Annotated in this window: 53 protein-coding genes, 1 tRNA gene, 1 other RNA gene and 1 pseudogene (2 of these 56 only partly in view); 37 read left to right on the top strand and 19 right to left on the bottom strand. The window is 66.1% G+C overall.

The window, feature by feature from the left end; translation table 11 throughout:
* On the top strand, positions 1-110 hold the 3' portion of the coding sequence (locus tag AC1DNF_RS16050) for a hypothetical protein (protein WP_478149594.1). It extends 292 nt beyond the left edge of the window; only the last 110 of its 402 coding nucleotides appear in the window; the start codon falls outside the window, past its left edge; it ends in the stop codon at positions 108-110.
* Between the two features lie 356 nt (positions 111-466).
* Here AC1DNF_RS16050 and AC1DNF_RS16045 read toward each other — a convergent pair whose 3' ends face one another.
* The 4 genes from AC1DNF_RS16045 to AC1DNF_RS16030 form a co-directional block, all read right to left on the bottom strand.
* Complete coding sequence (locus AC1DNF_RS16045; RefSeq protein ID WP_478149593.1) at positions 467-889, bottom strand: hypothetical protein; 423 nt, start codon at positions 887-889, stop codon at positions 467-469.
* 422 nt (positions 890-1,311) lie between these two features.
* Positions 1,312-1,388 (bottom strand) — tRNA-Pro (locus AC1DNF_RS16040).
* Positions 1,389-1,463: 75 nt separating this feature from the next.
* Positions 1,464-2,168, bottom strand: a complete 705-nt coding sequence (locus AC1DNF_RS16035; protein WP_478149592.1) for a glutathione binding-like protein — start codon at positions 2,166-2,168, stop codon at positions 1,464-1,466.
* Between the two features lie 74 nt (positions 2,169-2,242).
* Positions 2,243-3,925, bottom strand: a complete 1,683-nt coding sequence (locus AC1DNF_RS16030) for an FAD-dependent oxidoreductase (protein ID WP_478149591.1) — start codon at positions 3,923-3,925, stop codon at positions 2,243-2,245.
* Positions 3,926-4,061: 136 nt separating this feature from the next.
* Here AC1DNF_RS16030 and AC1DNF_RS16025 point away from each other — a divergent pair, with 136 nt between their 5' ends.
* The 3 genes from AC1DNF_RS16025 to AC1DNF_RS16015 all read left to right on the top strand — a co-directional run bounded on the left by AC1DNF_RS16025 (position 4,062) and on the right by AC1DNF_RS16015 (position 7,664).
* Positions 4,062-4,940: a GNAT family N-acetyltransferase gene (locus tag AC1DNF_RS16025; protein ID WP_478149590.1), complete on the top strand. Its 879-nt coding sequence runs from the start codon at positions 4,062-4,064 to the stop codon at positions 4,938-4,940.
* A gap of 115 nt (positions 4,941-5,055) precedes the next feature.
* Positions 5,056-7,194 (top strand): polyphosphate kinase 1, encoded by a 2,139-nt coding sequence (gene ppk1 / locus AC1DNF_RS16020; RefSeq protein ID WP_478149589.1) that lies wholly within the window; start codon positions 5,056-5,058, stop codon positions 7,192-7,194.
* 8 nt (positions 7,195-7,202) lie between these two features.
* The gene (locus AC1DNF_RS16015; RefSeq protein WP_478149588.1) at positions 7,203-7,664 is read left to right on the top strand and encodes a SixA phosphatase family protein; all 462 of its coding nucleotides are present in this window, start codon (positions 7,203-7,205) and stop codon (positions 7,662-7,664) included.
* A gap of 6 nt (positions 7,665-7,670) precedes the next feature.
* Here the strand turns inward: AC1DNF_RS16015 and AC1DNF_RS16010 are convergent, their stop codons facing one another.
* Complete coding sequence (locus AC1DNF_RS16010; protein WP_478149587.1) at positions 7,671-9,188, bottom strand: Ppx/GppA phosphatase family protein; 1,518 nt, start codon at positions 9,186-9,188, stop codon at positions 7,671-7,673.
* Positions 9,189-9,416: 228 nt separating this feature from the next.
* On the opposite strand from AC1DNF_RS16010, the gene pstS reads away from it, so the two are divergent.
* Genes pstS through phoR form a run of 7 tightly spaced genes read left to right on the top strand, consistent with a single transcriptional unit; the run spans position 9,417 to position 16,017 of the window.
* Entirely contained in the window at positions 9,417-10,454 is a 1,038-nt protein-coding gene (pstS, locus tag AC1DNF_RS16005; RefSeq protein ID WP_478149586.1) for a phosphate ABC transporter substrate-binding protein PstS, read from the top strand.
* Between the two features lie 18 nt (positions 10,455-10,472).
* Positions 10,473-11,543 carry a phosphate ABC transporter permease subunit PstC gene (pstC, locus tag AC1DNF_RS16000; protein WP_478149585.1) on the top strand — a complete coding sequence of 357 codons (1,071 nt, stop codon included), beginning with the start codon at positions 10,473-10,475 and terminating at the stop codon, positions 11,541-11,543.
* Complete coding sequence (pstA, locus tag AC1DNF_RS15995; protein ID WP_478149584.1) at positions 11,540-12,424, top strand: phosphate ABC transporter permease PstA; 885 nt, start codon at positions 11,540-11,542, stop codon at positions 12,422-12,424. Before pstC ends, pstA begins: the two co-directional genes overlap by 4 nt.
* A gap of 5 nt (positions 12,425-12,429) precedes the next feature.
* Complete coding sequence (pstB, locus tag AC1DNF_RS15990; RefSeq protein ID WP_478149583.1) at positions 12,430-13,212, top strand: phosphate ABC transporter ATP-binding protein PstB; 783 nt, start codon at positions 12,430-12,432, stop codon at positions 13,210-13,212.
* Positions 13,213-13,221: 9 nt separating this feature from the next.
* Entirely contained in the window at positions 13,222-13,923 is a 702-nt protein-coding gene (gene phoU, locus AC1DNF_RS15985; protein WP_478149582.1) for a phosphate signaling complex protein PhoU, read from the top strand.
* A 15-nt stretch (positions 13,924-13,938) separates the two neighbouring features.
* Positions 13,939-14,631: a phosphate regulon transcriptional regulator PhoB gene (phoB, locus tag AC1DNF_RS15980; RefSeq protein WP_478149581.1), complete on the top strand. Its 693-nt coding sequence runs from the start codon at positions 13,939-13,941 to the stop codon at positions 14,629-14,631.
* 45 nt (positions 14,632-14,676) lie between these two features.
* Complete coding sequence (phoR, locus tag AC1DNF_RS15975; RefSeq protein WP_478149580.1) at positions 14,677-16,017, top strand: phosphate regulon sensor histidine kinase PhoR; 1,341 nt, start codon at positions 14,677-14,679, stop codon at positions 16,015-16,017.
* Here the strand turns inward: phoR and AC1DNF_RS15970 are convergent.
* The 3 genes from AC1DNF_RS15970 to AC1DNF_RS15960 form a co-directional block, all read right to left on the bottom strand.
* Positions 16,001-17,341, bottom strand: coding sequence for an MATE family efflux transporter (locus AC1DNF_RS15970; protein ID WP_478149579.1), 1,341 nt, complete (start codon positions 17,339-17,341; stop codon positions 16,001-16,003). The two genes, phoR and AC1DNF_RS15970, sit on opposite strands and share 17 nt — an antisense overlap.
* Positions 17,334-19,073 (bottom strand): hypothetical protein, encoded by a 1,740-nt coding sequence (locus AC1DNF_RS15965; protein WP_478149578.1) that lies wholly within the window; start codon positions 19,071-19,073, stop codon positions 17,334-17,336. Before AC1DNF_RS15965 ends, AC1DNF_RS15970 begins: the two co-directional genes overlap by 8 nt.
* Positions 19,074-19,154: 81 nt before the next feature.
* Entirely contained in the window at positions 19,155-19,424 is a 270-nt protein-coding gene (locus tag AC1DNF_RS15960; protein ID WP_158722485.1) for a type B 50S ribosomal protein L31, read from the bottom strand.
* 159 nt (positions 19,425-19,583) lie between these two features.
* Between AC1DNF_RS15960 and AC1DNF_RS15955 the strand changes: the two genes are divergently transcribed.
* Positions 19,584-20,645: an oxidoreductase gene (locus AC1DNF_RS15955; RefSeq protein ID WP_478149577.1), complete on the top strand. Its 1,062-nt coding sequence runs from the start codon at positions 19,584-19,586 to the stop codon at positions 20,643-20,645.
* Positions 20,646-20,656: 11 nt separating this feature from the next.
* Here the strand turns inward: AC1DNF_RS15955 and rho are convergent, their stop codons facing one another.
* Entirely contained in the window at positions 20,657-21,922 is a 1,266-nt protein-coding gene (rho, locus tag AC1DNF_RS15950) for a transcription termination factor Rho (protein ID WP_478149576.1), read from the bottom strand.
* A 186-nt stretch (positions 21,923-22,108) separates the two neighbouring features.
* A complete protein-coding gene (gene trxA, locus AC1DNF_RS15945) occupies positions 22,109-22,441 on the bottom strand; it encodes a thioredoxin TrxA (protein ID WP_088957307.1) in 333 nt (110 codons plus the stop codon).
* Between the two features lie 147 nt (positions 22,442-22,588).
* On the opposite strand from trxA, the gene AC1DNF_RS15940 reads away from it, so the two are divergent.
* Entirely contained in the window at positions 22,589-23,827 is a 1,239-nt protein-coding gene (locus AC1DNF_RS15940) for a TIGR03862 family flavoprotein (RefSeq protein WP_478149575.1), read from the top strand.
* Positions 23,828-23,921: 94 nt separating this feature from the next.
* A complete protein-coding gene (locus AC1DNF_RS15935) occupies positions 23,922-24,212 on the top strand; it encodes a hypothetical protein (protein WP_478149574.1) in 291 nt (96 codons plus the stop codon).
* Between the two features lie 930 nt (positions 24,213-25,142).
* Here AC1DNF_RS15935 and AC1DNF_RS15930 read toward each other — a convergent pair.
* Positions 25,143-26,039, bottom strand: coding sequence for a DUF2806 domain-containing protein (locus AC1DNF_RS15930; RefSeq protein ID WP_478149573.1), 897 nt, complete (start codon positions 26,037-26,039; stop codon positions 25,143-25,145).
* 158 nt (positions 26,040-26,197) lie between these two features.
* Here AC1DNF_RS15930 and AC1DNF_RS15925 point away from each other — a divergent pair.
* A pseudogene (locus tag AC1DNF_RS15925) lies at positions 26,198-27,396 on the top strand (IS3 family transposase).
* Positions 27,397-27,656: 260 nt separating this feature from the next.
* A complete protein-coding gene (locus AC1DNF_RS15920; RefSeq protein WP_478149572.1) occupies positions 27,657-28,433 on the top strand; it encodes a hypothetical protein in 777 nt (258 codons plus the stop codon).
* 87 nt (positions 28,434-28,520) lie between these two features.
* On the opposite strand, the gene AC1DNF_RS15915 is transcribed toward AC1DNF_RS15920, so the two are convergent.
* The 5 genes from AC1DNF_RS15915 to AC1DNF_RS15895 all read right to left on the bottom strand — a co-directional run bounded on the left by AC1DNF_RS15915 (position 28,521) and on the right by AC1DNF_RS15895 (position 32,210).
* A complete protein-coding gene (locus AC1DNF_RS15915; protein WP_478149571.1) occupies positions 28,521-29,111 on the bottom strand; it encodes a hypothetical protein in 591 nt (196 codons plus the stop codon).
* 56 nt (positions 29,112-29,167) lie between these two features.
* Complete coding sequence (locus AC1DNF_RS15910; protein WP_478149570.1) at positions 29,168-29,347, bottom strand: hypothetical protein; 180 nt, start codon at positions 29,345-29,347, stop codon at positions 29,168-29,170.
* A 34-nt stretch (positions 29,348-29,381) separates the two neighbouring features.
* On the bottom strand, positions 29,382-30,779 hold the full coding sequence (locus AC1DNF_RS15905) for a DUF6538 domain-containing protein (RefSeq protein ID WP_478149599.1): 1,398 nt from the start codon (positions 30,777-30,779) through the stop codon (positions 29,382-29,384).
* Between the two features lie 193 nt (positions 30,780-30,972).
* Positions 30,973-31,069, bottom strand: an RNA gene (gene ffs / locus AC1DNF_RS15900) — signal recognition particle sRNA small type.
* A 25-nt stretch (positions 31,070-31,094) separates the two neighbouring features.
* On the bottom strand, positions 31,095-32,210 hold the full coding sequence (locus tag AC1DNF_RS15895; protein WP_478149569.1) for a M12 family metallopeptidase: 1,116 nt from the start codon (positions 32,208-32,210) through the stop codon (positions 31,095-31,097).
* Between the two features lie 122 nt (positions 32,211-32,332).
* Between AC1DNF_RS15895 and dnaX the strand changes: the two genes are divergently transcribed.
* From dnaX to AC1DNF_RS15860, 7 genes are all read left to right on the top strand, one after another.
* A complete protein-coding gene (gene dnaX, locus AC1DNF_RS15890; RefSeq protein WP_478149568.1) occupies positions 32,333-34,156 on the top strand; it encodes a DNA polymerase III subunit gamma/tau in 1,824 nt (607 codons plus the stop codon).
* A gap of 37 nt (positions 34,157-34,193) precedes the next feature.
* Positions 34,194-34,526 carry a YbaB/EbfC family nucleoid-associated protein gene (locus AC1DNF_RS15885; RefSeq protein ID WP_012747441.1) on the top strand — a complete coding sequence of 111 codons (333 nt, stop codon included), beginning with the start codon at positions 34,194-34,196 and terminating at the stop codon, positions 34,524-34,526.
* Between the two features lie 17 nt (positions 34,527-34,543).
* Positions 34,544-35,134, top strand: coding sequence for a recombination mediator RecR (recR, locus tag AC1DNF_RS15880; RefSeq protein WP_478149567.1), 591 nt, complete (start codon positions 34,544-34,546; stop codon positions 35,132-35,134).
* 15 nt (positions 35,135-35,149) lie between these two features.
* On the top strand, positions 35,150-35,542 hold the full coding sequence (locus AC1DNF_RS15875) for an MAPEG family protein (protein ID WP_478149566.1): 393 nt from the start codon (positions 35,150-35,152) through the stop codon (positions 35,540-35,542).
* A 115-nt stretch (positions 35,543-35,657) separates the two neighbouring features.
* Positions 35,658-36,692: an ABC transporter substrate-binding protein gene (locus AC1DNF_RS15870; protein WP_478149565.1), complete on the top strand. Its 1,035-nt coding sequence runs from the start codon at positions 35,658-35,660 to the stop codon at positions 36,690-36,692.
* 59 nt (positions 36,693-36,751) lie between these two features.
* Positions 36,752-37,567 (top strand): ABC transporter ATP-binding protein, encoded by an 816-nt coding sequence (locus tag AC1DNF_RS15865; RefSeq protein ID WP_478149564.1) that lies wholly within the window; start codon positions 36,752-36,754, stop codon positions 37,565-37,567.
* 2 nt (positions 37,568-37,569) lie between these two features.
* On the top strand, positions 37,570-38,403 hold the full coding sequence (locus AC1DNF_RS15860) for an ABC transporter permease (protein WP_478149563.1): 834 nt from the start codon (positions 37,570-37,572) through the stop codon (positions 38,401-38,403).
* Between the two features lie 39 nt (positions 38,404-38,442).
* Here the strand turns inward: AC1DNF_RS15860 and AC1DNF_RS15855 are convergent, their stop codons facing one another.
* Positions 38,443-40,047: a transglycosylase SLT domain-containing protein gene (locus AC1DNF_RS15855; protein ID WP_478149562.1), complete on the bottom strand. Its 1,605-nt coding sequence runs from the start codon at positions 40,045-40,047 to the stop codon at positions 38,443-38,445.
* Positions 40,044-40,841 carry a hydroxyacylglutathione hydrolase gene (gloB, locus tag AC1DNF_RS15850; protein ID WP_478149561.1) on the bottom strand — a complete coding sequence of 266 codons (798 nt, stop codon included), beginning with the start codon at positions 40,839-40,841 and terminating at the stop codon, positions 40,044-40,046. The genes AC1DNF_RS15855 and gloB overlap by 4 nt, the downstream gene beginning before the upstream one ends.
* On the opposite strand from gloB, the gene AC1DNF_RS15845 reads away from it, so the two are divergent.
* The 12 genes from AC1DNF_RS15845 (at position 40,840) to AC1DNF_RS15790 (ending at position 52,135) form a co-directional block, all read left to right on the top strand.
* Positions 40,840-41,610 carry a class I SAM-dependent methyltransferase gene (locus AC1DNF_RS15845; RefSeq protein WP_478149560.1) on the top strand — a complete coding sequence of 257 codons (771 nt, stop codon included), beginning with the start codon at positions 40,840-40,842 and terminating at the stop codon, positions 41,608-41,610. The two genes, gloB and AC1DNF_RS15845, sit on opposite strands and share 2 nt — an antisense overlap.
* Positions 41,611-41,628: 18 nt before the next feature.
* Positions 41,629-42,078, top strand: coding sequence for a ribonuclease HI (gene rnhA / locus AC1DNF_RS15840; protein WP_478149559.1), 450 nt, complete (start codon positions 41,629-41,631; stop codon positions 42,076-42,078).
* A 161-nt stretch (positions 42,079-42,239) separates the two neighbouring features.
* Positions 42,240-43,169, top strand: a complete 930-nt coding sequence (locus tag AC1DNF_RS15835; protein WP_478149558.1) for an AraC-like ligand-binding domain-containing protein — start codon at positions 42,240-42,242, stop codon at positions 43,167-43,169.
* A 109-nt stretch (positions 43,170-43,278) separates the two neighbouring features.
* Positions 43,279-43,506, top strand: a complete 228-nt coding sequence (locus AC1DNF_RS15830; RefSeq protein ID WP_478149557.1) for a hypothetical protein — start codon at positions 43,279-43,281, stop codon at positions 43,504-43,506.
* Complete coding sequence (locus AC1DNF_RS15825; RefSeq protein ID WP_478149556.1) at positions 43,503-44,915, top strand: amidase; 1,413 nt, start codon at positions 43,503-43,505, stop codon at positions 44,913-44,915. Before AC1DNF_RS15830 ends, AC1DNF_RS15825 begins: the two co-directional genes overlap by 4 nt.
* 98 nt (positions 44,916-45,013) lie before the next feature.
* On the top strand, positions 45,014-46,414 hold the full coding sequence (locus AC1DNF_RS15820; protein WP_478149555.1) for an amidase: 1,401 nt from the start codon (positions 45,014-45,016) through the stop codon (positions 46,412-46,414).
* 49 nt (positions 46,415-46,463) lie between these two features.
* Complete coding sequence (locus AC1DNF_RS15815) at positions 46,464-47,705, top strand: urea ABC transporter substrate-binding protein (protein WP_478149554.1); 1,242 nt, start codon at positions 46,464-46,466, stop codon at positions 47,703-47,705.
* Between the two features lie 31 nt (positions 47,706-47,736).
* The gene (locus AC1DNF_RS15810) at positions 47,737-48,603 is read left to right on the top strand and encodes an ABC transporter permease subunit (RefSeq protein ID WP_478149553.1); all 867 of its coding nucleotides are present in this window, start codon (positions 47,737-47,739) and stop codon (positions 48,601-48,603) included.
* Positions 48,604-48,632: 29 nt separating this feature from the next.
* Positions 48,633-49,694 (top strand): branched-chain amino acid ABC transporter permease, encoded by a 1,062-nt coding sequence (locus tag AC1DNF_RS15805; RefSeq protein WP_478149552.1) that lies wholly within the window; start codon positions 48,633-48,635, stop codon positions 49,692-49,694.
* Positions 49,691-50,416, top strand: a complete 726-nt coding sequence (locus AC1DNF_RS15800; RefSeq protein ID WP_478149551.1) for an ABC transporter ATP-binding protein — start codon at positions 49,691-49,693, stop codon at positions 50,414-50,416. Before AC1DNF_RS15805 ends, AC1DNF_RS15800 begins: the two co-directional genes overlap by 4 nt.
* Positions 50,406-51,116, top strand: a complete 711-nt coding sequence (locus tag AC1DNF_RS15795; RefSeq protein WP_478149550.1) for an ABC transporter ATP-binding protein — start codon at positions 50,406-50,408, stop codon at positions 51,114-51,116. The genes AC1DNF_RS15800 and AC1DNF_RS15795 overlap by 11 nt, the downstream gene beginning before the upstream one ends.
* A gap of 29 nt (positions 51,117-51,145) precedes the next feature.
* Positions 51,146-52,135 (top strand): acetamidase/formamidase family protein, encoded by a 990-nt coding sequence (locus AC1DNF_RS15790; RefSeq protein ID WP_478149549.1) that lies wholly within the window; start codon positions 51,146-51,148, stop codon positions 52,133-52,135.
* 6 nt (positions 52,136-52,141) lie between these two features.
* Here the strand turns inward: AC1DNF_RS15790 and AC1DNF_RS15785 are convergent, their stop codons facing one another.
* Positions 52,142-52,633, bottom strand: coding sequence for a Crp/Fnr family transcriptional regulator (locus AC1DNF_RS15785; protein WP_478149548.1), 492 nt, complete (start codon positions 52,631-52,633; stop codon positions 52,142-52,144).
* Between the two features lie 213 nt (positions 52,634-52,846).
* Here AC1DNF_RS15785 and AC1DNF_RS15780 point away from each other — a divergent pair, with 213 nt between their 5' ends.
* Positions 52,847-55,042, top strand: a complete 2,196-nt coding sequence (locus AC1DNF_RS15780; RefSeq protein ID WP_478149598.1) for a type I secretion system permease/ATPase — start codon at positions 52,847-52,849, stop codon at positions 55,040-55,042.
* Positions 55,039-55,635, top strand: partial view of a hypothetical protein gene (locus tag AC1DNF_RS15775; protein ID WP_478149547.1) — the 5' portion only. 564 nt of this gene lie beyond the right edge of the window; the window shows 597 of its 1,161 coding nt (coding positions 1-597); the start codon lies at positions 55,039-55,041; its stop codon lies off the right edge, out of view. The genes AC1DNF_RS15780 and AC1DNF_RS15775 overlap by 4 nt, the downstream gene beginning before the upstream one ends.

Raw genomic sequence — 55,635 nt, 5'->3', positions numbered from 1 at the left:
CGCTGGCGCTGTGGCGCGCGCTGCGGGCCGGCGACGTGGCGGCCGTGAGGTGCGAGGCGTGGCAGGCAGAGGACTTCGGCACGTCAAGCCAGATGCCGGCAAAGTCCTGAGTCCTCCACGAGCCCGGTCCGATCCTCGGCTGCGCGCCGACGCTTCGTGGGGTGCCTTATTTGCGGGCACGGCGTTCCGAGCCTTGCGCCGCAACGTTTCGTCGAGATGCCCTCCTGCTTCCCCACAGCCTTGTCCACAGCGCGCGGGGATAACGGGCACTGGCGTAACGCAGGCGTCATCTCGAAGGCCTATGCTGGAGCAAGACAGTCCGTCCGCGCTGGTAGAGGTTGCTTCGGCGTTCGCCCGTCAAGGGCGGTTCCTCGATGCGGGCGACTGTCCCGCTCTCCGTGGCCGCCCCTCGACCGCAGATTGAGCCGTTGTCCTCTCTTCGTGATTGCGAGTCTGTCCGTTGGCGCTACTGGCTCCAGGTGACGAGGCTCCATACGATAGCTACGAGCTGAGTGACGTTGATCAGGATCGCGGTGATGTGAGTTCGGCGGAATCCTGGAATTGCGTTCATGTAGTCCGATTGGATCTGCGCGCCAAGCGAGTCCATCTTGGGAATGATCTTCTTGCGCAGGGCGATCGCAACTAGCGCAAGCGCCGCGGCACCCGCCGCCAGCCCCGGGCGACCCGCAGACGCAAAGCTGATCGACGTTGCCGTCGCGGTTACAAATGCGGCGACATAGTAGGTATTGAAGAAGCCGCGCACGAAGCGGGCGTCGAGCGGCGTGTCGTGCTTCAGGACCAGAAGTGGAATCGACCCCATGATGAAGTAGGCGGTCGTGACGAGGAGGGCCACCGTAAAGAACAGGGCGGCAAACATGGAAGCAGACATCTTGGCTCTCCTCGAGGTATTGCAGATCAACGCCAGCTACCGACCCGCGCTGATTATGGAGCCGCTCTCAAGAGGGCTCTGCCCGCTCAATTGAATCGGTCGACTCGTCATTGCTACCCGCGGCCGTCAGCCTGGCCAGGGTACGCCGAGCCATTTCGGGGCATCCGCGGAGCTGGCAGTGCGGGCGCTATGTCGGGGGCCATCTGGCGCTCCGAGCCGCCTGGCTCAACGCGCGGCGCCGAACTTTTGGATATTGGTGTCGCCGCGCGGAACGACGCATCGGCCAGTGAGCCTGTTATGCGCCTCCATGACCTGGGCGTGCGCCTGAACACTTGGCAAGAACGTAGACAAGCCGGACATGGAAAACATGGAAAACAAAAAGAGGACAACGACGTAAGCCGTTGCCCTCAATGAGTTTTCCTTGGTCGGGGCGAAAGGATTCGAACCTTCGACCCTCTGGTCCCAAACCAGATGCGCTACCAGGCTGCGCTACACCCCGACGAGCCTGCGATTCTAGCCTGTCAAAACGCGTGTTTCGCCGCCCGATGCAAATCGATGTCCCGGGCGATGGTCTTCAGTGCCTCGCGTACTGCGTCTTGCCGAAGAGGATCTCGCGTTCCTTGTCGCCGGTGATCGGCCTGCGCAGGTCGGCCAGGACCTTCACGCCGCGCTGCACCGCGGGCCGCGCGGCGATGCCGTCGAACCACTTCTTCAGATGCGGGAAGTCCGTCAGGACGATGCCCTGGTTCTCCCAACTGCGCAGCCACGGGAAGATCGCGATGTCGGCGATCGTGTAGCTGTCACCGGCAATGAACTTGCTGGCCGAGAGCTGCTTGTCGATCACGCCATAGATGCGCCTGGCTTCGTTGGTATAGCGGTCGATCGCGTAAGCGATCTTCTCGGGCGCGTACATGCGGAAGTGGTGCGCCTGCCCGAGCATCGGCCCGACGCTGCCCATCTGGAACATGAGCCATTGCAGCACCTCGTAGCGAGCCCGGTCGCTGTCGGGCAGGAACTTGCCCGTCTTGCCGGCCAGGTAGACCAGGATCGCGCCCGACTCGAACAGCGAGATCGGCTTGCCGTCGGGCCCCACCGGATCGGTGATGGCCGGAATCTTGTTGTTCGGGCTGATCTTCAGGAAGCTCGCCTCGAACTGGTCGCCCGCGCCAATGTTGACGGGATGGGCGATGTAGGGGAGGCCACATTCCTCCAGCATGATGTGGACCTTGTGGCCATTGGGCGTGGGCCAGGAATAGACGTCGATGGGGGCTTGGGGCATGTCGGTGCGTTCCATGGAAAAGTACGAGGCCGGCCAGCATAGCCGTCGATGGCTTTTCGTGCAGGCTGCCGCTCTCAGGCGACAGCGGCGGCCGGCGCCAGGTGCTGGTGGATGAGCGCGACCACGGCCGCGCCTTCGCCGATGGCGCCGCCCACGCGCTTGACGGAGCCCGAGCGGACATCTCCCACCGCGTATACGCCCGGAACGCTGGTCTCGAGATTGGCCGCGGGCTTGGCCGGAAAAGCCTTGCGGGCCGGCTCGCCCGTCAGCACGAAGCCATGCTTGTCGACCGCGACGCCGCAGCCCGCCAGCCAGTCCGTCTCGGGCACCGCGCCGATGAACAGGAAGATGTTGCGCGCCGTGCATTGCTCTTCCAGGCCGGTCGTGCGGCAGCGCCAGGTCGCGCCGTTGAGCCCGGTCGCGGGTTCGCCATGCAAGTGCACGAGCTCGGTGTGCGGATGCAGCTCGATATTGGGCGCGGCCTCGATGCGATCGATCAGGTAGCGCGACATGGTGGCGGCGAGCGACGGACCTCTGACCAGGATGTTGACCTTGGCCGCGTGCTGCGACAGGAACACGGCTGCCTGGCCGGCCGAGTTGCCGCCGCCCACCAGCGCCACCTCCTGCCGCGCGCACAGCTTGGCTTCCAGCGCCGAAGCCCAGTACCAGATGCCGCGGCCCTCGAATTCGGCCAGGCGCGGCACCTCCGGGCGGCGGTAGCGCGCGCCGCTGGCGATCACCACGCTTCGGGACCGCAGGAGCCGCCCGTCGGTCAGCCGCACCGACAACTCGCCCGTTGTCTCGGCCGCGCTGCAGTCCATCGACTCGACCTCGGCCGGTATCAGCATCTCCGCGCCGAATTTCTGCGCCTGCACATAGGCCCGGCCGGCCAGCGCCCCGCCGGAGATGCCGGTCGGAAAACCCAGGTAATTCTCGATGCGCGCGCTGGCGCCGGCCTGCCCGCCGAAGGAGCGGCAGTCGACGACGATCACGCGCAGCCCTTCCGATGCCGCATAGACAGCGGTCGCCAGGCCGGCAGGACCGGCGCCGACCACCACGACGTCGAACAGGTCTTCGTGCGCGATGGTGTCGACCATTCCCAGGCAGCGCGCGAGCGCCTGCTCGGTCGGGTTCGGCATGACCGAGCCGTCGGGGCAGACGACCAGCAGTTCCGCTTCGCCGTACTGCTCGAGCAGGGCGGCGGCATCGCTGTCCTGCGACGAGTCGACCACATGGTAAGGATGGCCGTTGCGGCCGAGGAAGTTCTGTAGCCGGAGCAGGTCCGCCGACTGGGGCGGCCCGAGCAGCACCGGTCCGCTGGCGCCCGACTCGATCAGCCGCACACGCCGCAGGATCATGGCGCGCACCAGGCGTTCCCCGAGGTCGGCCTCGGCAATGATCAGGGCGCGCAATTGATCGGGCGGCACGAGCAGGGCCTCGACGTCGGTCTCCGCGTGGCAGTCGACCAGGGCAGGGCGTCCGGAAAGCTGGGCGACCTCGCCCAGGAACTGGCCGGGGCCTCCCTCGCGTTCGATCGGCACCACATGGCCGAAGCCATCGCGCTGCGTCATGGCCACGGTGCCCGCGAGGACGACGAACATGCCCGGGCCCGGTTCACCGGCCTTGAACAGGCAATCGCCCGCCGCGTAGTGCTCGGCACGGCCGAATCGCCGGATGCGCGCGATGTCCTGCCCGCCGAGCGTGGGAAACATCTGATGGCGTCGGGTCTCGACCTCGACCCTCATTTCTGCAGCCATGAGAACTCCAGTTGAATGATTTTCGGCATTAGACGACGAAGCCGCGTCCTGCGCGCCACAAGTCACGCAACTGCCATTGGATTGACACGCTTTTTTCACCGGGGGTGCAGAGACTCGCTTCCAGAAAGGGTTCCGAATGAAAGAACTGCCCAATCCGACGTTTCCGTTCTCGCAACTGGGGTTGCGCGCGGCTTTGTGGCCCGCCCCGGCTCCGGTACGCAATACTGGCGCCGCCGCTACCGTCACGGCCCCCGCGCCGGTAGCGCCTGCGTTGCCGGCGCCGGCCCCCAGCGGCATCAGCGTGACCTGGGCGCGTCACCAGGATGACGTCCGCGCGGCCCAGCGCCTTCGCTACCAGGTCTTCGCCGGCGAAATGGGCGCGCGGCTCACGACGCCGATCGAAGGCCACGACATCGACTTGTTCGACGATTTCTGCGAGCACCTGCTGGTGCGCGACGAAGCGACCCGGCAGGTGATCGGCACTTACCGCGTGCTGACGCCGGCGCAGGCGCGGCGCGTCGGCAGCACCTACAGCGATACCGAATTCGACCTGACCCGCCTGCGCGACCTGCGCGAACGCATGGTCGAGCTCGGCCGCAGCTGCGTCCATGCCGAGCATCGCCAGGGCGGGGTGATCCTTGCGTTGTGGGGCGCATTGGCGGGTTTCATGAACCGCAACAAGCTCGACACGATGATCGGCTGCGCCACCATCCCGATGGGCCACAACGGCCTGACCAACGGCGACGCGGCCGCCAGCATCTGGCGCCAGCTTTCGGCCACGCACATGGCGCCGATCCAATACCACGTCCAGCCCCGCCTGCCGCTGCCGGTGCATCGGCTCGACGACACGGTGGATGTGGAACCGCCCGCGCTCATCAAGGGCTACCTGCGGCTTGGCGCCAAGGTGCTGGGCCCGCCGGCCTGGGACCCGGACTTCAACAGTGCCGACTTGCCGATGCTGATGCGCATCGACGACCTGCCACCGCGCTACCGGAAGCACTTTCTGGGCAATTAAGTCAGCGCAAGCGCGTTCGTCACGGTTTTGTCACATAAATGTCACAAGGCCTGCCGACACTGTCATGTTTTGGCTTATGAGCATTTTCGTGCCGGTTGCCCCAGAATCCCTCTTCATGCCGTCTGCCCCTTCCGACAGGCCGCCGGAGGCCGTGGCGCCCACACTCACGCTGCTCGATCGCGACCACAGCATCCTTGCCTTCAACGAGCGCGTGCTCGACTGGGCCTATCGGCCGGAGGTGCCGCTGATCGAGCGCCTGAGCTATCTGTGCATCGTCTCGTCCAATCTCGACGAGTTCTTCGAGGTGCGCGCCGCCCCCCACCTGAGCGCCGGCGTGGCGGGCGACCGCAAGGGCAACTACACCGTCGAATCGTTCGAGCGCCTCTCCGAGGCCGCGCACGCGCTCGTGGCCCGGCAATACGCCCTCTACAACGACGAGTTGATCCCGACCTTCGCCGGCCAGGGAATCCAGATCATCTCGCACGGCGAGCGCAATCCGGCGCAGCGCAAATGGGTGCATGAATACTACGAGCGCGAGGTCCGGCCGCTGCTGATTCCGGTCGGGCTGGACCCTGCCCATCCGTTCCCGCAGGTGGCGAACAAGTCGCTCAACTTCATCGTCCGCCTGAACGGCAAGGATGCCTTCGGCCGCGAGAACCCGATCGCCATCGTGAAGGTGCCGCGGGTTCTGCCGCGTCTGATCCGCATGCCGGCGAAGGTCTCGGGCGGCAAGACGCTGTTCGTTTCGCTCTCGAGCATTGTCCGTGCCCACCTGTCGAGCATGTTCCCGGGGCGCGAGGTCGGCGAGTTCTCGCAGTTCCGGGTGACGCGCCACTCCGACCTGGCGGTCGACGAGGACGACGTGAAGAATCTGCGCACGGCGTTGCGCCAGGGGCTCCAGCACCGGCACTACGGCCAGGCCGTGCGGCTCGAGGTGTCGTCGAGCTGCGCCGAATCGCTCGCGAGCTTCCTGCTGGCGCAGTTCAACCTGCCGCCCAAGTCGCTGTACCGGGTGCACGGGCCGGTCAACCTGGCTCGGCTGACCCAGCTCATCGACCTGCTCGACGAGCCCCGACTGCGCTTTCCGCCGTACCAGGCCTCGTACCCGGTCTCGCTCACGCCGGGCCAGTCCTTCTTCGACCGCCTGCAGCGCGGCGACGCGCTGATCCATCAGCCTTTCGAGAGCTTCGAGGGCGTGCTCGCTTTCCTGCGCGAAGCGGTGCAGGACCCCCAGGTGCTCGCGATCAAGCAGACCATCTACCGCACCGGCACCGACTCCGAGCTCATGGATCTGCTGCGTGAAGCGGTTCGCCGGGGCAAGGAAGTGACGGTGGTGGTGGAACTCAAGGCCCGCTTCGACGAGGAGGCCAACATCAACTGGGCCGAGATGCTCGAATCGATCGGCGCGCAGGTGGTTTATGGCGTGGTGGGCCTGAAGACGCACGCCAAGATGCTGCTCGTGACCCGGCGCGAGGGCAAGCAGATGCGGCGCTACGGCCATCTCTCGACCGGCAACTACAACCCTCGCACCGCCGCGCTCTACACCGACATCAGCCACCTGACGGCCGATCCGATGCTGACGGCCGACATGGAAGCCGTGTTCGTGCATCTGGCCAGTCAGAGCCGGCTGCCCAAGCTCAATCGCATGTGGTTCGCGCCCTTCGACCTGCATCAAAACCTGATCGCGCGTATCAACGCCCTCGGCGCCGCCGCGGCGGCCGGCGAGTCCACGCGCATCGTCGTCAAGATGAATGCACTGACCGACGAGGAGTTGATCGCCTCGCTGGTCGCGGCGGGCCAGAAGGGCGTGAGCATCGACCTGATCGTGCGCGGTGCCTGCACCTTGCCCGCGCGCGTGCCGGGCCTGACGGACAACATCCGGGTGCGCTCGGTCATCGGCCGCTTCCTGGAACATTCACGCGTCTTCTATTTCCGCCAGGGCAGCGACGAGGCGCTCTACCTGTCGAGCGCCGACTGGATGAACCGCAACATGATGCGGCGCGTCGAACTCGCATGGCCGGTGACCGACCCCGAGCTGCGCCAGCGCCTCATCGACGAATGCCTGGTCGCCTATCTGCACGACGGGCGCGATGCCTGGGATCTGCATGGCGACGGGGTCTATCACCGCGTCTTCCGGGGCGCCGGCCAGGGCGTGGCGGGCGCGCCGCAGGCCGTCGAGGCCCATGGCGCGCAGACCGCGCTGATGGAGCGCTACGCGTCGCGAGGCCTCAGCCGCGCCGCATCACGAGATTGACCACTACCATGGACCTTATTTTCTGGCGCCACGCCGAGGCCGAAGACTGGACCGAGGGCTGCGAGGACATGCAGCGTTCGCTCACCCAGCGCGGCGAGAAGCAGGCCAAGCGCATGGGCGCCTGGCTCGACCGTCAGCTTCCGGAGGGCACGCGCGTTGTCTGCAGCCCGGCACGCCGCTGCGAGCAGACCGCGCTCGCGCTCGGGCGCAAGTACAAGCTGCGCAGCGAACTTGCCCCCGACACCACGCCGGACGAACTGCTGGGCGCCGCCGGATGGCCGAACGGAAAGTCCGTGGTGCTGCTCATCGGACACCAGCCTTCGCTCGGCAATGCCATTGCGCTGCTGCTCGGCATGAAGCAGGACAGCTGCCCGGTCCGAAAGGGCGCGGTCTGGTGGATTCGCACCCGCGAGCGCGATGGCGACGTGCAGACGGTGGTCGTCACGGTGCAGTCGCCTGAATTGCTCTGATCCGGCTCAGACGCCTGACAACTCCACCCGCCAGGTGGTCTTTTGCCACGCCAGCACCTCCTCCCGCAAGAGGTGCGCCGACTGGGGGTAGGCCTCTGCCCAGTCCGGCGGGCATGCGACGGTGAACAGCCGCGCGCCCGATCGCACGAGCTGTAGCGCCTGGACGTCCGGATCCCGGCGCGCATGGCACAGGATCACCGCCAGCCGCAGTGACAGCAGCTGCGCCACGAAGGTCTCGTCGTCCAGCGCACTCTCTAGCTTGCGCAGCTTGCCCCGGTGGCCCAGCACGAGCTGGCTGAGCCAGTGCATCTCGTTCAGGGCGAAGCCCGGTGCGTCGGCGTTGTCGAGGATGTAGGCGCCGTGCTTGTGGTACTCGCTGTGGGAAATGTGCACGCCGATCTCATGCAGCTGGGCAGCCCAGCCGAGCTTGCGCAGCGCGCGTCCCGCGCGGCTGGTCGTGCTGCCGCCGCGCGCGCCCGGGTCGAGCTGCACGAACAGCATGGCGCCGGTTTCGCCCACGCGCCTGGCCTGCGCCGCGTCGACCGCGAAGCGGGCGGCAAGCCGGGCCACGGTGGTGGTGCGCAGATCGGCGACGACGTCGTCGCGCTCCAGCAGCTCGTACAGCACCCCATGGCGCAGCGCGCCCTGCGCGACCTTCATCTCCTCGATCTCGAGCAGGTCGAAGACAGCGCGCAGCACGCTGACGCCGCCGCCGATCACCGCCTTGCGGTCTTCCCGCATGCCGTCGATCTTCAGGCGTTCGGCGCTCCCGGCCTTGAGCAGGCGGTCCAGCAGCCAGTCGAGCCCGTCGCGCGTGATCAGGCCCGGCTCGGCGCCGGCGGCGGCCAGCACGTCGCCCACGGCGCCGATCGTGCCCGAGGCGCCGTAGGCCACGTCCCATTGGTCTGGCATGTAGGTACCGAGCGCGTCGTCCAGCACCGCCTTGGCGGCGACCTCGGCGGCGCGAAAGGCCACCGGGGTGAACTGGCCCTGCGCGAAATGCTTCATCGACCAGGCGACACTGCCGACGCGGTAGGACTCCATGACCTCCGCCTGGAGCGCGCGTCCCATGATCATCTCGGTGGAGCGGCCGCCGATGTCGACCACCAGCCGGCGTTCCCGGTCGGAGGCGTCGGTGTGGGGCAGCATGTGCGCCACACCCTGATAGATGAGGCGGGCTTCCTCCCGGCCCGGGATGACGTCGATGCCGAAGCCCAGGATGGTGCGCGCGCGCAGCAGGAACTCGTCGCGATTGCGCGCTTCCCGCAATGTTTGCGTGGCCACCGCGCGGACCTGCGAGCGCTTGAACCCCGCGAGCCGTTCGCCGAAGCGGGCGAGCGCGTCCCAGCCGCGCTGCATGGCCTCGGGTGTCAGGTTGCGCGCGCTGTCGAGACCGTTGCCTTGGCGAACGGTTTCCTTCAGATATTCGGCGCGGTGGATCTGGCCATGGTCGACCTGACCGATCTCGAGGCGAAAGCTGTTCGAGCCGAGATCGACCGCGGCGAGGCGGGTTCCGTTTTGCATGTTGGGGTGGAAAGGTCGGGGCCTGATCGTAGCGCCGACTGGGCACCGGAACGAAGGCGCAAGGCTAGATTGACGATGTGACAATTGTGTGACACCGTCACGATCGACAGAGAAGGGCGGCGGTCGCTTTCCCTCTGTGGAGAAGGTGTCACACCAATGTCACACAAGCTTCCTAGAGTCCGTGCCAAGCCCCTTGCGGGGTTCTTCTGCACTTCAACAGGAAGCATCATGAAAACGACGATCAAATTCGCAGCCGCCGGCCTGATGGCCGCGGCCTTCGCCCAGGTTCCCGCATTTGCCCAGGACGCGACCGGCGCCGGCGCGAGCTTCCCGGCACCGCTCTACTCCAAGTGGGCTTCGGATTTCAACAAGGCGACCGGCGCCAAGATCAACTACCAATCGGTGGGCTCGGGCGCGGGCATCAAGCAGATCGACGCGAAGACGGTCGATTTCGGCGCTTCCGACATGCCGCTGACCGACGAGGAACTGAAGGCCAAGGGCCTCATGCAGTTCCCCACCGTCATTGGCGGCGTGATTCCCGTGGTCAACATCCAGGGCATCAAGCCCGGCGAACTCAAGCTCAACGGCCAGGTCCTCGGCGACATCTACCTCGGCAAGATCACCAAGTGGAACGACCCCGCGATCAAGGCGCTCAACGGTTCGCTTGCGCTGCCTGACGCCACGATCGCCCCGGTGCGCCGCGCCGACGGCTCGGGCACGACCTTCCTGTTCACGAACTACCTGAGCAAGGTCAACGCCGACTGGAAGGCCAAGGTCGGCGACGGCACGGCCGTCAACTGGCCCACCGGCGCGGGCGGCAAGGGCAACGAAGGCGTTGCCCAGTTCATCAGCAAGCTGCCCAATTCGATCGGCTATGTCGAATACGCCTACGTCAAGCAGAACAAGATGACCTATGCCGAAATGCAGAATGCTGCCGGCAACTTCGTGTCCCCGGACGACACGGCCTTCAAGGCCGCCGCCGCGGGCGCCGACTGGTCGAAGAGCTTCTACCAGGTGCTGACCAACCAGCCCGGCAAGGATTCATGGCCCATCACCGGCGCCACCTTCATCCTGATGCACAAGGCGCAGGAGAAGCCCGTCCAGGCCACCACGACCCTCAAGTTCTTCGACTGGGCCTACAAGAATGGCGACAAGACCGCCGGCGACCTCGACTACGTGCCGATGCCCGACAAGGTCAAGAGCGTGATCGCGACCGCATGGGGCGAGATCAAGGACGCTTCGGGCAAGCCCGTCGCATACAAGTAAGCAAGAGGACTGGCGCGCATGAGCACTCCGTTTCAGGACGCGCCGCCCACTTCGGAGCGACCAGTGTCATCCACCTTTCCCGCCAACGCTTCCGTCGACATCGCGGCCGAGCGTGCTCGCGCAACTTCGAGCCCGCCGCCGGTCAAGAGGCCGCGCACGGGCGCGGCGACCGATCGCCTCTTCGGCTGGGCGGCCAAGGGTGCCGCGCTGCTGACCCTGGCGATGCTGGTCGGCATCCTGCTGTCGCTGCTGGCCGGTGCCTGGCCGGCCGTGCAGAAGTTCGGCTTCGGCTTCCTCACCAGCAGCGTGTGGGATCCGGTGAAGAACGAGTACGGCGGCCTGGTGATGATCTACGGCACCCTGGCAACCTCGCTGATCGCGCTGGTGATCGCGGTGCCTGTGAGCTTCGGCATCGCGCTTTTCCTCACTGAAATGTCGCCCGCATGGCTCAAGCGCCCGCTGGGCACGGCCATCGAGCTGCTCGCCGCCGTGCCCTCCATCGTCTACGGCATGTGGGGCCTGCTGGTCTTCGGACCCATCCTTTCTCTCTACGTGCAGCAGCCGCTGCAACGATTGTTCGACGGCGTGCCCTACCTGGGCGCGCTGGTGACCGGGCCCCCCGTGGGCATCGGCATCCTGTCGGCCGGGATCATCCTGGCGATCATGATCATTCCGTTCATCGCTTCGGTGATGCGCGATGTCTTCGAGGTCACTCCGCCGCTCCTCAAGGAGTCGGCCTACGGGCTGGGCTCGACCACCTGGGAAGTCGTCTCCAAGGTGGTGCTTCCCTACACCAAGGCCGGCGTCGTCGGCGGCATCATGCTCGGCCTGGGGCGTGCGCTCGGCGAGACGATGGCCGTCACCTTCGTGATCGGCAACACGAACCAGCTCAATTCGCCCTCGGTCTTCGAGGCGGCCAACAGCATCACCTCGGTGCTGGCCAATGAATTCGCCGAAGCCGGCGAAGGCCTGCACCAGGCCTCGCTCATGTACCTGGGCCTCGTGCTGTTCTTCATCACTTTCGTGGTGCTGTCGCTGTCCAAGCTGCTGCTGCAGCAGATGAAGAAGAGCGAAGGGACCAAGTCATGAGCACCGGGGAACGCCTTCTCAACGCCAAGACGCTCGACGAAACCAGGGCGGCGAAGTTCGCCGGCCGCAAGCGCGTCAACTTCGTCGCGCTCACGCTGTCGCTCGCCGCGATGGCCTTCGGCGTCTTCTGGCTGGTCTGGATCCTGTGGGAAACGCTTCGCCAGGGCGTGGGCGGTCTCGCGCTCGCCACGTTCACCCAGATGACGCCGCCGCCGAACGAAGAGGGCGGCATCGCCAATGCGATCTTCGGCTCGCTCGTGATGGTGGCGCTTGCCACTTTCGTGGGCACGCCGATCGGCATCATGGCCGGCATCTATCTGGCGGAGTACAACCCGAAGAGCCTGCTTTCGAGCGTCGTGCGTTTCGTCAACGACATCCTGCTGTCGGCGCCGTCGATCGTGATCGGCCTGTTCGTCTACGCCGTGGTGGTGGCCTATTTCAAGTCCTTCTCGGGCCTGGCCGGTGCCTTGGCGCTCGCGCTGATCGTGATTCCGGTCGTGATCCGCACCACCGAGAACATGCTGCAGCTGGTTCCCCCGGGCCTGCGCGAAGCGGCCTACGCGCTGGGCACGCCGAAGTGGAAGGTGATCATCAGCATCACGCTGCGCGCCGCGCGCGCGGGCGTCGTGACCGGCATTCTGCTGGCTGTGGCGCGCATCGCCGGGGAAACCGCTCCGCTGCTCTTCACCGCGCTCAGCAACCAGTTCTGGACTTCCGACCTGACGCAGCCGATGGCGAGCCTTCCGGTGACGATCTTCAAGTTCGCGATGAGCCCTTACGAGAACTGGCAGAAGCTTGCCTGGGCCGGCGTGTTCCTGATCACCGTCGCGGTGCTGGCGCTCAACATCATCGCGCGAGTCGTCACGCGCAACAAACTCTGAACATCATGCCAACCACCATCGCACCGCAGCCGACGCGCTCGAAGATCTCGGTCAAGGACCTGAACTTCTATTACGGCAAGTTCCATGCGCTCAAGGGCATCAACCTCGAGATTCCGGAGAACAAGGTCACGGCGTTCATCGGCCCGTCGGGCTGCGGCAAGTCGACCTTGCTGCGCACCTTCAATCGCATGTTCGAGCTGTACCCGGAGCAGCGCGCCGAAGGCACCATCGCGCTGGACGGCGAGAACCTGCTGACCTCGAAGCAGGACGTGGCGCTGATCCGCGCCAAGGTCGGCATGGTGTTCCAGAAGCCGACGCCTTTCCCGATGTCGATCTACGACAACATCGCCTTCGGCGTGAAACTGTTCGAGAACCTCAGCTCCTCCGAGATGGACGACCGCGTCGAATGGGCGCTCAAGAAGGCCGCGCTCTGGACCGAAGTGCGCGACAAGCTGCAGCAAAGCGGCTCGGGCTTGTCCGGCGGCCAGCAGCAGCGCCTTTGCATCGCGCGCGGCATCGCGATCAAGCCCGAAGTGCTGTTGCTCGACGAACCCTGCTCGGCACTCGATCCGATCTCGACGGCGAAGATCGAAGAGCTGATCGCCGAGCTGAAGAGCGAGTACACCGTGGTCATCGTGACGCACAACATGCAGCAGGCGGCACGCTGCAGCGACTACACCGCCTACATGTACCTGGGCGACCTGATCGAGTTCGGCGCGACGGAAGAACTCTTCTTCAAGCCGAAGCGCAAGGAGACAGAAGATTACATCACCGGCCGTTTCGGCTAAGGAGGCCCCATGACCGAAAAACATCTCTCCAGCCAGTTCGACAGCGAGCTCAACGCCGTCTCTTCCCGCGTGATGGAGATGGGCGGCATGGTCGAGGCCCAGATCCAGCAGGCCGTGTATGCACTCTCGCAGTTCGATTCCGAGGCGGCCGACCGCGTGATGGAAACCGAGCAGCGCGTCAACGCCATGGAAATCGAGATCGATCGCGAACTCTCGTCCATCATCGCGCGCCGCCAGCCGACGGCGCGCGACCTGCGGCTGCTGATCGCGATCTCGAAGACCACCGCCAACCTCGAGCGCGTGGGCGACGAGGCCAACAAGATCGCGCGCATGGTCAAGTCGATCATCGAAAGCGGCTCGGCGCGCGCGCTGCCTTCCACCGAGTTGCGCATCGCCTCGGAGCTCGCCTCCGGCCTGCTGCGCAAGGCGCTCGACGCCTTCGCGCGGCTCGACACCGCCGCGGCGCTGTCGATCCTGAAGGACGACGACCTGATCGACAAGGAGTTCGATGGGTTCGTGCGCAAACTGGTCACCTACATGATGGAAGACCCGCGCACGATCTCCGCCAGCCTCGACCTGCTGTTCCTGGCCAAGGCCATCGAGCGCATCGGCGACCACGCGAAGAACATCGCGGAATTCATCATCTATATCGTCAAGGGCGCGGACGTCCGGCACACTTCGATGCAGGACATTGAATCCGCGCTGCAATAGCCTACAGACTCATCGATGAAGAAACCACGCGTCCTGATCGTCGAAGACGAATCCTCGATTGCCGAGCTGATCGCCGTCAACCTCCGTCACAACGGCTTCGAGCCTATCTGGGCGGAGGACGGCGCCGCGGCGCAGCGCGAGATCGATGCCTTTCTGCCCGACCTGGTCCTGCTCGACTGGATGCTGCCGGGCCAGAGCGGTCTGCAACTCGCCCGCCAGTGGCGCAAGGATCCGCGCACGAAGGCAATGCCGATCCTCATGCTGACCGCGCGCGGCGACGAGCCCGACAAGGTCGCGGGCCTCGATGCAGGGGCCGACGACTACATCACCAAGCCTTTCTCCACCCAGGAACTGCTCGCTCGCATCCGCGCCGTGCTGCGCCGGCGTGCTCCCGAAGCCGTGGCCGAACGCGTCGAGATCGGCGAACTCGTGCTCGACACCGCGACCCACCGCGTGACCTGGCAGGGCGCCCCGCTGAAGGTGGGGCCGACCGAATTCAAGCTGCTGGGCTACCTGATGCAGCATGCCGAACGCGTTCACAGCCGGGCGCAACTGCTCGACAAGGTCTGGGGTGACCACGTCTACATCGAAGAGCGGACAGTCGACGTGCACGTCAAGCGCCTGCGCGAATCGCTCGGCCCGGCCGCCCCGATGGTCGAGACGGTGCGTGGCGCGGGCTACAGGCTCACGGCCCAAGCCACGGTCTGAGAGGTCCGTCCGTCCGGCGCGGCCCGGGCGGGATAATGGTCCGGCATGCCCTTTCGTATCGCAACTTTCCTTCTCGCATCCATCCTCGGCGCTGCCGCCGCGGCGGCGCTGCCTGGGCGCGGCCTGATCTGGGCCGGGGCCTGGGTGGGCGCGGTGGTCTGGCTCGCGGTCGATGCCTGGCGTGCACAGCAGATGCTGAACGTCCTGCGCAACGATGCCATCGGATTGCCGTCGCGAGGGCCGGGCGTCTGGGGCGAACTGGGCGAGCGGATTCGCAAGTTGCTGCGGACACGCGAGCAACAGACGCGGCAGGCCGAAGATCGCCTGCAGGAATTTCTTGCCGCCATCCAGGCGTCGCCGAATGGCGTGATTCTGCTGGACGAGCAGGGCCGGATCGAGTGGTGCAACCAGACGGCGGCCGAGCAGTTTGGCATCGATGCCGAGCGCGATCTGTTGCAGCACCTCGCGAACCTTGTTCGCGACCCGGCCTTCGTCGCCTATCTTGCTTCGTGGAACTACAGCCGGGACGTGGTGCTCGACGCCCACTCGCGTGGACAATCGCTGCGCAGCCACCCGGTGCGCCTTTCGGTGCAGGTGCATCCTTATGCGGGCAATCGCCGCATGCTCCTGACGCGCGACATCACTTCCGTGGAGCAGGCGGAGGCGATGCGGCGCGATTTCGTCGCGAACGTCTCGCACGAGATCCGCACGCCGCTCACAGTGCTCGCGGGCTTCGTCGAAACACTGCAGAACCTGCCGCTCGATGCGCAGGAGCGTTCGCGCTATCTCGCGCTCATGGCGCAGCAGTCGCACCGCATGGAGACGCTGGTCAATGACCTGCTGACGCTGTCGCGTCTGGAGGGGAGCGCCGCGCCTCCCGCCAACCGCTGGACCCGCATGCGCGCGCTCATGGCGCAATGCGAGGACGAAGGGCGGGGCCTGTCCAGCCGGCTTTCGTCGCAAGGCCATCGGCTTTCGTTCACCATGGAGGGCGATTGCGAGATCGCCGGCGCGGCGACCGAATTGCAGAGCGCGATGTCCAATCTCCTGAGCAACGCGGTCCGCTACACGCCCGGCGGCGGTGAAGTGAAGGTCAGCTGGCGGATGCTGCCCGATGGCCGCGGCGAATACGCGGTGAGCGACAGCGGCCCCGGCATCGCGGCCGAGCACATTCCGCGGCTGACCGAGCGCTTCTACCGCATCGATCGCAGCCGCTCGCGCGAGACCGGCGGCACGGGTCTCGGGCTGGCCATCGTGAAGCATGTCGCGCAGCGCCACGGCGCCGAACTGCGTGTGGAGAGCACGGTCGGAAAGGGCTCGCGCTTCGCGCTTCTGTTCCCGGCCGCGCGCATCCGGCCGGCGTCGGTGCTCAGCGCGGTTGCCTGAGCGTCGAGCGCAGCAGCACGAGGAACAGCGCCGCGGTCAGTGCCAGCGCCAGGGCGCTCATGAGCCAGAAGGCGAGCGGAGACTGCATGGCGGGCAACGCTCCGACGCCACGGTAGGCGAGCAGGTAGCTGCCGCCAAGCCCCACGCCCCACAGCAGCGTGCAATAGAGGATCAGCGGCATCACCGTGACCCGGTAACAACGCAGGACGAAGACGCACAGTGTCTGCATCGAGTCGGCGAGGTGGTAGACCGCCGTCACCAGCAGCAACGTGGCCGCCAGTCCCACCACGGCGGGATTGCCGGAATAGATCGCAGGCAACTGCCAGCGCAGGCCCATCATCAATCCCGCGAACAGCAGCGCGAAGAACAGCGCCAGCTCGAAGCCCTTGCGGCAGGCGCCGCGCGCCAGCGCCGCCTCGCCGGCGCCCAGCCAATAGCTCACGCGCGCGCTGGTGGCGATGGCGAGCGACAGCGGCATCATGTAGGCGATGCCCGTGAGGTTCGCCGCGATCTGGTGCGCGGCGGATGCCACGATGCCCAGGCGCGCGACGAACAGGGCCATCAGTGTGAACGAGGTGATTTCCACCAGAACGGCAAGCCCGGCGGGCACGCCGAGCCGGGCGAATTGTCTGATCTGCCGCCAGTCGGGCGCCTCGATGCGGCGCCAGAATCGGTACTCGCGATAGAGCGGCTGGGTGCGCAGCAGCCAGATGGCGCAGGCCAGCATCGTCCAGTTCACCACCAGCGTCGCCAAGGCGCATCCCACCAGGCCCATCGCGGGGAGGCCTGCACCACCAAAGGTGAACCAGATCGACAGCGGCAGCTTCACGCACAGCGAGGCCAATTGCAGCCAGGTCACGAGCTGGGGCTTTCCAAGGCTCTGGTTCAGCGTGCTGAACAGGCGAAACAGCAGGGCGGGCGGCAGGGCGATGGCCAGCAAACGCAAATAGGCCTCCACGTCGGCGCGCATGGCGAGCGGCACTTCGGTCCAGCGAAGCAGCGGCGCGGGGAACAGCAGCAGTGTCATGCCCACCACGATCGCGATGCCGCACAGGTACAGCGACTGTCGCACCGAGCGCCCGACTTCAGGTGTGCGCCGGGCGCCGTGCAGTTCGGCCCACACCGGAAGCAGTGCCTGCATCATGCCCATCAAGGAGACGAAGACGCTGATGAAGATGGCCGAACCGACCGAAAGCGCTGCCAGTGCTTCTTCGGCATAGCGGCCAGCCACGATGTTGTCAGTCACGCCGAAGGCCATCACGGCCAGCTGGCCGACCAGCACGGTGGCGGCATGCCGTGCGATCACCCGCCGTTCGCTAGCCACCGGAAGGCGTGATTCTCTGGTAGAGGAGCAGGTCGTCGCTCGCGCTGGTCGGGCGGCGCAGCGTGCCGATCAGGCGCCAGCCTTCGAGATTCACGATCTGGTGCAGGCGCTCGATGGCGTCGGGGCCAACGAGCAGCCAGGCGCAGCTTGTCCCGCCGGCTGTCAACGGCTGCAGGTTGAAGTGCCCGTGATACCGAAGCGCGGCGACATGCGGCCGGCTGATCGAAAGCGCGGAAATGCAGCCGGGGTTGCTTCCCACGCGCTCGGAAATCGTGTGCACCTGCGGCGCGTAGCTGAGTGCGTAGTCCAGCGCGGGCAGCCAGAGGGTCGTTCCGAGCAGCCAGCACAGGGCGGCCCCGCCCGCGGGCAGCACCAGCGTCTTCCACAGCGCGGCGCGATGGCGTCCGGTGCGCCATCGCACGAGCCAGCACCAGGCGACGGTCGCGGCCAGGGCGAAGGTGAGCGTGAGCCAGGAGAAAGACGGCACGAAACCCGGAACGAGCCGGGTGACGCTGGCGGCCATCTTGGGCGGCATGCCTGTCTGCATCGCGATCCAGTAACCCCAGATGATCACGGCCGAGCCGCTGAAGAAGAGCAGGGTGAACCAGTCGATCACCGCGGCGACGCTGCGCCGGAACGTCGGCAGCGCGAAGGCCGCGAGCGTGGCGAAGGCGGGCAGCGCAAGCAGCAGGGAGCGGTCGGAGAAATCGGTGGTCCAGGTTGCCGCCAATGGCACCAGCGCGAACCACAGCGGCACCGCGACGTGGCGCGCCCGGAGCTGGCGCCGCCAGCGCCAGAGCGTCCAGATCGCCAGCGGCCATGCGGGCCACGTGAACCACAGCAGCAGCCTGGCCTGGCCGCGCAGATCCCCGCCGAGCGACCTTCCGTGGCTGCCAGGCAGATCGATCTTCCACTCCAGCAGGCCGAGCCCGCCCGCCAGCAGGATGGCCAGCACCGTGATGCCGAAGATCGTGACGATGGCGCCGGCCGAGTATGTGGGTTCGCCGTCGGGCGTTGCTTCGGCGCTGCGCCTGTAGTCGAAGGCCAGGAATGCGGCGCAGCCAATGCCCAGCATCAGCCCGACGGTGGCGCCGCCGCTCAGCGTCAGTCCGAATGTACCCACGACGAGGGCGATGACGGGACCAATGCGATGGTAAGGCAGGGCCGCGACGCCGTAGAACAGTTGAGAGGCGAAGAAGAGCTGGGCCAGGGCGGGCGTTGTTTCGTGACCCAACTGGGCGAGGCCGAGGCAGGCGATCAAGGCCAGCAGCGCGCCGTCCGCGATGGCGCGCGCGTAATCCGTGGGCTTGGCCTCGCCGCCGAAGGCGAACGCCACCGGCTGCGCTTGCGTCGTCCGCGCCAGGTAATAGACCGCATACCAGGTCGCCATGAAGGTGCCCCAGAGCAGTAGCGCGAACACTATGCGCACTGCGAGGTCCGGGCGCACCCAGGCCGGCGCGATCTGGATGGCCCAGGCGCCGATCCAGTAGGGGATCAGCGCGGGCGTCTCGGGCCGCATGCCCAGCAGCAAGGGATCGAACCAGCGCGCGATGCCCTCGGTGCTGCGCGCGAGTTCGGCCATGTAGCCGTAAGCCGTGATGTCGGCGCTCTTCCACGGACCCCGACCCAGCAGGCCGGGCATCAGATAGGCCGCGCACAGCAGCAGCAGCGCGATGCGCGGCAGGCGGCGCACGGCACTCTGGGCAACGATCGCGGGCGTCGGCTGATTCAACGGGAGGAGGGCCTTGGATGGAGCGGAAAGAAAAAGGGCAGCGCGGTAAACCGGGCTGCCCTGGACTCGAAAGCGCCAGCCTTACTTGGAGGCAGCGCCGGTGGTCTTGCCGAAACGGTTGCGGAACTTCTCGACGCGTCCACCCATGTTGTCGACCGACTTCTGGGTGCCGGTGTAGAACGGGTGGGATTCGCTCGACGTGTCGAGCTTGAAAAGGGGCAGCTCGCGGCCGTCGTCGGTCTTGCCCATTTCCTTGGTGTTCGCGCACGAACGGGTCACGAACTTGAAGCCGTTCGACAGGTCGACGAACAGAACTTCGCGGTAGTTCGGATGAATGCCTTCTTTAGCCATGATCTTTTCCTTTGGGTCGATGCGAGAGCCACAAACCCGGGTGTTCCGGGTCGTTCCGTCCATGAGACGGAGCTTCACGGCACGGCGCCGCGCTGCACTTTTCGCGAAGCCGGCGATTATCGCATACTGGCTCTTTTCAGCGCCAGAGGTACTCGCTCAATGACTCTTCCCATCCTGCGCGCCGGCCTGGTCGGCTATGGCTTCGCCGGCCAGACCTTCCATGCCCCGGTGATTTCAGCTGTTCCCGGCCTTCGACTGGAGGCTGTGGCAAGTTCACAGCCGCGCAAGGTGCACGCCGACTGGCCCGGCGTCGACGTGGTCCCCGACGCGGCGCTGTTGCTGGGCCGGGCGGACATCGACCTTGTCGTCATCGCCACGCCCAATGCGCAGCACCACCCGCTGGCGAAGGTGGCGCTCGCCGCCGGCAAGCATGTCGTGGTCGACAAGCCCTTCACGCTGGACGCGGCTCAGGCCCGAGAACTGGCGGAGTTGGCGCAGCGCAATGGCCGTGTGCTGTCGGTCTACCAGAACCGTCGGTTCGACGCTGATTTCCTGACGCTGCGCCAACTGCTGGCGGGCGGGGAGCTGGGACGCCCGGTCTACTTCGAATCGCATTTCGATCGCTTCCGGCCGCAGGTGCGCGAGCGCTGGCGCGAGCAACCGGTACCGGGGGCCGGTCTGTGGGTGGACCTGGGTGCCCACCTGGTCGACCAGACGCTGCAGCTCTTCGGCCGGCCCGACACACTGCAGCTCGATACGGCCGCGCTGCGCGACGGGGCGTTGGTCGAGGATTACTTCCATGCGGTGCTGCGCTACGAAAGCGGCCCCCATGCGCCGCTGCGCGTGGTGCTGCATGCGACCACGCTCGCGGCGCATGCGGCGCCGCGCTATATCTTGCATGGGACGCGCGGAAGCTATGTCAAACACGGCGTCGACCCTCAGGAGGACGCATTGCGCGCAGGAGGGCGTCCGGGTACGGAGGGGTGGGGTGCCGATACGCTCGACGGGGAAATCACCGTGCCGGGAGATGACGGCGCTGCGGTGAAGAGACGACTGCCAACGCTCGCCGGGAATTACGTCAGCTACTACGCCGCGGTGCGCGACGCGATTCTCGGGAAGGGCCCGAATCCGGTGCCACCGGACCAGGCGGTCGAGCTCATGGAGTTGCTCGACCTTGGGCGCCAAAGCGCTGCGCAAGGCAGCGCCCTGGCGGCCCGCTGAGACGCTGTGCCTCAGCCGCCGCGACGCATCATGTCGAAGAACTCGACATTGGTCTTGGTCGCCTTCATGTTCTTGAGCATGAGTTCCATCGACTCGATCTCGTCCATGTTGTACATGAGCTGGCGAAGAATGCGGGTCTTCTGCAGGATCTCGGGCGGCAACAGCAGTTCTTCGCGGCGCGTGCCGCTGCGGTTGAGCTGGATCGAGGGGAACACGCGCTTCTCGTAGAGACGGCGGTCGAGATGGATTTCGGAGTTGCCGGTGCCCTTGAACTCTTCGAAGATCACTTCGTCCATGCGGCTGCCGGTATCGATCAGCGCAGTGCCGATGATGGTGAGCGAGCCACCTTCCTCGACGTTGCGCGCGGCGCCGAGGAAGCGCTTCGGGCGCTGCAGCGCATTGGAGTCGACGCCGCCGGTCAGCACCTTGCCAGACGAAGGCACGACGTTGTTGTAGGCGCGGGCCAGACGGGTGATCGAGTCGAGCAGGATCACGACGTCCTTCTTGAGTTCGACCAGGCGCTTGGCGCGCTCGATCACCATTTCAGCGACGTGCACGTGGCGCGCGGCGGGCTCGTCGAAGGTCGAGGCAATGACCTCGCCCTTCACCGTGCGCTGCATTTCGGTCACTTCCTCGGGCCGCTCGTCCACGAGCAGCACCATCATGTGCACCTCGGGGTAGTTGGCACTGATCGCGTGCGCGATGTGCTGCATCATGACCGTCTTGCCGCTCTTGGGCGGGGCCACCAGCAGCGCGCGCTGGCCTTTGCCGATCGGCGCGATGATGTCGATGATCCGGCCGGTGATGTTTTCTTCGCCCTTGAAGCCGTCGCGTTCCAGCTTCATCTGTTCCTTGGGGAACAGCGGCGTCAGGTTTTCGAACATCACCTTGTGCTTGTTCTGCTCCGGCGGGCCGTCGTTGACCTTGTCGAGCTTGGTCAGCGCGAAGTAACGCTCGCCGTCCTTGGGCGTGCGCACCTCGCCTTCGATCATGTCGCCGGTGTGCAGGTTGAAGCGCCGCACCTGGCTGGGCGAGATGTAGATGTCGTCGGTGCTGGCCGTGAAACTGGTGTCCGGACTGCGCAGAAAGCCGAAGCCGTCGGGCAGGATCTCGAGTACGCCGTCGGCGAAAACCTGTTCGCCGGCCTTCGCCCGTTTCTTGATGATCGCGAACATCAACTCCTGCTTGCGCATGCGGCCGACGTTTTCGATCTCAAGGGCTTCAGCCTGCTTGAGGACTTCAGACACATGGAGTGCCTTGAGTTCGTTTAAGTGCATGGAATGACCCCTTACGGGGAAATCTGTCGAAAAACCAGGAGGGGGAGGTTTGAGAAGAGGCGAGAGATGCCTCACAAACCGGGGAACTCGAACCGGGTCCCTGAGAGGGCCGGTGATCTGCGGCAGATTATGACAGGAAAATTCAGGAAAGCTGCTGTCGCGTTGCGCGGCAGCAGCAAAGGGGTATCAGGCCAGCTGCTGATCGATGAAGGCCGTGAGTTGCGCCTTGCTCATGGCGCCCACCTTGGTGGCGGCCAATTGACCGTCCTTGAAGAGCATCAGAGTGGGGATGCCACGGATGCCGAATTTCGCGGGGATGTCGCGGTTTTCGTCCACGTTCATCTTGGCGATCTGTAGCTTGCCTTCGTAGGTGCTGGAGACCTCGTCGAGAATGGGTGCAATCATCTTGCAAGGGCCACACCATTCAGCCCAGTAGTCCACAAGCACGGGCTTGCCGGACTTGAGCACGTCGGCTTCGAAAGAAGAATCGGAGATGTGTTTGATGAGTTCGCTGGCCATGGTGTGTGTCCTTCTGCGCTGAGTTTCGGTGCAGCTAAAGTGCGGGTCATTGTGACAGAAACCAAGTACCGGCGTGCCCGGCGCTGACGCTATGGCGTCAATAGCCAAAGCCCTGCGAAATACGCCGGGCGAACCAACAAGACTCGAATGAAGAATGAACATACCGTCGCCGTCATCGGCGGCGGCCCCGCGGGATTGATGGCGGCCGAAGTGCTGAGCGCGCAGGGCGTGCAAGTGGATCTTTATGACTCGATGCCCTCGGTGGGCCGCAAGTTTCTCCTCGCGGGGCGCGGTGGCTTGAATCTCACGCACTCGGAACCCTTCGACATCTTTCTCGGCCGTTTCGGCGATCGCCGCGCTCGGCTGGAGCCCTTGTTGAAGGCCTTCGGTCCCGATGCCGTGCGCGAATGGGCGCACGCCTTGGGCGTCGAGACTTTCGTCGGCACCTCCGGACGCGTGTTCCCCAAGGACATGAAGGCCGCGCCGCTGCTGCGCGCCTGGCTTCGTCGCTTGCGCGAGGCCGGTGTGCGTTTTCACATGCGCCATCGCTGGCTCGGCTGGGCGGATGCGGCCGAGCCGGCGAGCTCGCTGCGTTTCCAGACGCCGGAGGGGCAGACCCATGCGACGGCCGATGCCGTCGTCCTCGCACTCGGTGGCGGCAGTTGGTCGCGGCTCGGCTCGGATGGTGCCTGGGTGCCCTGGATGACACAGCGTGGCGTCGATGTCGCGCCCTTGCTGCCGGCGAACTGCGGCTTCGACGTCGGCTGGACTTCCCATTTCGCCGATCGGTTCGCGGGGCATCCTTTCAAGTCCGTGGCGATCTCCGTCAGTGACGGCCGGGGCGGCCACTTCGCGCGCAAGGGTGAGTTCGTGGCGACCGCGACCGGGGTCGAGGGCAGTCTGGTCTACGCGGCCTCGGCCCTGCTGCGCGACGACATCGCGGCGCGCGGCAGTGCCACGCTGCTGCTCGATCTGCTGCCGGACCGCAGCGCCGAGCAGGTGCGCGCCGCGGTGCTGCATCCGCGCGGCGCGCGTTCTCTTTCGAGCCACTTGAAGAGCCGGCTCGGGCTCGAAGGCATCAAGGCCGGCGTGCTGCATGAAGTCCTGACCCGCGAAGAGATGCATTCGCCCGAGAGGCTGGCCGAGACGATCAAGGCGGTGCCGCTGAGACTGGTGGCGCCTCGTCCGATCGACGAGGCCATCAGCAGCGCGGGCGGCGTTCGTTTCGATGCGCTCGACGACAAGCTCATGAGCATCGCGCTGCCCGGCGTCTTCTGCGCGGGCGAGATGCTCGATTGGGAGGCACCGACGGGCGGCTACCTCCTGACCGCCTCGATGGCCAGCGGCGCGGCTGCCGCGCGAGGGGCGATCGCGTACGCCAAATAGGAAGTGCGCGCAACTGCGTACTTCCGGCTGACGTGCATTTGTTCACAGGGCCGATGACAATTCCACGCCTCATCCAGGGCGGCCAAGAACAAGCATGTACCCGCAAGTCGATATCAGGAAGATCCGGGATAGCTACTTCAACTACGGCGTAAGCATCGGCAACGCCGACGAGTGCTATGCACGTGAAGGTCTTCGTTCGATCACGGAATGCCTGCACGATGCGGCGACCGCGCTGGGCCACCATTTTCCGATCGCGGCGGTGAGCTACCAGAGCCGGCTGCTCGGCTGCTACTACGTGGCGGACATGGAGCACAAGACCGTGGCGCTTGCCGAGAGCCTGGCCGCCAAGCTGGTGCGGCTTGCGGAGCCTGAGACCACCGACTGAACGCGCGCATCGGTCGATGCGTCTAGCGGGACACCTTCCAGTGCCGGGCGGTGGTCTCGACGACCCGTGCCGCGCACTCTGCCACGCTCTCGTTCCGCGCCGCCGGAAAGGGCCACGAGGAGCGTTTGACCACGTGCGGCCGTGGCGTGAAGGGCAGCACCCTAGCTATGGTCGGGAGGGGGAGGGAAGGGGTCACGGTGTCGCCTCGGTATTGTTCTTTGGGACGACAAATTCTACAGCGACAACTGTATGGATGAACAGTGTTTCGAGGGGCGGCGAGACCGGTCCTGACGCGGCTGCAGGGAATTCGGCGGGGGCGGACCCGAGGCCGGCGCTCGCCCAGAGCCTGTGTTGCCGAGGAACTGGTCAGGAGGTTGGTCGTGGAATCAACGGCCTGAGCGCCGAGCCCGCGAGCCCTCGATGGCGCATGAGGGTTGGAGAGTCAAACAAAACGACCTGCCGCGTGTCGTCGTTCACGGGCGTGAGGGCATACCCTTTGCCAATCTCTCTGCAGCACCCTCAAAGTGCCATAGCGCCGCTCGTGGCGCGAGGAGAATAGATGCAAACGCTGAAGATGATCGTTGTAGCTGCGGCTTGCGTTGCCTGCTGCGGCGCCTTTGCTCAGAGGCAGAGCAACCCCTACGCCAACCCATATGGCAACGTGAACTCGAATCCCTACGGAAGTGCCCCGGGGAACGGCTACACGAATCCCAATAGCCACCCCGTGGACGGCTACGTGCGGAACAACGGGACCTACGTTGCGCCGAGCCGTGCGACCAACCCGAACGACACCCGGTCGGACAACTACGGCACAAAGGGAAATGTGAACCCATATACGGGCAAGGCAGGCACTCGTTACTAATCCGCGTCCCGGGTCCGACGCCGCGCACGGTCTTGCCTGCCGGCCCCGCCTGCCTGCCATCCAAACCTTCAGGTATGGGCTTCTCTGACAATCGTCATTCCCTCTTTCTCAAATGCGGCGACTAAGAACGCAACACGCTCCGGCGAAGGGGCGCATGCGACCAAACGCCCAAGCTCCCGCCCAGATACGGTCAACGAGTAGATGCCAGCCGGTATTTGGCCGTCGCTTAGCATTGAGAACTTCTCAACGGGTTTCTCATTGCGTATAGAGAGATGCTCATTGGGACTGAGCCAAAGGCGTAGGGGCTGGCCATGGGCCGGCGTGAAAACCTTCCCCATTTCAGCGCGGCTCAGCAGGCCGGCCTCTTCAAGTACGTATAGCTGGTGGGGCGTCTTAAGCCCAACGCTAGCCAACTCCGTTGACTCTGTAGAGAAGACCAGAATGACCGGGAGGGCCCCAGCGGTCGGTGACTGTGTGCAAAGGCTCTCAAACGTAATCGCCTCTTCCTTGGATAGTTGCGACAAGACTTGGATGGTTCGCAGAGAAAATGAGCCAGGCTGCTGAACTTCTCCCGCGAGCAGCTTTGCCCAAAGCACTTGCATGCTCTGGTCGCTGACGTCTTGACACGTCTGGAAAAACCGAACGGCCCAATCAGCTTCTACAGGCGTCGATGAGACCTCTGAGGGAAGCTGGCCCTCGGCTATTAACGCTATCGCCTCGATGTTCTCCTGGCGGCGCACTTCATTGTCCAGGGCGCGTTGCGCCGCTCTCACGCCGATCTCTGAGGCCCTCGCTTTGGCCTCAGCCATGAGCACCAATGAGTCTCCCTGTGCAGCGGCCATCTTGCGGGTGTGATGAGGCTCATGAAGGCGTCCGCAGCCAGCGGCCACCACCTCAATCAACTTCGTCACGGGTGCACTGAGCGCCTTCGCAGTCTCCGGGAGTATTTCCGTCAAAGTCACCATTCAGATTCTCCTCAGGGGGATATTGTGATGGGCCCACGGTGGGCGATGAGCGCTTCAGGGCCCCTCACGGCCAACTTGAGGGCAGGGTACTGGATCTCCGCTACTGAAGTTGACCCGATTTCGTGGACGCCCGATCCTTATGGATGAAGGAGTCCGATATGCCTACACCGAAGCCTCCGTACCCGGCGGAGTTCCGCCGACAGATGATCGAGCTGGTCCAGGCCGGCCGCACGCCGTCACAACTCGCGCGTGAGTTCGGCTGCACTGCCCAGAGCATCTCGACTTGGGTGGCGCAAGCTGCGGCTGACAACGTCAAGCCCGCACGCGGCAAGGACGTCTTGAGCAGCACTGAGCGTGAGGAACTCGTGCGGCTGCGCCGAGAAAACCGGCAGCTCAAGCAGGAGAGGGACATCCTGGCAAAGGCTACGGCCTGGTTCGCCGGCAAAGGCGAGAAGACATTCATCGGGTCTACCAACTCGTGAGTGCGAACCAGGGCAAGGTTCCCGTGCAAACGATGTGTCGCGTGCTCGAGGTCTCTGCGAGTGGCTAGTACGCGTGGCGCGATCGACCGCCGTCGAGGCGTTCGATCGACGATGCGGTGCTGGTGGAGCGAATCCGGGCGATCCACACCGAATCTGACGCTACCTATGGGATGCCACGCGTGCGCGCCGAACTGATCGACCAAGGGATGCGCGTCAGTGGCAAGCGCGTGGCTCGGCTGATGCGTGCGAACGCCATTCGAGGCATCAGTCGGCGCCGTCGCTTCATCGTGACCACACGACGCGACGAGCGACAGCGCCCGGCGCCCGATCTGGTCAAGCGCGAGTTCATCGCCGGCGGCCCAAACGAGCTGTGGGTCGCTGACATGAGCTACGTGCCCACCTGGGCTGGCTTCATCTTCCTGGCCATCGTGCTGGATGTATGGAGCCGGCGCATCGTGGGCTGGGCCATCGGCGAACAGATGACCGCCGAGCTGGTGCTTGCGGCGCTGAACATGGCGCTGCAACAGCGCAAGCCCGATGGCGTGATCCACCACAGCGATCAGGGCAGCCAGTACACCAGCATCGCCTTCGGCGAACGGTGCAAGAAGATGGGTGTTCGCCCGTCGATGGGCACAGTCGGCGATGCCTATGACAACGCGATGGCCGAAAGCTTCTTCGCCACGCTCGAATGCGAGTTGATCGACCGGCGCAGCTGGCAGACCAAGACCGAAGCCCGGCTGGCGCTGTTCACCTACATCGAGGGCTGGTACAACCCGCGCCGACGCCATAGCGCGCTCGGACAGATCTCGCCGGCAACGTTTGAGAGGAAACACCACGAAGTCCAAGACGACCGCCTCGCCTCGAACACGACTTGACCACCGTCGGCGTCTGCGTGGCATGCGCCACGCCGCCGGTGGACAAGTCTTCGTCGCTGCCAATCAATTCGACTTGAGAATCAAGTCCCAACCCGTCCGCGCAACAGGGTCAAGTCCACTACCGCGTCCTGCACCTCCATCAGCGTGCGATGGTCATAGACCACGGTGCCATGCTTGCGGGCCGCCTTTCGGGTACTCCCTCAGTCCACTTTCGCGAGGCGTTCGGGGTTCACGCGGCATCCGCTCCATACTCGGCACAAATGTCTGATGACCCCATCCACTCGCACATCATCCTGGAATGGCGCTTCACCCCCGCCGACTTCTTCGGGGAGCCCGTAACGGCAAACCGTGAAGGCTATACGTGGTCTCTTGCGGACGGGAAGGTGGAAGCCCGGATCGACGGTACGCGGTACGCGGCCGACGAAGGGATACGGGAACAAATTCACCGCGAGCTTGAAAGCAGGTTCCGGGCAGCGCAAGTGCTGCGGCATCAGCCATTCGAGTTTTCCGGCCCGACCATTATCAAGGTCCGCCCGGATGGCGGACGCGATGTCTTCATCGAGCTTCGGGGGGTTGTCAGCGTCGGCACGCTTGGCTCGGTCGGCATCCTCGTCACCGATTCAGCAGGCCATGCGGTGTTCGACTCGGAGCAAGCTCGCCGTGAGGAGGCGCGAGCCTTCGAGAACCTGGTTGCCGCACACTCGACAGACCCACTCTTGGGCGCCTTACTTCGCAGCTTTCAAAGGGCAGTCCGCGACCCCGACAACGAACTCGTTCATCTGTACGAACTTCGCGACGCACTGGCTGCCCGCTTCGGTGGAGACGGCGAAGCGCGCTCTGCGCTCGGCGTAACTACCAACGAGTGGAGCCGTTTCGGCCACCTATGCAACGGCGAGCCGCTCCGCCAGGGCCGACATCGTGGGAAGGCTGCCGGCGCTCTGCGGGATGCCACGGACGCAGAGCTAGTAGAGGCGCGCCAGTTCGGCAAGAAGTTGCTGAGGGGCTATCTCGACGTGCTCGACGGCAAGACGCCTTGACGAGTGCGCAGCCGCCTTGCGGCGAAAAGGCGGGTCGCATCGTTGCCACCCCGGCATGACCCTGCGCTCGATCCTTCGAGACAACGCCTACGTGGCGAGGCGCGGTTGGCCCGGTACCCCGAGAGAGGCCCGGAGGGCATTCATCAAGGCGTAGTACCTGTGCCGTATTTCGGCGTAGGAGGCCGCTGCGGTTGACGGCGAAAAGCTAGCCGACCACGCCTCCTGCCACTCGAACGTGCAATGTCTTGTCCTGTCGCCGTCCACGCCGCGAATCAGTGATCGGATTTTTGCGTTTTCGCCTGCACCTTGGAAGGTGTCGAAGAGGGTTCTGGCAAGGGCTTCATATGTGTCGAATACCTCGGCGTCGAACAGGTGCCGATAGATATGAAAGTTTTGACCCAGTTCCCGCTTGGCCTTCAGAACATCGCTCGGGGAAACGTCTTTCCAGTGACCCACCCATGTGTAGAAGCAAAGCAGTTTGTTGAGAAGGGGGGCGACCGAGTCGTACAGACTGAGGCGTTTCTCGATCAGTTTTTGGTTTGACCAATGGAGAAGCTCAAGCCGCTTCAGTCGTCGACTGATGAACCAACCGAACGCGGTCACCGATAGCGGGGTAAGAATTGCGACGACCAGCTTCGTAAGCTCAAGTGAGTTCCACAGGTTTGGAACAGGCTGCATGTCTACGGCTCCGAAAGTTGACGCCAACGAATGATAGAGACGCGGCAGGAAACCGTCTAAACGACCCCGTGCGGCCCCACAACGGGCAACTTGAGGGCAGGGTAGTGAATCGCCTCCACGGCCTCCTGAACCTCGCTCAGCGTGCGATGGTCATAGACCACGGTGCCGATGCTGCCCACCGTCTTGTGCCCGGTCACCTTGTCCATCGTGCCCTCGCTATGGCCTCCCTTGCGCATCAGCGGACGCAGCGTGTGGCGGAAGCAGTGGAAGTCAGGACGGGTGCCGGTGAGGCCGAGCGCATTCCGATGGTCCTTGAACCAGCGGCCGAAGAAGTCGCTCGGCTTCCCTTCGCGCAGCTAGGGCCGGCCATAGGGAGTCGCTGCCTAATGCCTTGACGGTCTCCACGTACCTGAGGAACCCGAGCCGGATGAGTTCGCTGTGAATCGGCACGCTGCGGTGCCCCGCGTCACTCTTGATGCTTTGGCCTTCGCCCTCGTTCGTCAGCACCAGGACATTGATGCCCTCGGCCTTCTGCACGTCAGCCGTCCGCAGTTGGCAGAGTTCACCCAGGCGGGTCCCCGTGTAGAGACCCATCAGGGGAATCCAGTACGCCGCCTCGCGGCCCCCAAATCGGGCATCGGGGAGGGCATACGCGGTGTGGAGCGGTGCGGTAAACAGCGTCTTCAGTTCATCGTCCGTCCATGGCCTGCGTTTGTTCGTGGTCGTGGTCTTGATGTCCAGGCCGCGCCACGGCTGCTTAGGTAGCCACTCAAGTGTCTCGTGGGCGAACTTCAACAGGGACTTGATATTCGTGAGCCGGTCGCGTGCGGTCTTCGTCGTGTTGCAGCTCTCGCGGAGCCACGTTCGGTAGGTATCGCCCATCTCCCGCGTGATGCCCTCCAGCGCGATTCCCTTGTGCTGCCCCTCGAATTGCTTCAAGGCTCTGTCGTAGACGGCGATGGAGTCGGCGGAGCGGGCCGAATCGCCGGAGGTCTTCCATTTGTCGAATACGTCGCGCAGGGTGCGAGGCTTGGCAGGCTTCAGGGCTCCCGACGTAGTGAGGACTACGGGCGTATCGATCACCTCGCCGGCGTCTCTCAGGGTCACTTCCTTGTGCGCCGTGCGGTAGGCCTTCAGGCACGCGAGCAGGGCATCCCGCGCCCCGGGGGTTTTCACGTCGAACGACACACCGAGCTTTGCGGCTTCTGCCCGCGCAAGGGGGAGCACCGCCGCAAGGTTTTGCCCCGCAAGTGATACAGCGGCCTTGCCATCGAGGAAGGCATTTACGTCGGCCAGCTCCGCCCGTTCCTCCTCCGTGGCCCCGCTCAGGTCATCGATACGGGGCTCGGTAGGGGTGGCCTGGGGAATGCCCAACCCGACCCTTGTACGCCGGACACGGGCCATCTCGGCGAGCAGTGGTAGATCAGAGCGGAGCCGGTCATCTCGACCCAGGACAGCAGAGCGGATGCGTGCTGGCAGGAGAGCCGCCATGTCCGGCGTGATTGCGTCAACTGGCGACGGATTGAGTTCGCTACGCTTCGCCTCGAAGTCAGCCAGCCATTCGGCCCGCTTCAGGGTTGCCAGTAGGGTCGCCTCGCGGCGGTCGCTGGTGCCCAAGGCGAGGTTCACACGGGTCTTGCTGTAGACCCGTTGGAGGTCGTCGGGGATGATGACCCGAACCTAGAAACGCGACTCCCGAAGGTTCAATCCCTCGACCTTTGCCATGTCTTTTCCCGGTGTCGTGGCGAGCTTTTCGCCGCGCTTGTTGCGAGGAAGTGACACAGCTAAGTGATACAGAGAGGAGCTTGTAAGTCCTTGATAGCACGTAAGTTATTGAAAACTCACGGCTTTTTGGTATGAGGTTGACGAGCCTTACCCCCGGCACTGGCTACGCAGTTAGGGCTGCTTGGTTCCCCACCTGACCCGGTTGGCCACTTCACCATGCGGGGAGGCCCGTCAGTGCGGGATTGTAGGCGACTCGCGTCACCAGACCATCAAGGAGGTCTCGAGCGCCGCGTCCGCGTAGTAAAGACGCACGCCGACCAGGTAGTGCCGGCCCTTCTGCAGGCGCATGCTGACGCGGGCGTTGAGGTCGGTGCCGCTGTCGTCGCTGCCCGCAATCTGCACGTTCCCGGTGGGCGTGACCTCGAAGAGCACCAGCACCGTGTCGGACGTGCCGAAGGTCCCGATTTCGTAGGTCCGCGTGCGCGCCGGCACGAGATCGAAGGTGCGGGTCTCGCCCGCCTTCAGCTTGAGCAATTGCGACAGCCCGACTTTCAGCGTCGAAGTGGTGGGCGCCCTCACGCCGGGATAGGACTCCACCACCCAGGCCTTGTCGGCATACGAGAGTCCACCCTTGGGCGTGAGCCCGGCCTGGTACTTTGCCGGCGCGCTGATGAGCCCACCCTCGAACTGATACTCCATGACCGAATCCGGATCCCAGGTCGTGCCCTTGACCTCGGCCACGGGAATCTTGCGCAGGATGTTCCACTCGATCTGCTGCTCCTGCCAGAAGTTCGGCGAGCCCTTGAAGTAGCTCAACACCGCGTCGCGGTTCCAGCTGATGCCGGCATTCGGGTTCTGGTGCTCGTGTTCGAGCCCGAGCGTATGGCCGATCTCGTGCAGCGCCGTGTCCTTGCCATAGGGCGTCGTGAGCGCCCAGCCGAAATTCATGGTGCGTTGAAGGGGGTCGCGCGTGTTGAGCACATCCCGCCCGACGAAGGACCATGAACCGTCCTGCGGGTCGAAGCCGATGCGCACCATGGCGTCCTCGGGCGCGTCGACGCGCCTGAAGCTCACCCCGATCCCCAGCTTGGCCCATTCCTCGAACGCGACATCGACGGCCTCGATGTCGCCGGTGCTCCCGTTCCACCCGGCGGGCACGTTGTCGCCGCGCTTGAAGCAGTAGTAGGTGAGCTGCGTGCCGTTCACCCACTTCTTGCTCGACGCCATGATCGCGGAGGCGCGGTTGGCCGACACGCTGCTGTCGAACTGGCGCGGCGTCTGCACGGGCTGCACGCAATAGCGGCGCTTGTCCATATCGGCCTTGGTCTTCTTGGCTGCGGCGCTCGGGGCGCCTTTGCGGCTCGCAGTGGACATGAACAGTCTCCTCTCTCTTCTTGGAGCTTTTCATGCTAAGCGCGAGGTTTCCAAAAAGGCATCTGCAAAAAGGTCTAGGCCATCGCAGGAAAGCGCGCCGGCGCCCGCCCTAAAATGCACCGATGGCCTATCTCGTGCTCGCTCGCAAACACCGTCCGAAAACCTTCAGCGAGATGGTGGGCCAGGAGCACGTCGTCCAGGCGCTCGAGAACGCGCTCACCTCCCAGCGCCTGCACCACGCCTATCTGTTCACGGGTACGCGAGGCGTGGGCAAGACCACCGTGTCGCGCATCCTGGCCAAGTCGCTCAACTGCCAGGGGCCGGACGGGCAGGGCGGCATCACGGCCGCGCCCTGCGGTGTGTGCCAGGCATGCCGGGACATCGATTCGGGCCGCTTCGTCGACTACACCGAGCTCGATGCGGCCTCCAACCGCGGCGTCGACGAGGTGCAGGCCCTGCTGGAGCAGGCGGTGTACAAGCCGGTGCAGGGGCGCTTCAAGGTCTTCATGATCGACGAAGTGCACATGCTCACGGGCCACGCCTTCAACGCGATGCTGAAGACGCTCGAAGAGCCGCCCGAATACCTCAAGTTCGTGCTCGCCACCACTGATCCTCAGAAGGTGCCCGTCACGGTGCTCTCGCGCTGCCTGCAGTTCAACCTGCGGCCGATGGCGCCCGAGACCGTGCTCGAACACCTCACGCGCGTGCTGCAGACCGAAGCCGTGCCGGCCGAGCCCAATGCACTGCGCCTGATCGCGCGGGCAGCGCGCGGCTCGATGCGCGACGCGCTCTCGCTCACCGACCAGGCGATCGCCTTCGGCAACGGCGAACTGCGCGAGGCCGGCATCCGCCAGATGCTGGGCAGCGTCGACCGCGGCCACGTGTTCCGTCTCATCGAGGCCCTGGCCGAAGGCGACGGCAAGACGGTCGTCGAAACCTCGGAGGCCTTGCGCCGCGACGGCTTCTCCGCCGCCTCCACGCTGGAGGAAATGACCGCCGTGCTGCAAGGCATGGCCGTCCTGCAGGCCGTGCCCTCGCGTGCCCCGACGGGCGAGGCGATGGACCCCGATGCGGCCGAGACAGCGCGCCTCGCCGCCTTGATGCCCGCCGATGAAACGCAGCTGCTCTACAGCCTGTGCCTGCATGGCCGCGCCGAGCTGGGCCTCGCGCCCGACGAGTACGCTGCGCTCACGATGGTGTTGTTGCGGCTGCTGGCCTTCAAGCCGAGTGGAATGGCCCCGACGGCCAACGCGGAAAAAAAAACTCTGAAAGAAGCGTCGCGCCCGCCGCTTGAGGCGCCTCGCGACATTCCCGTCCCCACACCGGTCGCGCCCATCGAAGTCGCGCCCTCCGCCGAGCCGACCCGGCCGCCGGGCCAGCAATTGCCCGTCGTCGACGCGCCCGCGCTCGCCGCGGCCTCGCCGCCCAGGCCGCTCGCCGCCGCCGGCACGGCGCAAGCCGCTTCGAGGGTGCTTCCGATGCAGGTCCGCGTGCAGCCGCCGCCCGGCGCGCGCGAAATGCCGCGCGAGGGCGAATCGCAGGCTTCCACGCCCATCCCGCCCAGCGAGGAGGGCGACTTCTGGCACGCGACGGTCACGCGGATGGTCGCGGCCGAAGCGATCAGTGCGCTCACGCGCGAACTCGCCCTGCAATCTCAGCTGGTCGGGCGCGATGTCGACCAGTGGCTCCTGCGCGTCGAGCGCGAATCGCTCAACCAGACGAGCAGCCGGGAAAAGCTGCAGGCCGCCCTCGCGGCACTGGGCTTCGGCGTGAAAATCGCCATCGAGATCGGCGCCGTGGTCGACAGCCCCGCGCGCCGCAACAAGCAGGCTGCCGACGAGCGGCAGCGCGTGGCCGAGGAGGCCATTCGCAGCGACCCCGAAGTGCAGTCCATGATGCGCGACTGGGACGCGAAAATCGTCCCCGGTACGCTCCGACCCGCATAAGCATTTTTTCATTCAATCAACGAAGACAGGATCACCCATGTTCAACAAAGGACAGCTCGCCGGCCTCATGAAGCAGGCGCAGGCGATGCAGGACAACCTCAAGAAGGCGCAGGAAGAACTCGCCACCATCGAAGTCGAAGGCGAATCCGGCGCCGGCCTGGTGAAGGTCGTGATGACCTGCAAGCACGACGTCAAGCGCATCACCATCGACCCCAGCCTGCTGGCCGACGACAAGGACATGCTCGAAGACCTGGTGGCTGCCGCCTTCAATGCCGCAGTCCGCAAGGCCGAGGAAACGAGCGAGCAGAAGATGGGCAAGCTCACGGCCGGGATGCCGGGTCTGCCCCCGGGCATGAAGCTGCCGTTCTGAACGCCGCACTGGCCTGAATGGCGGATTCCAGCTCGCTCGATGCGCTGGTCGAGGCACTGCGTCGCCTGCCCGGCGTCGGTGCGAAGTCGGCTTCGCGCATGGCCTTCCACCTGCTGCAGCATGACCGCGCGGGCACGCAGATGCTTGCCCGCGCGCTGGAGCAGGCGGCCAGCAACGTGCGCCACTGCGAGCGCTGCAACACCTTCACCGAGGCCGCGATCTGCAGCGTGTGCGCCGACGCGCGCCGCGACGGCACCAAGCTGTGCGTGGTCGAAACCCCGGCCGACCAGGCCGCGCTCGAACGCACGGGCGCCTTCCGCGGCTACTACTTCGTGCTGATGGGCAAGCTCAGTCCGCTCGATGGCATCGGCCCCAACGACATCGGCCTGGCGAAGCTCTTCGAGCGCGCGCTCGATGGCGTTGTCAGCGAAGTGATCCTCGCCACCAATTTCACCGCCGAGGGCGAGGCGACGGCCCACGTGATCGGAGAGGCGCTCAAGAAGCGCGGCCTGACCGTGACGCGATTGGCGCGTGGCGTGCCGGCGGGCAGCGAACTCGAATACGTCGACCTCGGCACCATCGCCCACGCGCTGGTCGACCGGCGCTGAGCTTCAAAGGACACCATGAGTCTCTCGACATTGACCTTCGCCTACTGGTGCGTGCTGGCCGCGGCGCTGCTTCCCTACCTGGCCTCCTACATCGCCAAGAGCGGCAGCTTCGGCCCGCGCGACAACGTGCAGCCGCGCGCGTGGGACGAGCGCCAGACCGGCTGGCGCGCGCGGGCCAACGGCGCGCAGGCCAACAGCTTCGAGGGCCTTCCCTTCTTCATCGGCGCGGTGATCATCGCCCATCAGCTCGGCGCTTCGCAGGGGCGCCTGAACATGCTGGCCGCGGCTTATGTGGCGCTGCGTGTCGTCTACATCGCGCTTTATGTCAGGGGCTGGGGCTCGGCCCGCAGCACCGTCTGGACGCTGGCCTTTCTCGTCAACATCGCCATTCTTTTCATCGGTCGCTAGCGGTCTTCATGTTTACGTGAAAACCCGCACGGGATGTTCCCGATGCAGGCGCAGGGGGCGGCACCTAAGCTTGATTCGCACATCAGGAATCAAGGAGCCCCCCAGGCGCCACTTCATGCTCAATCGCCGTACCTTCACTGCTGCCGCCGCACTGGGCGCCGCATACGTTGCCTTGCCGTCGGTCTACGCGCAGGCCAAGCTTGAGAAGACCAAGGTCTCCATCGCGGTCGGCGGCAAGGCGGCGTTCTACTACCTTCCGCTCACCATCTCCGAACAGCTCGGGTACTTCAAGGCCGAAGGCCTCGACGTCGAGATCTCCGACTTTGCCGGTGGATCGCGCGCCCTGCAGGCGGTGGTCGGTGGCTCGGCCGACGTCTGCTCGGGCGCCTTCGAGCACACCATCAACCTGCAGGCCAAGAACCAGCTCTTCGAGTGCTTCGTGCTCCAGGGGCGCGCGCCGCAGATTGCCATTGGCGTGTCGACCAAGAACCTCGCGGGCTACTCTTCCATCGCCGATCTCAAGGGCAGGAAGATCGGTGTCTCGGCGCCGGGCTCCTCGACCAACATGGTGGCGAATCTCGTGCTGTCGCGCGGCGGATTGAAGGCCGCCGACGTGAGCTTCATCGGCGTGGGTGTCGCCGCAGGTGCATTGACCGCGTTGCGCTCGGGCCAGATCGATGCGATCAGCAACACCGATCCGGTGATGACCATGCTCGAGCAGAAGGGCGACGTGAAGATCATCAGCGACACCCGCACGCTCAAGGGCACGCAGGAAGTGTTCGGTGGCCCGATGCCCGCGGCCTGCCTCTACGCGTCGACGGACTTCATCCAGAAGCACCCCAACACCTGCCAGGCGCTGGCCAACGCCATCGTGCACGGCCTCAAGTGGCTGCAGACGGCCGGGCCGGGCGACATCATCAAGACGGTGCCGGAAACCTATCTGCTGGGCGACCGCGCCTTGTACCTCGCGTCCTTCGACAAGGTGCGCGAGGCCATCGCGGTCGACGGCGTGGTCCCGGCGGACGGCCCCAAGACCGCGCTCGACGCCATCGCGAGTTTCGACAGCACCGTCAAGGCCGACAAGATCGACCTGGCCAAGCTCTACACCAACGATTTTGCGCGCCGCGCCAAGGACAGGTTCAAGGCCTGACTTGAAGGTTTTGCAACCCGGCTCCGGCCGGGTTTTTTTCTTGTCACCCCCGGCTGCCCATGTCCGAATACGCGCTCGAACTTCTTGACATCAGTTGCACCTTCCGCTCGAAGGATGATCACAGCCAGCGCTACACGGCGGTGGCCGGCACCACATTGCGCATTCGCGAAGGCGAGTTCGTGTCGGTGGTCGGGCCCACCGGCTGCGGCAAGTCGACCCTGCTCAACGTCGGCGCGGGTCTGCTCGAACCTTCGTCGGGCGCCATCAAGGTTTTCGGCCAGACGCTCGTCGGCATCAACGCCCGTGCCGGCTACATGTTCCAGAGCGAGGCCCTCATGCCATGGCGAAGCACCCTCGACAACGTGATGGTGGGCCTGCAGTACCGCGGCGTGCCCGATGCGCAGGCCAGGGCCCAGGCCGAGCAGTGGCTGTCCCGCGTGGGCCTGACGGGTTTCGGCGACCGCTACCCGCACCAGCTGTCGGGCGGCATGCGCAAGCGCACGGCACTCGCCCAGGTGCTGGCGCTGGACCCCGACATCATCCTGATGGACGAGCCCTTCAGCGCGCTCGACATCCAGACGCGGCAACTGATGGAAAACGAGGTGCTCGAACTCTGGGCCGCGAAGAAGAAGGCCGTGCTCTTCATCACGCACGATCTCGACGAGGCCATCGCGATGAGCGATCGCGTCGTGGTGTTGTCTGCCGGGCCGGCGACCCATCCTATCGGCGAATTCACCATCGACCTGGCCCGGCCGCGCGACGTGGCGGAGGTACGCACGCATCCGCGCTTCGTCGAACTGCATACGCAGATCTGGAATGTCCTGCGCGATGAGGTGCTCAAGGGCTATGCGCAACAGTTGAAGAAGGCGGCCTGAACATGCGCCTTCGCCCCGACGAGCGCAACGCGCGCTTCTGGCAGATCACGCTGCTCGTGATCTTGCTGGTGGCCTGGCACCTTGCATCGCGCAACGAACAATTCGCCTTCTTCCTCGGCGAGCCGATCAGCGTCGCGGGCCGTATCTGGAGCTGGTTCCTGCCCCTGGCCGTTCCCCCCAACGCGCTGTTCCTCGAAGGCCTGCCGGGCAACGCCGACATCTACCTGCATCTGGGCACCACGCTGCTCGAAACCGTGCTGGCCTTCGGCATCGGCACGCTGCTGGGGCTCGCCTGCGGACTGTGGCTGGCGCTCGCGCCGACCGCCAGCCTGATCCTCGACCCCTACATCAAGGCCGCGAACTCGATGCCGCGGGTGATCCTGGCGCCGATCTTCGCGTTGTGGTTCGGCCTGGGCATCTGGAGCAAGGTGGCGCTGGCGGTCACGCTGGTGTTCTTCATCGTGTTCTTCAACGTCTACCAGGGCGTCAAGGAGGTGAGCCCGGTGGTGCTGGCCAATGCGCGCATGCTCGGCGCCAGCCAACGGCAGCTGCTGCGCACCGTGTACCTGCCGAGCGCAACCAGCTGGGTCTTCTCGAGCCTGCATACCTCCGTGGGGCTGGCCTTCGTCGGCGCGGTGGTCGGCGAATACCTGGGCTCGGCACGCGGCGTGGGTTACCTGATCCTGCAGGCCGAGGGCACCTTCGACGTCAATACGGTGTTCGCCGGCATCGTCGTGCTCACGGCCTTCGCCCTCGTGCTCGACGGCCTGGTCGGCATCATCGAAAAGCGCCTGATGAAGTGGCAGCCGCGCAGCGGCGAAACCGAAAAGCTCTAGCGTCCCAGGTCGCCGAAGTTCGCACCGCCAGGTCTGGATCTAGCGCTTCTTCTTCGCCGGCGTGCCGCCGCGCTTTTCGCGCGTGACCGGCCTGGCGGCCTGTTTCACGATCGGCACGCTCTTGCTCGCGGGCACCTTGGCGCTGCCGCCCCCGCGCTTGTTGCCGGCGGTGGTCGCCACCGCGCTGGTGCGCTGCAAGTGCTGCGAGTGGGCGGAGGCGCCGCTGCCCACGCGATCGACCGCCGCCCGCACCGGCAGGTAGACGACCACCTCGAAGCCGCGCTTGAAGGCATGGTTCGCCTTCACGTCGTTCCACTCCGCGACGCTGGCCGGGGCCAGCTTGTAGCGGTGGGCGATGCTTGCGACGCTGTCGTTGCGCCCGGCCCTGACGACGGTGCGCCGCGTCACGATCTCGGGCTGGAAGCTCAGGTGTCCGGTGTCGGCGACGAGTGCCACCACGTCTTCGGTGACGCGCGAGCCGCGCGGCACGATCAGCGTCGAGCCGGCCTTGATCAGCATGCGCGGCGGGATGTTGTTGATGGCTCGCAGGTCGGTCTCGCTCATGCCGGATCTTTGCGCCGCGTCGGCGACCGTCATGGTGGTCGGCACGGTCCACGCGGTCCAGCTCGCGTACTGGCCCTGCGAATAGGCCTCGAAGTTGCGCTCGAAGACGGCGGCGTTGTCCCACGGCAGCAGGATCTCGGGCGTGCCGGCGGCCAGCAGCACCGGCTTGTGGGCGGAGGGGTTGAGCGCGCGGAAGTCATCGATCTTCACGTCGGCCAGCTTCGCGGCCAGGGCGACGTCGAGATCGCGCTTGAGCGTGACGGTCTGGAAATAGGGGTGGTTGGCAATCACCGGAAGCTCGGCGTTGAAGCGCTCCGGATTGGCGACGATGTTCTTCACCGCCTGCAGCTTCGGCACGTAGAGCCGCGTCTCGGCCGGCATGTTGAGGTCGGCGTAGGTGGTGGGCAGGCCGGCGCGCTGGTTCCTCGCGATCGCCTTGCTCACATTGCCTTCGCCCCAGTTGTAGGCGGCCAGGGCCAGTTGCCAGTCGCCGAACATGCCGTAGAGCTTCTGCAGGTAGTCGAGCGCCGCGCGCGTCGAGGCCACCACATCGCGCCGGTCGTCGCGGAAGATGTTCTGCTTCAGGTCGAAGTCGATGCCCGTCGCCGGCATGAACTGCCACATGCCGGTGGCCTTGGCGCTGGAGATCGCCTGCGGATTGAAGGCGCTCTCGATATAGGGCAGCAGCGCGATCTCGGTCGGCATGTCGCGGCGCTCGAGTTCCTCGACGATGTGGAAGATGTAGCGGCTCGACCGTTCCGTCATGCGCTGGAGGTAGTCCGGACGGCTCGCATACCACTGCTCGCGTTCGTGCACCGCGTCGTTGTCGAGGTCCGGCATCTTGAAGCCGCGGCGGATGCGGTCCCACATGTCGGTGGGGGGCGCGAGCGTGACGACGGTGCGCGACTTGGTCTCGCCGGAGGTGATCGGGGTGAGGGGGCCGCGGGGATAGAGCGGCGAGCCGCCGGTGGCGCTCGCCGTGCCCGAGGCGGAGTCGCCCGGGGAGGTCGTGCCTGTGGTGCTCGCGCAGCCCGCCAGAAACAGCGAGCCTGCAAGACAGGCGGCAACGATAAATTTCATCGAAAGTCGTTTTTCCATTGGCGCAGCGCTCCGAACACATCGGCTTCCGCGGTCGGGGCGGGGAGGCCGGCGTGAGCGTGAATCGCTCGAAGGACAGTGGCTTCGCGGCTGCGAAGAAAGGGATTGATCCGGCGTTCGGTGCCGAGCCGCGAAGGCAGCGTCGGCGCTCCGCGCGCGCGCAATGCTTCGCACTGCGCCGTGTACTGAGTCAGATCGGCGTTGCCGGGTTCCACCGCGCGCGCGAACTTCAGGTTAGCAAGTGTGTATTCGTGGCCGCAGCATACGCGCGTGTCGCCCGGCAGGGCGGCCAGCTTGTCGAGCGAGGCCAGCATCTGCGCCGGCGTGCCTTCGAACAGGCGCCCGCATCCGCCCGAGAACAGGGTGTCGCCGCAGAAGAGCAATGGCGCGAGTTCGCCGGCGGCGCTATTGTGCGCATCGGCGGGCAGAAAGAATGCGATGTGGCCGGCCGTGTGGCCCGGGATGTCGATCACCTCGAAGCGCAGGCCGAGCGCTTCGGCATGGTCGCCCGCGGCGAGCGGGGTGAAGGGTTCGGGAATGCGTTCGCGGGCCGGGCCGAAGACCTTGGCGCCGGTGGCCGCGTGGAGCGCCGCCACGCCGCCGGTGTGATCGGCGTGATGGTGCGTGACTAGAATCGCGGCCAGTTGCAGACCGCCATGTGTCAGTGCATCGAACACCGGCTTGGCTTCCCCGGGATCGACCACGAGCGCATGGCGTCCATCCTGCAGCATCCAGATGTAGTTGTCGGCGAAGGCGGGCAGCGGAACGAGGGTCATGAGCGGTCAAATTATAGGTTTGCATGAGTGGTTCGATACCCCCCCCGGCCGCTATCTGCTGGCCTGGGAGCAGGCCCAATTCGATCAGGCGGTGGCCGACGTGTTCGGCTACCACGCGCTGCAGCTCGGCCTGTCGGAGGTCCAGGGGCTGCGCGCCAACCGCATGCCGCACCGCTGGCTCGCCTTGTCGGACCCGGCGCAGGCTTCGCGCAGCGCGCTGGTGACGGACTTCACCGCCTTGCCTTTTTCCGCCAACAGCCTCGACCTCGTCGTGCTTCCGCATACGCTGGAGTTGAGCCTCGACCCGCACGCGACTCTGCGCGAGGTCGAGCGCGTGCTGGTGCCCGAAGGCCGGGTCGTCATCTGCGGGCTCAACCCGACGAGCTTCTGGGGCATGCGGCAGCGCCGCGCCCATCTCTACCGCCGCCTGGGCTTCGGCGAGCTCTTCCTGCCCGAGGCGGGCGATTTCATCGGCTATCGCCGCATGCGCGACTGGCTCAGGCTCCTGAGCTTCGAGGTCGAATCGGGGCGCTTCGGCATCTACAGGCCCGCGGTGACGAGCGAGGCCTGGCTGGAGCGCTGCCGCTGGCTCGATACCGCCGGCGAGCGCTGGTGGCCGATCTTCGGCGCGGTTTATTTTCTGGTCGCGGTCAAGCGCGTGCGCGGCATGCGGCTGCTGAGCGCCGAATGGCGTCGCGCGGCCTCGCGTGCCAGCGCGCCCGTGCCGATCGCCGGCTCGGTGCATCGCGACCTCACGCATCATCGATAACAGGACAAGAGGAACGTTTTGGACGAAGTACAGATTTACACCGACGGCGCATGCAAGGGCAATCCCGGGCCGGGAGGCTGGGGTGCATGGCTCAAGTCGGGGGCGACGGAGAAGGAGCTGTTCGGCGGCGAGCTCAACACCACCAACAACCGGATGGAGCTTCAAGCCGTGATCGAGGGGCTGCGCGCCCTCAAGCGGCCCTGCAAGGTCACGCTCTATCTCGACAGCCAGTATGTGCGCATGGGCATCACCGAATGGATCCACGGCTGGAAGGCCAAGGGCTGGCGCACCTCGACCAAGCAGCCGGTGAAGAACGTCGAGCTCTGGCAGGCGCTCGACAAGCTGGTGGCGGGCGGGGGCCACAAGATCGAATGGCGCTGGGTCAAGGGGCATTCGGGCGATCCGGGCAACGAGCGGGCGGACATGCTGGCCAACAAGGGCGTGGAGCGCGCGCTGGGCCGCCTCTGAGTCCGGGGGAGGCCGACCTACGGGTCATCCCCGACGCGTCGAACGCTCGGGACTTGTAGAGTCGCCGCGAGGTCGTGCCATCGTGGTGCGGGGCACGGTTGTTGCATGGGAGTCGATCTGCCTTTCACCGGCGCGTTCAGGCCACGCTTCAGCTTCGCACCATGGAACTCCACTACTCGACGGACACTGTCGAACGCGGCCAGCGTTTCGACTACTGGCGCGATGTCGTGTGCAGGCACTTCATCCCGGCGGCGAGCCATGTGCCCGATCGCGAGCATTTCGACGCGAGCTTTTCCGTGCGTTCGCTCGGCAGCCTGACCCTGGCCGAGATGTCCTCGCCGCGGCACTACTGGGACCGCGACGCCCACCACCTGCGCAGCGGCCCCAACGAGGACTTCATGCTGAGCCTGATGGTGTCCGGGCAAGGCTGCCTCTCGCAGGCCGGCCGCCAGGTGGTACAGCGCAACGGCGACATCGTGCTGTACGACGCCGCGCGTCCCTTCGCCTTCGACCTGGCGCCCGAGTCGACAGTGCTGGTGCGCATTCCGCGCAAGCAGCTTCTCTTTCGCGTGCCGGAGGCCGAGAACCTCACGGCGATGCATCTGGCCGAGGGGCATCCGGTCGCCAGGTTGCTCGGCAACATGATCCGGGAGGCCGCGGTGATCGAGCTGGCCGGGCGCGAGGCCACGCAGGCCAGCGTGGCGAGCGCGCTGCTCGACATGCTGTCGGCCGTACTGCAGTTCCAGCTGTCGGACTCGGGCGTGGTGCGCTCGTCGCACGACGCGCTCTTCCAGAAGGCCCGGGACTACATCACGGCGCACCTGGACGATTGCGAGCTCGATGTCGAGCAGATCGCGGCGGCCCAGCATGTGTCGGCCAGGACCTTGACCCGGGTCTTCGCCGAGCACGGGACGACGCCGATGCAATGGCTTTGGAAGCAGCGTCTGGAGGCGAGCCATTGCGCGTTGCGCGAGGGCAGGGCACGGCAGGTGACGCAGGCGGCCTTCCAGTACGGGTTCAGTGATCTCTCCCATTTCTGCCGGGTCTTCAAGAAGGTCTACGGGGTGACGCCGCAGACGCTGCTGCGCTAGCGCCCCGCGCGGGCGTGGCGGGCGCAGGCCATCGCCTTGGCGATCCCAGCCAAGCAAGGCCCCCGAGGGCTCCGTATCGTCGATCCGTCGATCACGAACGGAGACAACGATGGATTCACAACCCCGCGCGCCCACCCCGGTGGACGTTGCCACGCTCGCCGCGCATGCCGCGCTGGTGCTGAGCCCTGCGCGGGCAGCGGCCGTCGAGGCGGTGCTTTCGGCCTGGGTCCGGGACGCGAATGCGCTCAGCCGCAAGATGAGCGATCCCGCGCATCGGGGCCTGATGCCGGTCACCACCTTCGCGCACGCCCACGAAGACTTGGAGGCCAAGCCGTGAGCAGCCCCGCGGACCTCACCCTGGCGCAGGCCGCGCGCCTCGTGCGCGAACGCAAGCTCTCTCCGGTCGAGCTGGTCGAGGCTTCGCTGGCGCGCATCAAGGCACACGACGGCGTGCTCAAGTCCTTCATCACCGTTTTCGAGGAGCAGGCCCTGCAGGTCGCGAAGGCGGCGGAGATGCTGTCGGGCGCGGGGCATGAACTGGGCCCGCTGCAGGGCATCCCGATCGCGCTGAAGGACAACATCGCCGTGCGCGGCACCCGCACCACGGCCGGCAGCAGGATCCTGAGTGACTGGCTGCCCGAGGCGGACGCCACGGTCGCCACGCGCCTGCGCCAGGCCGGCGCCATCTTCATCGGCAAGACCAACATGCACGAATTCGCCTGGGGCGGCACATCGGCCAACCCGCACTACGGCGTGGTGCGCAACCCCTGGAACACCGATCGCTTCCCGGCCGGCTCCAGCGGCGGCTCGGCGGTCGCCGTGGCCGCGCGCTTCTGCTTCGGCGCCGTGGGCACCGACACCGGAGGCTCGATCCGCCTGCCGTCGGCCGTCAACGGCACCGTCGGCCTGCGCCCCAGCTACGGGCGCGTGAGCAACCACGGCATCGTCCCGCTGGCCTGGAGCATGGACACCGCCGGTCCGATGACGCGCACGGTGGAGGACTGCGCCCTGATGTTCGGCGCCATGGCCGGCTTCGACGCCCGCGATGCCGCCAGCGCGCCGCGGGCCTGCGACGACTACCTGCGCGAACTCGCGGGCGGCTGCCGCAAGCTGCGCATCGGCGTCGTGCCGGGCTATTTCTTCGAGCACCTGCAGGCGCCGGTGCGCGATGCGGTGAAGGCCGCGCTCGCCACCTTCGTCGAACTGGGCGCGACGGTCGTCGACGTCGACATCCGCAACATCCACGGCAACATCTCGGCGCAGCTCACCATCGAATCGGCCGAGCCCAGCACCTACCACCAGCGCGACCTGCGCGAGCGCCCCGGCGACTACGGCGAGGATGTGCGCACCCTGCTGGAGACCGGAGAACTGCTGCTCGCCACCCACTACCTGCAGGCGCAGCGCTATCGCGCGCTGCTGCGCGGCGAGTTCCTGGCGGCCTTCAGGACGGTGGACGTCTTCATCTGCCCCACGCTGCCCTTCGCCGCCACCCGTGTCGGCGAGACCAGGGTCGTCATCGAGAACGGCGTGGAAGAAGACATGCTCTCGGCCATCATGCAGTTCACGGGCGTGGCGAGTCTCACGGGCCTGCCTTCGCTCAACGTCCCCTGCGGCTTCGATCCCGACGGTCTGCCGATCGGCATGCAGATCATCGGCCGGCCCTTCGACGAGGCCACGCTGCTGCGCACCGGCCATGCCTTCCAGCAGGCGACCGGGTTCCACACCCGCGCGCCGCTGCTTTCGTGACTTGGCGGTATCAGCACATCGACGTGGCGCCGCAGTCCAAGCGACATCGGCGGATCGCCGCTACCTTGGACCCTTCCATCGAGAGGAGCACCCATCCCATGCCGAACACCGACCTGCACTACCTTGAACTGCTCGAAGTGGGCAGGCTCATCCAGTCGAAGGAACTGTCCCCCGTCGAGGTGACGAAGGCCCAGCTCGCGCGCATCCAGGCGCTCGACGGCAGGCTGAAGAGCTACGCCACGGTGATGGCCGACCAGGCGCTCGCCGATGCGAAGCAGGCCGAGGCCGAGATCGCGCGGGGCAGGGTGCGCGGCCCGCTGCACGGCGTGCCGATCGGCGTCAAGGACCTGTGCTGGACGAAGGGCGTGACCACCGCCGCGGGCATGACGCTGTACCGGGATTTCAAGCCGACCACCGATGGGACAGTGGTGCGCAAGCTGCGCGAAGCGGGTGCTGTCATCCTGGGCAAGCTGCAGCTCACCGAGAGCGCCTATGCCGACCACCACCCCAGCATCAGCCCGCCGGTGAATCCGTGGAACGCCGCGCACTGGTCGGGTGCCTCTTCCAGCGGCTCGGGCGTGGCGACCGCCGCCGGCCTCTGCTATGGCTCGCTCGGCACGGACACCGGCGGCTCCATCCGCTTTCCTTCGGCGGCCAACGGGCTCATCGGCCTGAAGCCGACCTGGGGACGCGTCAGCCGCCATGGCGCCTTCGAACTCGCCGCCACGCTCGACCACATCGGCCCGATGACGCGCAGCGCGGCCGACGCCGGCGCCATGCTGGGCGTGATCGCGGGCGCGGACGTCGACGACCCGACCGCCAGCCTCGAGCCGGTGCCCGACTACCTCGCCACGATGAAGCAGGGCCTCGAGGGCCTGCGCGTCGGGGTCGATACGCGCTGGACCACCGAGGGCGTGGATGCGCCGACGCGGGCGGTGCTGGCGGCCGTGATCCAGGCCGTCCGGACGCTCGGCGGCCAGATCGTCGAGGTGGGCTTTCCCGATCCCACGCAGGTCATTGCCGACTGGTTTCCGCTGTGCGGCATCGAAGCCGCGGTGGTTCACGAGAAGACCTACCCTTCCCGCAAGGGCGAGTACGGCCCGGCCATGGCCGGCATCCTCGACCTCGGCCTGGCGCAGAGCGGCACCGACTACCAGAGGATCGTGCTCCACCGCCTCGACTTCAGCGGCCGGGTGCGCGCGATGTTCCAGGGCATCGACCTGCTGCTGATCCCCGCCACCGGCATCGCATCGCCCACGGTCGAGCGCATGTCGAGACTCGGCGAGGACCCCGAGTTGATTGCGGCGATCCTGCGCTACACCTGCCCCTTCGACATGACGGGCAGTCCCACCATCACCTTGCCCGGCGGCTTCACCGAGGCCCACACACCGATCGCCTTCCAGTTCGTCGCGAGGCATTTCGAAGAGAGCCTTCTCGTGCGCGCGGGCTGGGCCTTCCAGCAGGCCACGGACTGGCACAAGAAGCATCCCGCGCTCTGAGACCCGGCCTTTCCCTTCCATTCCCCACCGCACCCGAAAGAAGATCACCATGAAACGACGCACCACGTTCTGCGCGGCTTCCGCGCTGGCTTCCCTGGCGCTGGCCTTCGCTCTCTCCGGCGCCGCCTCGGCCGCCGAGCCCCTGAAGATCGGCCTGATGGAAGACATCTCCGGCGACCTGGCGCTCATGGGCCTGCCCAAGCTCCACGGCTCGCAGCTCGCGGTGGAGGAAATCAACAAGTCCGGCGGCATCATGGGCCGCCAGATCGAGATGATCCACCTGGACCCGCAGGGCGACAACGCGCGCTACCAGGAATTCACGCGCCGCCTGCTGAGCAAGGACAAGGTCGACGTGCTGATCGGCGGCATCACCTCCGCCTCGCGCGAGGCCGTGCGGCCCATCGTCGACCGCACGGACACGCCGTACTTCTATACCAACCAGTACGAGGGCGGCGTCTGCGATGCCAGCATGATCAGCGTGGGCGCGATCCCCGAGCAGCAGTTCTCCACGCTCATTCCCTACATGGTCGAGAAGTTCGGCAAGAAGGTCTACGTGATCGCGGCCGACTACAACTTCGGCCAGATCTCCTCCGAATGGAACCGCACCATCCTCAAGCAGCTGGGCGGCACCGTGGTCGGCGAGGAATTCATTCCGCTGGGCGTCTCGCAGTTCGCTCAGACCATCCAGAACATCCAGAAGGCCAAGCCCGACTGGATCCTCACGATCAATGTCGGGGCGGCGCAGGATTCCTTCTTCGAGCAGGCGCAGGCGGCCAAGCTGAACCTGCCGATGGGCTCGTCCATCAAGGTCATGCTGGGCTTCGAGCACAAGCGCTTCGCGCCCCCGGCGCTCAACCGCATGCACGCGGCGGCCAACTGGTTCGAGGAAATCGACACGCCCGAGGCCGAGGACTTCAAGAAGCGCTGGCACGCCAAGTTCCCGAACGAGCCCTACATCAACGACATGGGCTACAACGCCTACACCGCCATCTACATGTACAAGAACCTGGTGGAGTCGGCCAAGTCCACCAGGCTGGCGGACCTGCGCAAGGTGATCGCCACCGGCAAGGCCTGCGTCGATGCGCCGGAGGGCAACATCTGCATCGACCCGAAGAGCCAGCACATGTCGCACCGCATGCGCCTGATCGCGGTGGACGAGAAGCACAACGTCAAGGTGCTGAAGGACTACGGCGTCATCCAGCCTTACTGGCTGGGCCAGGTCGGCTGCGACCTGACGAAGAAGAACGACCGCAAGCAGTACACGCCTTCGGACCTGCCGAAGAAGTCCTGACGCCGCCGCCATCCGCCCCGAGGGAGCCCCGGTGTTCGCCGAAACCTTCTCGTTCGCCTACCAGTTCGCCGACGTCTTCGCCTTTCTCATCCTCTCGGCGGCCGGCCTGGCCATCGTCTTCGGAATGATGGGGGTCATCAACATGGCCCATGGCGAGTTCATCATGTGCGGCGCCTACGTGACGGTGGGTCTCGTGCATGGCGGGATGCCCCTGCCGCTGGCGCAGGCCTGCGGCACGCTCGCCGCCGGGCTGATCGGCGTCGCGGTGGAGTGGAGCATCGTCAGGAAGCTCTACAAGCGGCCGGTCGATTCGCTGCTCGCCACCTGGGGCCTGAGCCTCATCGTCACGCAGGGCATGCTGCTGGTGGTGGGCTCCTCCATCCCCGGCATCGGCACACCGGAGGGCAGCTTCATGGTCGGGCCCTATACCTTCTCGATCTACAGGGTGGTGCTGTTCGCGGTCGCGGTGGCGGTGCTGGCCTTCATCTACATCATCTTCATGCGCACGCGCTTCGGTGTGCACGCGCGCGCCACCATGCAGAACGCGGCGATCGCGCAGGCGACCGGCGTGCGGGTCGGCAAGGTGTATGCGCTGAGCTTCGGCATCGGCGCGGCGCTGGCGGGCCTGTGCGGCGCCATGTATGCGCCGACCATGACGCTCATCCCGACCATGGGCGCCGGCTTCCTGGTGGAGAGCTTCGTCACGGTGGTGGTGGGCGGCGCGAATGTGCTGCTCGGCACCGCGCCGGCCGGCATCCTGCTGGCCGGCGTGCGCACGGCACTCAACGGCTGGGGCGGACAGATCATCGGCCAGATCGGAATGCTGCTGGCGGTGATCGTCGTCATCCGGCTGCTGCCGGAGGGGCTGTCCGGTTGGTTCGGCCGACGCACCCGCTGAGCCCGCCCCCATCGACGGAGTCGCCTCGCATGTTCAAGCTCATCAATGGCCCGCAGACGCCCGGCACCACGCGCGCGTTCTGGCTTCCCTTCATCGTTCTTCTGGCCGGTGTGCTGGTCTACCCCCTGTTCGCGGACGCCTACGACGTCGGCAACATGGCCTACCTGCTGATCTGGGTCTTCATGGCCATGGGGCTCTGCCTGGTCTGGGGCTACGGCGGAATGATGTCCTTCGGCCAGACCTTTTTCTTCGGCGTCGCGGGCTATGGCTACGGCGTGCTCGCGATCAACCTCGGCGGGGAGGGCGGCACCACGGTGCTGGCCCTCGTGCTGGCCCTCGGCCTGGCGGCATTGGCGGCGGCCGTGCTCGGCTACTTCATGATCTGGGGGCAGGTGGGCGGCGTGTTCTTCGGCATCGTCACGCTCTCGGCGACGCTGGTGCTGGCCTTCTTCCTCGGGCAGACGGCCGGGCCGGAATGGCGCATCGGCAGCGCGCGGCTCAACGGCTTCAACGGCATGAAGGACATGGCCCCGCTGAACATCCCCTGGTTCGGCGACCAGCCGCTGGCCTTCGAGGGCACGGCGCTCTACTACCTCGTCGTCGCGCTCATCCTCTTCGTCTACGTGGGCCTGCGCATGCTGCTGAACTCGCGCTTCGGCAATGTCGTCGTGGCGGTGCGGGAGGACCCGCAGCGCGCCGAGCTGCTGGGCTACGACGTGCGCAAGTACCAGCTCGTCACCTTCATCGTCGGCTCCACGCTGGCCGGCCTGAGCGGGGTGCTCTACACCTCGTGGGGACAGTTCATCACACCGGCCAGCGTGGGCCTGCCCGCGGCGGCGATGCCGATCGTGTGGGTCGCGTTCTCGGGGCGCGGCGACATCACGGCGACGCTGGTCGGCTCCTTCGTCATCCTCTGGGCCTTCCAGACGCTCACCGTCTACAGCCAGCAGGCCGCGCTGCTGCTGATGGGGGCGCTGCTGCTGTGCACCGTCATGCTGGCGCCGCAAGGCTTCGCGATGGGCGTGGTGCAGTCGGCGGCCAGGCTGTGGCGCCCGCGCCCCAAGGCCGCCGCGCAGGAGGGCGGCGCATGACGACTGTATTGCTCAGGACCTCGGGCCTCTCCAAGCGCTTCGGCGGCCATGCGGCCGTCTCCGAAGTCGACCTGGCGGTGAGCGCGGGCGAGATCCATTGCCTGATCGGCCCCAACGGCGCCGGCAAGAGCACGCTCTTCAAGCTCATCGTCGGCACGCATGAGGCCACGGCGGGGCGCATCGAGTTCCGGGGCCATGACGTGACGACGCAGCGCCCCTTCCAGCGGGTGAAGCGGGGCATAAGCATCAAGATGCAGACACCCAGCATCTTCAAGGAGCTGCCGGTGCGGCAGAACATCCACATCGCGCTCCAGCACCATGTGCGCGGCGCCGAACTCGCGAGCGAGGAGGACCGCCTGCTGGCGCTGCTGGATCTCGGACCCGAAGCCGGCAAACCCGCCGGCGCGCTGGCGCATGGCCAGCAGCAATGGCTGGAGATCGGCATGGCGCTGGCGCTCAAGCCCGAACTGCTGCTCATGGACGAGCCGACCGCAGGCCTCTCGCCCGAGGAGACCTTCAGGACCGGCGAACTCATCCAGCGGCTCAACGCGCAAGGCATGACGATGCTGGTGGTCGAGCACGACATGGCCTTCATCCGGCAGATCGCGCAGCGCGTGACCGTGATGCACTTCGGCAAGGTGTTTGCCGAGGGCTCGATCGGCGAGGTGATCGCCGATCCGCGCGTGGCCGAGATCTACCTCGGGAAGACCCATGACCGCTGAGACCGTCCTCGAAGTGCGAGGCCTCAAGGCCAGCTACGGCGCGACGCCCATCCTGCAGGGCGTGGACATGCAGGTCGCCAAGGGCGAGATCGTCAGCCTCATCGGCCGCAACGGCGTCGGCAAGACGACGACGATGCGCTGCCTCATCGGCATGCTGCGGGCCGGCGCGGGCAGCATCCGCCTGCAGGGGCAGGACATCTCGGCCCTGCCGAGCGATGCGCGCGCCAGGCTCGGCGTGGGCTATGTACCGCAGGGGCGCGAAGTCTTCGCCCGCATGACGGTGGCCGAGAACCTGATGGTCGGCGAACTCGTCGGCGGCCCGAAGGGCAGGAAGCAGCCGGAGCTCGTCTACCAGTACTTTCCGCGGCTGGCGGAGCGGCGCAAGCAGCTCGCCGGCACCATGTCCGGCGGCGAGCAGCAGCAGCTGGCCATCGGCCGCGCGCTGGTGGGCAACCCGGCCCTGATGCTGCTCGACGAGCCATCGGAAGGCATTCAGCCGTCCATCGTGCAGCTCATCTGCGACGTGCTGCGCGCGATCCGCCGCGACCTCGGCACCACCATCCTCTTCGTCGAGCAGAATCTTGACACCATCCTCGACGTGGGGGAGCGCGCCTATGTCATGGAGAAAGGCCGGATCGTCGCGAAAATCGACGCCGGCCAAATGAACGCGCAGGCCATTCGCGACCATCTGCTGATCTGAACCCGGACCCACCCCTCTGGAGACATACGATGACTTGGCTCGACACTTCCATCATGCAAACGCGCGGCGTCGGCCGCGGCAACAGCGTCAACACCCATGAGCTGACGGAGGCCCGGCAAGGCCAGTATCTCTTCACCATCGGCCCGTACTCCGAGCCCGTGATGACGGTCAGGCCCGGCGACCGTGTCGTGGTCGAGACCCGCGATGCCTTCAACGGCAAGGTGAACACCGAGCAGGACTTTCCCTCGAAGGTGCTGACCATGCCATTCGTGAATCCGCAGAACGGCCCGATTCTGATCGAGGGCGCGGAGCCGGGCGATGCCATTGCCGTGCACATCGAGTCGATGGCGCCGCGAGGCCCGAATCCGCGCGGGACCTGCTGCATGATCCCGGAGTTCGGCGCCCTCAGCGGCACGGCCTTCACGGCGCTGCTCACCGATGCCCTGCCGGAGAAGGTGCGGAAAGTCGACGTCGACGAAGAGGGCGTCTACTGGAGCCGGCGCGTCACGCTGCCGTACAAGCCGCACATCGGCACGCTGAGCTGCTCGCCCGAGATCGACTCGATCAACACCCTCACGCCCGACCAGCACGGCGGCAACATGGACCTGCCCGACATGGGACCGGGCAGCATCACCTACCTGCCGGTGCGCACGCCGGGCGGGCGCCTCTTCATCGGCGACGCGCACGCCTGCCAGGGCGACGGCGAGGTCTGCGGAACCGCGGTCGAGTACCCGAGCCTGACGACGATCCGGGTCGATCTCATCAAGGGCTGGAACCTCGCCTGGCCGCGCCTGGAGAACGAGGACATGATCATGGCCATCGGCAGCGCCCGCCCGCTGGAGGATGCCGCGCGCATCGCCTACAAGGAGCTGATCCTCTGGATGGAAAAGGAGTACGGCTACGACAGGTGGGATGCCTACATGATGCTGAGCCAGTGCGGCAAGGTGCGGCTGGGGAACTTCGTCGACCCCAAGTACACGGTGGGCGCCGGAATCCTCAGGAAGTACCTCGCACCCTGAAGGCGCTCAGGCGGGCGCGATGCGCTCCGGCGCTTCGAGCGCCTCGCCCATCCTCGCGCGAAAGAGCAGCTCGTCGGTGATGCGCAGGCGTCGGCTCATCTCGCGCGCGATGTTCATCTGGATCAGCGCGAACTGCTCGGCGTCGCGCTCGAACAGACGGAACAGATTGGCGGGCGTGAGTTCGATCGCGCTGCAATCCACATCGGCGCGCACCGAGGCGCTGCGCGGATAGAAATCCAGCAGCGCCATCTCGCCGAAACAGTCGCCTTCCTCCAGCCGCCGCAGCAGCAGCTGGTGGCCCTGCCAGCCCTTGGACACCGTGACGCGCCCGGTCTCGAGCACGTACATGCAGTTGCCCGGATCGCCCTCGCGGAAGAAGAGTTCGCCTGCCGCAACCTTGACGACCGGCGCCGGCTCCAGAAGGAACGCGATGGTGTCCGCGTCGATGGCGCCGAAGACCGGCATCTGCTGCATCAACTCGATCCTCGTCGCCGGCATCCGCATCTCCCAGGTGTGCGCCGCTAGTTTCTCACCGAACGCGCGCGCCGCTGGCGGCCGCGGGCCGTGCCGCGCGTTCGTTGCAAAGCGTTTCCGATGTGAGTTGCCGAATTCCGGGCCGCTGCGGGTATCTTCGCGCCTCTAGAAAAACAACACGACAGGGAGTTGTCGATGCAAGGAACAGAGGGCAGCGCCGCGCCAGCGGCGGGGGCGATGGCGGGCGCGAGCGCGGCCGAAGACGACGCGGCGCGGCCGGTGCTCGCGGGGCGCGCGCTGAGCGCCTTGTGCGTCATCGCGCGTTTCCACCAGGTCGCGGCGGACCCCGCGGCGCTCGCGCATCAGCTCGGCTGCAGTCCGGGCGAGGCTGGAGACACAGACCTCCTGCTGCGCGCGGCGAAGCACCTGGGCCTGAAGGCGAAGCTCTCGCGCAGCGCGCTCGACCGCCTGGCGCTGACGCCGCTGCCGGCCATCGCGCTGCTGCGCGGCGATGGCGGCGAAACCCGCCACGTGGTCCTCGCGCAATGCGATGCGCGGCGGGTGCTGCTGCAAGACCCATCCGCGCCTTCGGCGCGCCCCGTCATCGAACCCCTGGAGGACTTCGCCCAGCAATGGACCGGCGAACTCATCCTCGTCACCAGCCGCGCCAGCCTCGCAGGCGAGCTCGCCAGGTTCGACTTCTCCTGGTTCATTCCGAGCCTGGTGAAGCATCGGCGCCTGCTGGGCGAGGTGCTGGCCATTTCCTTCGTGCTCCAGCTCTTCGCGCTGGTGAGCCCGCTGTTCTTCCAGGTGGTGATGGACAAGGTGCTGGTGCACCGCGGCCTCACCACGCTGGACGTGCTGGTCATCGGCCTGCTGGTGGTCGTGGTCTTCGAGAGCGTGCTCGCCGCGCTGCGCTCGTACATCTTCAGTCACACCACGAGCCGCATCGACGTCGAACTCGGCGCGAGGCTGTTTCGTCACCTGGTGCAACTGCCGCTGGCCTATTTCCAGGCGCGCCGCATCGGCGACTCGGTCGCGCGCGTGCGCGAACTGGAGAACATCCGTGGCTTCCTCACCGGCAACGCGCTCACCGTGCTGCTCGACGTGCTGTTCTCCATCGTCTTCATCGCGGTGATGCTGTTCTACAGCGTGCCGCTCACGCTCATCGTGCTGCTGAGCCTGCCGCTGTACGCCGGCCTGAGCCTCGCGGTGGTGCCGATCCTGCGACAGCGCCTGGACGAGAAGTTCGCCCGCGGTGCCGAGAACCAGGCCATGCTGGTGGAAACGGTCAGCGCCATCCAGACCGTCAAGGCCACGGCGCTGGAGCCCGCCTTCGCGCGGCGCTGGGACAACCAGCTCGCCGCCTACGTCTCGGCCAGCTTCCGGACGCAGAACCTCGCGAGCTGGGCGCACGAGGGCATCAACCTCATCGGCAAGCTGGTGAACGCCGCCACGCTCTGGTTCGGCGCCCATCTGGTGATGGACAACCTTCTGACCGTCGGCCAGTTCGTCGCCTTCAACATGTTCGCCCAGCGGGTGAGCCAGCCCATCATGCGCATGGCCCAGCTGTGGACGGACTTCCAGCAGACCGGTATCTCCATGGCACGGCTGGGCGACATCCTCGACACGCGCACCGAAGTGCCGCCCAGCGCCGCGGCACAGCTGCCGGCGCTCAAGGGCAGCGTGACGCTGGACCAGCTCAGGTTCCGCTACCGCCCCGAGGCGGCCCCGGTGCTCGACGGAGTCAGCCTCGAAGTCCGCCCCGGCGAGGTCATCGGCATCGTCGGCCGCTCCGGCTCGGGCAAGAGCACGCTGACGAAGCTGGTGCAGCGGCTCTACACGCCGGAGCAGGGGAGGCTTCTGGTCGACGGCATCGACATCAGCCTGATCGACGCGTCGCAGTTGAGAAGGCAGATCGGCGTGGTACTGCAGGAGAACACCCTGTTCAACCGCAGCGTGCGCGAGAACATCGCCATCGTCGACCCGGCCGCGCCGATCGAGGCCGTGATGCAGGCGGCGCGGCTGGCCGGCGCGCACCAGTTCATCAGCGAGTTGCCCGAAGGCTACGACACCGTGGTCGGCGAGCAGGGCGCGAGCCTCTCGGGCGGCCAGCGTCAGCGCATCGCCATCGCGCGGGCGCTGTTCACGCAGCCGCGCATTCTGATCTTCGACGAGGCCACCAGCGCGCTCGACTACGAGAGCGAGGCCATCGTCCAGCGCCACATGGCCCACATCTGCCGGGGTCGCACCGTCTTCATCATCGCGCACCGGCTCTCCGCCGTGCGGCATGCGCACCGCATCATCGTGATGGACAGGGGCAGGATCGCCGAAGGCGGCACCCACGAGGCGCTGCTGGCCCGCAAGGGCATCTATGCGCGGCTGTGGGCCATGCAGGATGGCGGGCATCCGGGTGAGGAGGGCGCGCCATGAGCGCCGAGGTCTCGACCCCCAAGGCGGCGGCCGATGCTCCGCGCGTGCGCCATCCCCTTGCCGACCTGCTGCGGCGCTATGCAGCCGTGTTGCGCGCCGCATGGAGGCACCGGCACGAACTGGCCGGCCCCCGGCGACTGGCCGATGAAGCCGCCTTCCTGCCGGCAGCGCTGAGCCTGCAGGACACGCCCGTGCATCCGGCGCCGAGGCGGCTGGCCTTCGTGGTGACCGGCCTCTTCTTCTTCGCGCTGCTGTGGTCGATCTTCGGACAGATCGACATCGTGGCGGTGGCGCCCGGCCGCATCATCGTGAGCGAGCGCACCAAGCTCATCCAGCCGCTGGAACTGAGCGTGGTCAAGCGAGTGCTCGTGAGGGACGGCGACCGCGTGGAGGCCGGCCAGTCCCTGGTGGAGCTGGACCCGACGAGCGCCAGGGCGGACAGAAGCAGCATCGACGAGCAATTGAAATCGGCGCAGTCGGAGGTGCTGCGCACGAGAGCGCTGATGAAGGCGTTGCGCGAACAGGGGCGCTCGGCGCCCGAGCTGGGCAAGAGCATTCCGGCCGGCTGGTCGCAAGCGGAGACGGACGCCGCC

The sequence above is a fragment of the Variovorax sp. 01T432 genome (assembly GCF_056398605.1).
Note: the sequence above shows the minus strand (reverse complement) of the source record. Positions and strands in the feature narration are given on the sequence as shown.

What these genes read in the sequence shown, in the direction of transcription:
- AC1DNF_RS16030 (WP_478149591.1), bottom strand. Translation starts at nt 3,925, where the DNA reads ATGGCTGCAGAAATGAGGGTCGAGGTCGAGACCCGACGCCATCAGATG.
- pstC (WP_478149585.1), top strand. Translation starts at nt 10,473, where the DNA reads ATGAGCACTCCGTTTCAGGACGCGCCGCCCACTTCGGAGCGACCAGTG.
- AC1DNF_RS15855 (WP_478149562.1), bottom strand. Translation starts at nt 40,047, where the DNA reads ATGAAATTTATCGTTGCCGCCTGTCTTGCAGGCTCGCTGTTTCTGGCG.
- AC1DNF_RS15920 (WP_478149572.1), top strand. Translation starts at nt 27,657, where the DNA reads ATGTCTGATGACCCCATCCACTCGCACATCATCCTGGAATGGCGCTTC.
- dnaX (WP_478149568.1), top strand. Translation starts at nt 32,333, where the DNA reads ATGGCCTATCTCGTGCTCGCTCGCAAACACCGTCCGAAAACCTTCAGC.
- ppk1 (WP_478149589.1), top strand. Translation starts at nt 5,056, where the DNA reads ATGCCGTCTGCCCCTTCCGACAGGCCGCCGGAGGCCGTGGCGCCCACA.
- AC1DNF_RS15910 (WP_478149570.1), bottom strand. Translation starts at nt 29,347, where the DNA reads ATGCGCAAGGGAGGCCATAGCGAGGGCACGATGGACAAGGTGACCGGG.
- AC1DNF_RS15805 (WP_478149552.1), top strand. Translation starts at nt 48,633, where the DNA reads ATGTTCAAGCTCATCAATGGCCCGCAGACGCCCGGCACCACGCGCGCG.
- phoB (WP_478149581.1), top strand. Translation starts at nt 13,939, where the DNA reads ATGAAGAAACCACGCGTCCTGATCGTCGAAGACGAATCCTCGATTGCC.
- phoR (WP_478149580.1), top strand. Translation starts at nt 14,677, where the DNA reads ATGCCCTTTCGTATCGCAACTTTCCTTCTCGCATCCATCCTCGGCGCT.
- trxA (WP_088957307.1), bottom strand. Translation starts at nt 22,441, where the DNA reads ATGGCCAGCGAACTCATCAAACACATCTCCGATTCTTCTTTCGAAGCC.
- AC1DNF_RS15820 (WP_478149555.1), top strand. Translation starts at nt 45,014, where the DNA reads ATGCCGAACACCGACCTGCACTACCTTGAACTGCTCGAAGTGGGCAGG.
- AC1DNF_RS15955 (WP_478149577.1), top strand. Translation starts at nt 19,584, where the DNA reads ATGACTCTTCCCATCCTGCGCGCCGGCCTGGTCGGCTATGGCTTCGCC.
- AC1DNF_RS15865 (WP_478149564.1), top strand. Translation starts at nt 36,752, where the DNA reads ATGTCCGAATACGCGCTCGAACTTCTTGACATCAGTTGCACCTTCCGC.
- AC1DNF_RS15940 (WP_478149575.1), top strand. Translation starts at nt 22,589, where the DNA reads ATGAAGAATGAACATACCGTCGCCGTCATCGGCGGCGGCCCCGCGGGA.
- AC1DNF_RS15915 (WP_478149571.1), bottom strand. Translation starts at nt 29,111, where the DNA reads ATGCAGCCTGTTCCAAACCTGTGGAACTCACTTGAGCTTACGAAGCTG.
- AC1DNF_RS16015 (WP_478149588.1), top strand. Translation starts at nt 7,203, where the DNA reads ATGGACCTTATTTTCTGGCGCCACGCCGAGGCCGAAGACTGGACCGAG.
- AC1DNF_RS15875 (WP_478149566.1), top strand. Translation starts at nt 35,150, where the DNA reads ATGAGTCTCTCGACATTGACCTTCGCCTACTGGTGCGTGCTGGCCGCG.
- AC1DNF_RS15795 (WP_478149550.1), top strand. Translation starts at nt 50,406, where the DNA reads ATGACCGCTGAGACCGTCCTCGAAGTGCGAGGCCTCAAGGCCAGCTAC.
- pstS (WP_478149586.1), top strand. Translation starts at nt 9,417, where the DNA reads ATGAAAACGACGATCAAATTCGCAGCCGCCGGCCTGATGGCCGCGGCC.
- rho (WP_478149576.1), bottom strand. Translation starts at nt 21,922, where the DNA reads ATGCACTTAAACGAACTCAAGGCACTCCATGTGTCTGAAGTCCTCAAG.
- pstA (WP_478149584.1), top strand. Translation starts at nt 11,540, where the DNA reads ATGAGCACCGGGGAACGCCTTCTCAACGCCAAGACGCTCGACGAAACC.
- AC1DNF_RS15935 (WP_478149574.1), top strand. Translation starts at nt 23,922, where the DNA reads ATGTACCCGCAAGTCGATATCAGGAAGATCCGGGATAGCTACTTCAAC.
- AC1DNF_RS15790 (WP_478149549.1), top strand. Translation starts at nt 51,146, where the DNA reads ATGACTTGGCTCGACACTTCCATCATGCAAACGCGCGGCGTCGGCCGC.
- AC1DNF_RS15815 (WP_478149554.1), top strand. Translation starts at nt 46,464, where the DNA reads ATGAAACGACGCACCACGTTCTGCGCGGCTTCCGCGCTGGCTTCCCTG.
- AC1DNF_RS15885 (WP_012747441.1), top strand. Translation starts at nt 34,194, where the DNA reads ATGTTCAACAAAGGACAGCTCGCCGGCCTCATGAAGCAGGCGCAGGCG.
- AC1DNF_RS15800 (WP_478149551.1), top strand. Translation starts at nt 49,691, where the DNA reads ATGACGACTGTATTGCTCAGGACCTCGGGCCTCTCCAAGCGCTTCGGC.
- AC1DNF_RS15830 (WP_478149557.1), top strand. Translation starts at nt 43,279, where the DNA reads ATGGATTCACAACCCCGCGCGCCCACCCCGGTGGACGTTGCCACGCTC.
- pstB (WP_478149583.1), top strand. Translation starts at nt 12,430, where the DNA reads ATGCCAACCACCATCGCACCGCAGCCGACGCGCTCGAAGATCTCGGTC.
- AC1DNF_RS16045 (WP_478149593.1), bottom strand. Translation starts at nt 889, where the DNA reads ATGTCTGCTTCCATGTTTGCCGCCCTGTTCTTTACGGTGGCCCTCCTC.
- recR (WP_478149567.1), top strand. Translation starts at nt 34,544, where the DNA reads ATGGCGGATTCCAGCTCGCTCGATGCGCTGGTCGAGGCACTGCGTCGC.
- AC1DNF_RS15895 (WP_478149569.1), bottom strand. Translation starts at nt 32,210, where the DNA reads ATGTCCACTGCGAGCCGCAAAGGCGCCCCGAGCGCCGCAGCCAAGAAG.
- AC1DNF_RS15835 (WP_478149558.1), top strand. Translation starts at nt 42,240, where the DNA reads ATGGAACTCCACTACTCGACGGACACTGTCGAACGCGGCCAGCGTTTC.
- AC1DNF_RS16035 (WP_478149592.1), bottom strand. Translation starts at nt 2,168, where the DNA reads ATGCCCCAAGCCCCCATCGACGTCTATTCCTGGCCCACGCCCAATGGC.
- gloB (WP_478149561.1), bottom strand. Translation starts at nt 40,841, where the DNA reads ATGACCCTCGTTCCGCTGCCCGCCTTCGCCGACAACTACATCTGGATG.
- AC1DNF_RS15960 (WP_158722485.1), bottom strand. Translation starts at nt 19,424, where the DNA reads ATGGCTAAAGAAGGCATTCATCCGAACTACCGCGAAGTTCTGTTCGTC.
- AC1DNF_RS16025 (WP_478149590.1), top strand. Translation starts at nt 4,062, where the DNA reads ATGAAAGAACTGCCCAATCCGACGTTTCCGTTCTCGCAACTGGGGTTG.
- AC1DNF_RS15930 (WP_478149573.1), bottom strand. Translation starts at nt 26,039, where the DNA reads ATGGTGACTTTGACGGAAATACTCCCGGAGACTGCGAAGGCGCTCAGT.
- AC1DNF_RS15845 (WP_478149560.1), top strand. Translation starts at nt 40,840, where the DNA reads ATGAGCGGTCAAATTATAGGTTTGCATGAGTGGTTCGATACCCCCCCC.
- AC1DNF_RS15870 (WP_478149565.1), top strand. Translation starts at nt 35,658, where the DNA reads ATGCTCAATCGCCGTACCTTCACTGCTGCCGCCGCACTGGGCGCCGCA.
- AC1DNF_RS15780 (WP_478149598.1), top strand. Translation starts at nt 52,847, where the DNA reads ATGGCGGGCGCGAGCGCGGCCGAAGACGACGCGGCGCGGCCGGTGCTC.
- AC1DNF_RS15860 (WP_478149563.1), top strand. Translation starts at nt 37,570, where the DNA reads ATGCGCCTTCGCCCCGACGAGCGCAACGCGCGCTTCTGGCAGATCACG.
- phoU (WP_478149582.1), top strand. Translation starts at nt 13,222, where the DNA reads ATGACCGAAAAACATCTCTCCAGCCAGTTCGACAGCGAGCTCAACGCC.
- AC1DNF_RS15785 (WP_478149548.1), bottom strand. Translation starts at nt 52,633, where the DNA reads ATGCCGGCGACGAGGATCGAGTTGATGCAGCAGATGCCGGTCTTCGGC.
- AC1DNF_RS16010 (WP_478149587.1), bottom strand. Translation starts at nt 9,188, where the DNA reads ATGCAAAACGGAACCCGCCTCGCCGCGGTCGATCTCGGCTCGAACAGC.